60 protein-coding genes and 2 pseudogenes (1 of these 62 running past the window's edge) are annotated in these 53648 nt (G+C 66.9%); 32 read left to right on the forward strand and 30 right to left on the reverse strand.

Annotated elements, in window-relative coordinates:
• From ABZS29_RS11460 to ABZS29_RS11475, 4 genes and pseudogenes are all read right to left on the reverse strand, one after another.
• Positions 1–558 (reverse strand): annotated as a pseudogene (locus tag ABZS29_RS11460) (transposase); the annotation flags it as partial.
• A gap of 46 nt (positions 559–604) precedes the next feature.
• Positions 605–841: a methionine adenosyltransferase gene (locus ABZS29_RS11465; RefSeq protein WP_355460881.1), complete on the reverse strand. Its 237-nt coding sequence runs from the start codon at positions 839–841 to the stop codon at positions 605–607.
• Between the two features lie 55 nt (positions 842–896).
• Positions 897–1964, reverse strand: coding sequence for an aminoglycoside phosphotransferase family protein (locus tag ABZS29_RS11470; RefSeq protein WP_355460883.1), 1068 nt, complete (start codon positions 1962–1964; stop codon positions 897–899).
• Positions 1965–2135: 171 nt separating this feature from the next.
• Positions 2136–2822 carry an HAD hydrolase-like protein gene (locus ABZS29_RS11475; RefSeq protein WP_355460884.1) on the reverse strand — a complete coding sequence of 229 codons (687 nt, stop codon included), beginning with the start codon at positions 2820–2822 and terminating at the stop codon, positions 2136–2138.
• A 105-nt stretch (positions 2823–2927) separates the two neighbouring features.
• Between ABZS29_RS11475 and ABZS29_RS11480 the strand changes: the two genes are divergently transcribed.
• From ABZS29_RS11480 to ABZS29_RS11490, 3 genes are read left to right on the forward strand one after another with little or no spacing between them, the layout of a single operon-like run.
• Positions 2928–3707: a helix-turn-helix transcriptional regulator gene (locus ABZS29_RS11480; protein ID WP_355460886.1), complete on the forward strand. Its 780-nt coding sequence runs from the start codon at positions 2928–2930 to the stop codon at positions 3705–3707.
• Positions 3694–4161, forward strand: coding sequence for an NUDIX domain-containing protein (locus tag ABZS29_RS11485; protein ID WP_355460888.1), 468 nt, complete (start codon positions 3694–3696; stop codon positions 4159–4161). Before ABZS29_RS11480 ends, ABZS29_RS11485 begins: the two co-directional genes overlap by 14 nt.
• Positions 4151–4711 carry an HD domain-containing protein gene (locus ABZS29_RS11490; RefSeq protein WP_355460889.1) on the forward strand — a complete coding sequence of 187 codons (561 nt, stop codon included), beginning with the start codon at positions 4151–4153 and terminating at the stop codon, positions 4709–4711. Before ABZS29_RS11485 ends, ABZS29_RS11490 begins: the two co-directional genes overlap by 11 nt.
• Before the next feature lie 352 nt (positions 4712–5063).
• Here ABZS29_RS11490 and ABZS29_RS11495 read toward each other — a convergent pair whose 3' ends face one another.
• A complete protein-coding gene (locus tag ABZS29_RS11495) occupies positions 5064–5930 on the reverse strand; it encodes a helix-turn-helix transcriptional regulator (RefSeq protein ID WP_355460891.1) in 867 nt (288 codons plus the stop codon).
• Between the two features lie 134 nt (positions 5931–6064).
• On the opposite strand from ABZS29_RS11495, the gene ABZS29_RS11500 reads away from it, so the two are divergent.
• Both ABZS29_RS11500 and ABZS29_RS11505 read left to right on the forward strand, forming a co-directional pair.
• Positions 6065–7084 carry a zinc-dependent alcohol dehydrogenase family protein gene (locus tag ABZS29_RS11500; RefSeq protein ID WP_355460893.1) on the forward strand — a complete coding sequence of 340 codons (1020 nt, stop codon included), beginning with the start codon at positions 6065–6067 and terminating at the stop codon, positions 7082–7084.
• Positions 7084–8301, forward strand: coding sequence for a multidrug effflux MFS transporter (locus ABZS29_RS11505; protein WP_355460895.1), 1218 nt, complete (start codon positions 7084–7086; stop codon positions 8299–8301). The genes ABZS29_RS11500 and ABZS29_RS11505 overlap by 1 nt, the downstream gene beginning before the upstream one ends.
• A 118-nt stretch (positions 8302–8419) precedes the next feature.
• On the opposite strand, the gene ABZS29_RS11510 is transcribed toward ABZS29_RS11505, so the two are convergent.
• Positions 8420–9181 (reverse strand): phosphotransferase, encoded by a 762-nt coding sequence (locus ABZS29_RS11510; protein WP_355460896.1) that lies wholly within the window; start codon positions 9179–9181, stop codon positions 8420–8422.
• Entirely contained in the window at positions 9178–9588 is a 411-nt protein-coding gene (locus ABZS29_RS11515) for an SRPBCC domain-containing protein (protein ID WP_355460898.1), read from the reverse strand. The genes ABZS29_RS11510 and ABZS29_RS11515 overlap by 4 nt, the downstream gene beginning before the upstream one ends.
• A gap of 137 nt (positions 9589–9725) precedes the next feature.
• On the opposite strand from ABZS29_RS11515, the gene ABZS29_RS11520 reads away from it, so the two are divergent.
• On the forward strand, positions 9726–10568 hold the full coding sequence (locus tag ABZS29_RS11520; protein WP_355460899.1) for an SAM-dependent methyltransferase: 843 nt from the start codon (positions 9726–9728) through the stop codon (positions 10566–10568).
• A gap of 11 nt (positions 10569–10579) precedes the next feature.
• Here the strand turns inward: ABZS29_RS11520 and ABZS29_RS11525 are convergent, their stop codons facing one another.
• The 3 genes from ABZS29_RS11525 to ABZS29_RS11535 all read right to left on the reverse strand — a co-directional run bounded on the left by ABZS29_RS11525 (position 10580) and on the right by ABZS29_RS11535 (position 13691).
• Positions 10580–11596 (reverse strand): hypothetical protein, encoded by a 1017-nt coding sequence (locus ABZS29_RS11525; protein WP_355460901.1) that lies wholly within the window; start codon positions 11594–11596, stop codon positions 10580–10582.
• Positions 11597–11682: 86 nt separating this feature from the next.
• Positions 11683–12393 carry a FadR/GntR family transcriptional regulator gene (locus ABZS29_RS11530; protein WP_355460902.1) on the reverse strand — a complete coding sequence of 237 codons (711 nt, stop codon included), beginning with the start codon at positions 12391–12393 and terminating at the stop codon, positions 11683–11685.
• Positions 12390–13691, reverse strand: coding sequence for an L-fuconate dehydratase (locus ABZS29_RS11535; RefSeq protein ID WP_355460904.1), 1302 nt, complete (start codon positions 13689–13691; stop codon positions 12390–12392). The genes ABZS29_RS11530 and ABZS29_RS11535 overlap by 4 nt, the downstream gene beginning before the upstream one ends.
• A gap of 139 nt (positions 13692–13830) precedes the next feature.
• On the opposite strand from ABZS29_RS11535, the gene ABZS29_RS11540 reads away from it, so the two are divergent.
• From ABZS29_RS11540 to ABZS29_RS11565, 6 genes and pseudogenes are all read left to right on the forward strand, one after another.
• Complete coding sequence (locus ABZS29_RS11540; protein WP_355460906.1) at positions 13831–14763, forward strand: ABC transporter permease subunit; 933 nt, start codon at positions 13831–13833, stop codon at positions 14761–14763.
• Positions 14760–15653 (forward strand): carbohydrate ABC transporter permease, encoded by an 894-nt coding sequence (locus ABZS29_RS11545; RefSeq protein ID WP_355460908.1) that lies wholly within the window; start codon positions 14760–14762, stop codon positions 15651–15653. The genes ABZS29_RS11540 and ABZS29_RS11545 overlap by 4 nt, the downstream gene beginning before the upstream one ends.
• A 34-nt stretch (positions 15654–15687) precedes the next feature.
• Positions 15688–17373: an ABC transporter substrate-binding protein gene (locus ABZS29_RS11550; RefSeq protein WP_355460910.1), complete on the forward strand. Its 1686-nt coding sequence runs from the start codon at positions 15688–15690 to the stop codon at positions 17371–17373.
• Positions 17374–17386: 13 nt separating this feature from the next.
• A pseudogene (locus tag ABZS29_RS11555) lies at positions 17387–18460 on the forward strand (alpha-L-fucosidase); the annotation flags it as partial.
• Positions 18455–18808: an alpha-L-fucosidase C-terminal domain-containing protein gene (locus ABZS29_RS11560; RefSeq protein ID WP_355463154.1), complete on the forward strand. Its 354-nt coding sequence runs from the start codon at positions 18455–18457 to the stop codon at positions 18806–18808. The pseudogene ABZS29_RS11555 and the gene ABZS29_RS11560, both read left to right, overlap by 6 nt.
• Before the next feature lies 1 nt (position 18809).
• Positions 18810–20819, forward strand: a complete 2010-nt coding sequence (locus tag ABZS29_RS11565) for an alpha-galactosidase (protein WP_355460912.1) — start codon at positions 18810–18812, stop codon at positions 20817–20819.
• Here the strand turns inward: ABZS29_RS11565 and ABZS29_RS11570 are convergent.
• Both ABZS29_RS11570 and ABZS29_RS11575 read right to left on the reverse strand, forming a co-directional pair.
• Complete coding sequence (locus tag ABZS29_RS11570) at positions 20788–21078, reverse strand: hypothetical protein (RefSeq protein WP_355460913.1); 291 nt, start codon at positions 21076–21078, stop codon at positions 20788–20790. The two genes, ABZS29_RS11565 and ABZS29_RS11570, sit on opposite strands and share 32 nt — an antisense overlap.
• Complete coding sequence (locus tag ABZS29_RS11575) at positions 21078–21827, reverse strand: alpha/beta hydrolase (protein WP_355460915.1); 750 nt, start codon at positions 21825–21827, stop codon at positions 21078–21080. The genes ABZS29_RS11570 and ABZS29_RS11575 overlap by 1 nt, the downstream gene beginning before the upstream one ends.
• A 71-nt stretch (positions 21828–21898) precedes the next feature.
• Between ABZS29_RS11575 and ABZS29_RS11580 the strand changes: the two genes are divergently transcribed.
• Positions 21899–22516: a TetR family transcriptional regulator gene (locus ABZS29_RS11580; RefSeq protein WP_355460917.1), complete on the forward strand. Its 618-nt coding sequence runs from the start codon at positions 21899–21901 to the stop codon at positions 22514–22516.
• On the opposite strand, the gene ABZS29_RS11585 is transcribed toward ABZS29_RS11580, so the two are convergent.
• Positions 22410–23813, reverse strand: coding sequence for an MFS transporter (locus tag ABZS29_RS11585; protein WP_355460919.1), 1404 nt, complete (start codon positions 23811–23813; stop codon positions 22410–22412). The genes ABZS29_RS11580 and ABZS29_RS11585 overlap by 107 nt on opposite strands.
• Positions 23814–23902: 89 nt before the next feature.
• On the opposite strand from ABZS29_RS11585, the gene ABZS29_RS11590 reads away from it, so the two are divergent.
• Complete coding sequence (locus ABZS29_RS11590) at positions 23903–24535, forward strand: TetR/AcrR family transcriptional regulator (RefSeq protein WP_355460921.1); 633 nt, start codon at positions 23903–23905, stop codon at positions 24533–24535.
• Here the strand turns inward: ABZS29_RS11590 and ABZS29_RS11595 are convergent.
• Positions 24532–24990 carry a MarR family transcriptional regulator gene (locus ABZS29_RS11595; protein WP_355460923.1) on the reverse strand — a complete coding sequence of 153 codons (459 nt, stop codon included), beginning with the start codon at positions 24988–24990 and terminating at the stop codon, positions 24532–24534. The two genes, ABZS29_RS11590 and ABZS29_RS11595, sit on opposite strands and share 4 nt — an antisense overlap.
• Before the next feature lie 111 nt (positions 24991–25101).
• Here ABZS29_RS11595 and ABZS29_RS11600 point away from each other — a divergent pair, with 111 nt between their 5' ends.
• From ABZS29_RS11600 to ABZS29_RS11610, 3 genes are read left to right on the forward strand one after another with little or no spacing between them, the layout of a single operon-like run.
• Positions 25102–26064, forward strand: coding sequence for an NmrA/HSCARG family protein (locus ABZS29_RS11600; RefSeq protein ID WP_355460925.1), 963 nt, complete (start codon positions 25102–25104; stop codon positions 26062–26064).
• 1 nt (position 26065) lies between these two features.
• Positions 26066–26683 carry a hypothetical protein gene (locus ABZS29_RS11605; protein WP_355460927.1) on the forward strand — a complete coding sequence of 206 codons (618 nt, stop codon included), beginning with the start codon at positions 26066–26068 and terminating at the stop codon, positions 26681–26683.
• A gap of 28 nt (positions 26684–26711) precedes the next feature.
• Complete coding sequence (locus tag ABZS29_RS11610; protein WP_355460929.1) at positions 26712–27536, forward strand: alpha/beta hydrolase; 825 nt, start codon at positions 26712–26714, stop codon at positions 27534–27536.
• Here the strand turns inward: ABZS29_RS11610 and ABZS29_RS11615 are convergent.
• From ABZS29_RS11615 to ABZS29_RS11635, 5 genes are all read right to left on the reverse strand, one after another.
• Positions 27526–28290 (reverse strand): NAD(P)H-binding protein, encoded by a 765-nt coding sequence (locus ABZS29_RS11615; protein ID WP_355460931.1) that lies wholly within the window; start codon positions 28288–28290, stop codon positions 27526–27528. The two genes, ABZS29_RS11610 and ABZS29_RS11615, sit on opposite strands and share 11 nt — an antisense overlap.
• 64 nt (positions 28291–28354) lie before the next feature.
• Positions 28355–28861, reverse strand: coding sequence for a CGNR zinc finger domain-containing protein (locus ABZS29_RS11620; RefSeq protein WP_355460933.1), 507 nt, complete (start codon positions 28859–28861; stop codon positions 28355–28357).
• Positions 28858–29697, reverse strand: coding sequence for an MBL fold metallo-hydrolase (locus tag ABZS29_RS11625; RefSeq protein WP_355460935.1), 840 nt, complete (start codon positions 29695–29697; stop codon positions 28858–28860). The genes ABZS29_RS11620 and ABZS29_RS11625 overlap by 4 nt, the downstream gene beginning before the upstream one ends.
• A 55-nt stretch (positions 29698–29752) precedes the next feature.
• Complete coding sequence (locus tag ABZS29_RS11630) at positions 29753–30373, reverse strand: LysE family translocator (protein ID WP_355460937.1); 621 nt, start codon at positions 30371–30373, stop codon at positions 29753–29755.
• Between the two features lie 52 nt (positions 30374–30425).
• A complete protein-coding gene (locus tag ABZS29_RS11635) occupies positions 30426–31187 on the reverse strand; it encodes a class I SAM-dependent methyltransferase (protein WP_355460939.1) in 762 nt (253 codons plus the stop codon).
• Positions 31188–31332: 145 nt separating this feature from the next.
• Between ABZS29_RS11635 and ABZS29_RS11640 the strand changes: the two genes are divergently transcribed.
• Positions 31333–31776, forward strand: coding sequence for an Hsp20/alpha crystallin family protein (locus ABZS29_RS11640; protein ID WP_355460941.1), 444 nt, complete (start codon positions 31333–31335; stop codon positions 31774–31776).
• 375 nt (positions 31777–32151) lie between these two features.
• Here the strand turns inward: ABZS29_RS11640 and ABZS29_RS11645 are convergent, their stop codons facing one another.
• Positions 32152–32556, reverse strand: coding sequence for a hypothetical protein (locus ABZS29_RS11645; RefSeq protein ID WP_355460943.1), 405 nt, complete (start codon positions 32554–32556; stop codon positions 32152–32154).
• Positions 32557–32628: 72 nt separating this feature from the next.
• Here ABZS29_RS11645 and ABZS29_RS11650 point away from each other — a divergent pair, with 72 nt between their 5' ends.
• Positions 32629–33087: a hypothetical protein gene (locus tag ABZS29_RS11650; RefSeq protein WP_355460945.1), complete on the forward strand. Its 459-nt coding sequence runs from the start codon at positions 32629–32631 to the stop codon at positions 33085–33087.
• Here ABZS29_RS11650 and ABZS29_RS11655 read toward each other — a convergent pair.
• Positions 33084–34022 carry a YihY/virulence factor BrkB family protein gene (locus ABZS29_RS11655; protein WP_355460947.1) on the reverse strand — a complete coding sequence of 313 codons (939 nt, stop codon included), beginning with the start codon at positions 34020–34022 and terminating at the stop codon, positions 33084–33086. The genes ABZS29_RS11650 and ABZS29_RS11655 overlap by 4 nt on opposite strands.
• A 98-nt stretch (positions 34023–34120) precedes the next feature.
• Here ABZS29_RS11655 and ABZS29_RS11660 point away from each other — a divergent pair, with 98 nt between their 5' ends.
• Entirely contained in the window at positions 34121–34939 is an 819-nt protein-coding gene (locus ABZS29_RS11660) for an NAD(P)H-binding protein (RefSeq protein ID WP_355460949.1), read from the forward strand.
• On the opposite strand, the gene ABZS29_RS11665 is transcribed toward ABZS29_RS11660, so the two are convergent.
• Both ABZS29_RS11665 and ABZS29_RS11670 read right to left on the reverse strand, forming a co-directional pair.
• Entirely contained in the window at positions 34924–35649 is a 726-nt protein-coding gene (locus ABZS29_RS11665) for an AraC family transcriptional regulator (protein ID WP_355460951.1), read from the reverse strand. The two genes, ABZS29_RS11660 and ABZS29_RS11665, sit on opposite strands and share 16 nt — an antisense overlap.
• Before the next feature lie 12 nt (positions 35650–35661).
• Positions 35662–36435, reverse strand: a complete 774-nt coding sequence (locus ABZS29_RS11670; protein ID WP_355460952.1) for an SDR family oxidoreductase — start codon at positions 36433–36435, stop codon at positions 35662–35664.
• 108 nt (positions 36436–36543) lie between these two features.
• Between ABZS29_RS11670 and ABZS29_RS11675 the strand changes: the two genes are divergently transcribed.
• Positions 36544–37386: an alpha/beta hydrolase gene (locus ABZS29_RS11675; protein ID WP_355463156.1), complete on the forward strand. Its 843-nt coding sequence runs from the start codon at positions 36544–36546 to the stop codon at positions 37384–37386.
• Between the two features lie 6 nt (positions 37387–37392).
• On the opposite strand, the gene ABZS29_RS11680 is transcribed toward ABZS29_RS11675, so the two are convergent.
• Positions 37393–38391, reverse strand: a complete 999-nt coding sequence (locus tag ABZS29_RS11680) for a ferritin-like protein (protein ID WP_355460954.1) — start codon at positions 38389–38391, stop codon at positions 37393–37395.
• A 34-nt stretch (positions 38392–38425) separates the two neighbouring features.
• A complete protein-coding gene (locus tag ABZS29_RS11685) occupies positions 38426–39376 on the reverse strand; it encodes an MBL fold metallo-hydrolase (RefSeq protein WP_355460955.1) in 951 nt (316 codons plus the stop codon).
• Between the two features lie 73 nt (positions 39377–39449).
• Between ABZS29_RS11685 and ABZS29_RS11690 the strand changes: the two genes are divergently transcribed.
• The 3 genes from ABZS29_RS11690 to ABZS29_RS11700 all read left to right on the forward strand — a co-directional run bounded on the left by ABZS29_RS11690 (position 39450) and on the right by ABZS29_RS11700 (position 45305).
• Entirely contained in the window at positions 39450–41834 is a 2385-nt protein-coding gene (locus ABZS29_RS11690; RefSeq protein ID WP_355460957.1) for a LuxR C-terminal-related transcriptional regulator, read from the forward strand.
• Between the two features lie 263 nt (positions 41835–42097).
• Positions 42098–44212 (forward strand): M4 family metallopeptidase, encoded by a 2115-nt coding sequence (locus tag ABZS29_RS11695; protein WP_355460959.1) that lies wholly within the window; start codon positions 42098–42100, stop codon positions 44210–44212.
• Positions 44213–44330: 118 nt separating this feature from the next.
• On the forward strand, positions 44331–45305 hold the full coding sequence (locus ABZS29_RS11700; protein ID WP_355460960.1) for a LysR family transcriptional regulator: 975 nt from the start codon (positions 44331–44333) through the stop codon (positions 45303–45305).
• Here ABZS29_RS11700 and ABZS29_RS11705 read toward each other — a convergent pair.
• The gene (locus ABZS29_RS11705; RefSeq protein ID WP_355460962.1) at positions 45292–46149 is read right to left on the reverse strand and encodes an alpha/beta fold hydrolase; all 858 of its coding nucleotides are present in this window, start codon (positions 46147–46149) and stop codon (positions 45292–45294) included. The genes ABZS29_RS11700 and ABZS29_RS11705 overlap by 14 nt on opposite strands.
• Before the next feature lie 39 nt (positions 46150–46188).
• Between ABZS29_RS11705 and ABZS29_RS11710 the strand changes: the two genes are divergently transcribed.
• The gene (locus tag ABZS29_RS11710) at positions 46189–46638 is read left to right on the forward strand and encodes a MarR family transcriptional regulator (protein ID WP_355460963.1); all 450 of its coding nucleotides are present in this window, start codon (positions 46189–46191) and stop codon (positions 46636–46638) included.
• Here ABZS29_RS11710 and ABZS29_RS11715 read toward each other — a convergent pair.
• Entirely contained in the window at positions 46632–47045 is a 414-nt protein-coding gene (locus ABZS29_RS11715) for a nuclear transport factor 2 family protein (RefSeq protein WP_355460964.1), read from the reverse strand. The genes ABZS29_RS11710 and ABZS29_RS11715 overlap by 7 nt on opposite strands.
• A 37-nt stretch (positions 47046–47082) precedes the next feature.
• On the opposite strand from ABZS29_RS11715, the gene ABZS29_RS11720 reads away from it, so the two are divergent.
• The 5 genes from ABZS29_RS11720 (at position 47083) to ABZS29_RS11740 (ending at position 50778) form a co-directional block, all read left to right on the forward strand.
• Positions 47083–47649 (forward strand): helix-turn-helix domain-containing protein, encoded by a 567-nt coding sequence (locus ABZS29_RS11720; RefSeq protein ID WP_355460966.1) that lies wholly within the window; start codon positions 47083–47085, stop codon positions 47647–47649.
• A 112-nt stretch (positions 47650–47761) separates the two neighbouring features.
• Positions 47762–48562, forward strand: coding sequence for an LLM class flavin-dependent oxidoreductase (locus ABZS29_RS11725; protein ID WP_355460968.1), 801 nt, complete (start codon positions 47762–47764; stop codon positions 48560–48562).
• 87 nt (positions 48563–48649) lie between these two features.
• Complete coding sequence (locus tag ABZS29_RS11730) at positions 48650–49303, forward strand: hypothetical protein (RefSeq protein ID WP_355460970.1); 654 nt, start codon at positions 48650–48652, stop codon at positions 49301–49303.
• The gene (locus ABZS29_RS11735; protein ID WP_355460971.1) at positions 49300–50094 is read left to right on the forward strand and encodes a hypothetical protein; all 795 of its coding nucleotides are present in this window, start codon (positions 49300–49302) and stop codon (positions 50092–50094) included. The genes ABZS29_RS11730 and ABZS29_RS11735 overlap by 4 nt, the downstream gene beginning before the upstream one ends.
• Positions 50095–50121: 27 nt before the next feature.
• Complete coding sequence (locus tag ABZS29_RS11740; RefSeq protein WP_355460973.1) at positions 50122–50778, forward strand: TetR family transcriptional regulator; 657 nt, start codon at positions 50122–50124, stop codon at positions 50776–50778.
• A gap of 7 nt (positions 50779–50785) precedes the next feature.
• Here ABZS29_RS11740 and ABZS29_RS11745 read toward each other — a convergent pair whose 3' ends face one another.
• Positions 50786–51718 carry an alpha/beta hydrolase gene (locus tag ABZS29_RS11745; RefSeq protein ID WP_355460975.1) on the reverse strand — a complete coding sequence of 311 codons (933 nt, stop codon included), beginning with the start codon at positions 51716–51718 and terminating at the stop codon, positions 50786–50788.
• A 61-nt stretch (positions 51719–51779) separates the two neighbouring features.
• Between ABZS29_RS11745 and ABZS29_RS11750 the strand changes: the two genes are divergently transcribed.
• Together ABZS29_RS11750 and ABZS29_RS11755 are read left to right on the forward strand one after the other, a co-directional pair.
• Positions 51780–52199 (forward strand): hypothetical protein, encoded by a 420-nt coding sequence (locus ABZS29_RS11750; protein WP_355460977.1) that lies wholly within the window; start codon positions 51780–51782, stop codon positions 52197–52199.
• Positions 52200–52309: 110 nt separating this feature from the next.
• Positions 52310–52975 carry a DUF4097 family beta strand repeat-containing protein gene (locus tag ABZS29_RS11755; protein WP_355460979.1) on the forward strand — a complete coding sequence of 222 codons (666 nt, stop codon included), beginning with the start codon at positions 52310–52312 and terminating at the stop codon, positions 52973–52975.
• Here ABZS29_RS11755 and ABZS29_RS11760 read toward each other — a convergent pair whose 3' ends face one another.
• Complete coding sequence (locus ABZS29_RS11760; protein ID WP_355460981.1) at positions 52976–53365, reverse strand: VOC family protein; 390 nt, start codon at positions 53363–53365, stop codon at positions 52976–52978. It lies immediately after the preceding gene.
• Between the two features lie 61 nt (positions 53366–53426).
• Positions 53427–53648 carry the 3' end of a hypothetical protein gene (locus ABZS29_RS11765; RefSeq protein ID WP_355460983.1) on the reverse strand. The gene runs 537 nt beyond the window's last position, so 222 of the gene's 759 nt are visible here — the last part of the coding sequence; the start codon falls outside the window, past its right edge — the gene reads right to left on this strand; the stop codon is at positions 53427–53429.

Raw genomic sequence — 53648 nt, forward strand, 5'->3', positions numbered from 1 at the left:
AGATCCGCTCCTGGCTGCACAACCGGGCGACTCGGTTCTCACCCGCGGTGATCCCCTTGGCCGGCAGCTCGTCGGCGATGAACCGGTACCCGAACGCGGGGTCGTCGCCGTGGATGTCGCGCGCAGCGTTGATCAGGTGCGCATCGGCCCAATCTCTTTGTGTGACAGGATTCTTGCGCCATTTGTAGAAGGCTTGCTTGGTGAAGCCGAGTACCCGGCAGGTCACCGCGACAGCGATACCGTCGACGGCAAGGTCAAGGACCAGCGGATACGTCATTTTGGGTTGATGTCACGAGCGAAGTAGGCCGCTGCCCGGCGCAGGATCTCGTTCTCCTGTTCCAACTGCCGATTGCGCTTCTTCAGTTCGCGCAGCTCATCGGAGTCCTGCCGGGTCGCACCCGGCCGGTTCCCGTCTTCGATATCGGCCAGCTTGAGCCAGCGGGTCAGACACGACTGGGAGATCCCGAAGTCCTTCGCGATCTGCGTGATCGACGCCTCGCCCTTGCGAGCGACCGCGACCACATCCCGACGGAACTCCTCAGGAAAAGCTTTCGGCATGACAGACATCCTTCCAGCAAGGACCCAAGTCCTCACAGATCAGGAGTCAACCGAACCGGGGGCAGTCCCGGGCAAGCTTGTCGAAGTTGTGATGGAGGACTGCGCCGAAGTGGTCCAGGGTGTAGCGACTGTATGCGCGTGACAGACGCTCTGCCAGGTGATCAGCGAGCGTGTCCGGATGACCGATTCCTTTACGCTCTACGATCGTGGTCGTTCCCGGTCGAGACGTGCCAGTCTCGATGACGATGCGGCCGGGGCCGGAGGCCGTACTGGATCGTGGCATATCAGGTCCAATCTCAGAGTCAACTGGAGTACCGCAAGGTGACGTAGAGCTGGCGTCAGCGAGGGACGCCACGAGCTCGTAAAGTGGCGATGAGTTGCGTGAGCCTCTGACAGGCTGTGACTGGGTTCATCTCAAGGCTGAGTTCATCGAGGTCGCGCGATGGGATGAGCGCCAGATCGCCGGCGCGGCGGCGATCTGCCCAGCGAATCAGTCGCCAGGCCAAGACGGCACCGGGCGTACCGAGCCGGCTGAGCAAGGTGACTGTCATTGGTTGGACGACATGCCCGTCGTAGAGCAAGTCGCGAAGTACATGGAAGGCGACATCCGCGCTGTCGCACGCTGCCGGGCCTCGGCTGCAGGCCTCCCAATCGACGGCATGAGCTTCGTTGTCCGTCACCAGGAAGTGTTCGGCCTTCAGATCACCGTGGAGGTAAACGATGGGATCGGCTTCGACGATCGACAATCTCGCGTGAAGAGTGCTCCACCATGGGTACGTTCGACAACGATCTGCCAGCTGATCAACCATGAATCGCCGGTTTCCCGACGCAATCTCGCCGCCTCGTTGGCTCCAGCCGATGCCAGGGGTTAGCCCGACGGCCTGGGCCTCAAGTCGTGCAGTCAGGTTGCGCACGTGCCGCAGGTACCGCTCAACATCTTGGTCAGTCCGGACAGGGCGCACTGATCCCGGGACAACGCTAAAGATGCTCCATGGCTCATCCACATGGGCGCAGGTTGCGATCACCTTCGGGACTGCGATTCCCCAACGAGTTGCAAGCTGTAGAGCTTCGGCCTCACCAAGCTGCCGGCGGTGCGGTTCGATTCCGCGATAGATCTTCAAGATGCTGTGTCGGTCGATGGACCAACGTGTGACAGAGAAAGGTTTGACGACCGCCTCGGTGGACCACTCAAGCCCCCGCATGTCCCAGTCTGCCTCTGTGCGCCGGCTGGAACAGCGGGCAGACGCAGGCGCAGGGTCCGGTACGTCTGCCCGCCGGCTCATTGGGCTATTTGGCTTCTGCTGGGAGGAACTGCTCGGGCCTTGAACTTGCATCCTGCGCAAGTCGCCCTCACCCTCACGCCTAGCGGTCTTCATTACCTGCGCCCCTCCCAATACCTTCGGCATTGTTGGATGTGGAGGACCGTACGGACAGCGCGGGGGACGGCATCACCACCGTGAGGGACGCTCTCAGGACGTCTCGAGAGCGCAGAACGTCCTCGGCGACTTTCGTCGCGCCAACCACCGGTTCGTCGATTAGCGATCGTCAAACCCTCTGGGATACGGCGGTGACGCGCGTTATCTGCCCAGAATTACTGAGAGCGCGTGGTCGACGTCCGACAGGTCCCGAAGGACGACGTGCGCGCCTGCGGCGCGGAGTTCCCGTTCCGAGTCGACCCCGGTTGCGACAGCCACGATCCGGGCACCGCCTTGGCGAGCGGCTTCTACGTCACGTGGGGTGTCGCCGATCACCGTTGTGTTCTTCTCGTCGAACACCGCGTCGTAAAGACGCTCTGCACGGGCTTTCGCGAGGCGCACCAAGTCGTGCCGATCTTCGCTGTCCCCGCCGTAGGCGCCAGCAGCTAGGTCAAAAAAATCCTCAAGAGCAAATGAGGCGAGCTTGATCGTTGCATTCTGCACAATATTTCCAGTGACCACGGACTGGATGACTTCTGCCTGGGAACGGATCTCCTGCAACACCTTGCGAACCCCGGGAAGTACATAGCCGACCTCACGCAGCTCGGGCTGAAGCTCGGCGCCGGCAGCCTGAAGCGCAGCCTGTGTTCGTGGCCACCCGGGGTCAGACACTGAGTTCGACACGAACATGTTCCGCATGATCAGGCGATCTGTCATGCCCGCCGTAATCGGCGGCTTGATGGGGAGCTGGCTGGCGAGGCGACTGAAGGCTGAAGAATAGATCGCCTTGCTGACGCCCGAATTCTCGATCAGCGTGTGGTCGACGTCCCACAGCAGTAGCTGGCTCACTGTCCCGACAATACGGCCTGCCGTGCGCGCAGACCTCGCTCGAAGCGCATGGGACGTTACGGGACGCTCTTGATAAGTCCCTGAACGTCTTGAATGATACAGAGGATGAATGAGCGGCTACGAACTGTGATGAGCCAGCGCGGCCTCAGTGTGCAGGCACTTGCTGAGGCGTGTGCGGTGGATCCGAAGACCGTCGAGCGCTGGCTGTCCAAGAGTCGCGTGCCGCACAGGCGGTACAGGTGGGTTGCTGCCAACTTGTTGGGGTCCGATGAGACCTACCTTTGGCCTGCAATCGCCGATCAGCGGCAGCATCTTCGCAGGGTTGAGGCGATGTCCGAGTTGGTTCGTCTGTATCCAAATCGGGCAGCGATGTCACTGCAAGCCTGGCAGGCACTGATCAATGAATCGACGGAAGCAATCGATGTGCTGGTGTATAGCGGCACGTTCTTTTCGCAGATGCCAAACATCAGCCGCGCTCTCGAAGCGCGCTCCCGTGCGGGTGCCAGAATCCGGATTTGTTTTGGTGACCCAGACTGTGCTGCTGTCGTGCGACGGGACGAGGAGGAAGGCTTGGAGGGCACGCTGTCTTCGAAGATCCGCGCGGCGCGCACGTATTTTCGGTCGATCGTGTCAACTGAAGGTTGTGAAGTTCGCCTCCACCAAACCACCCTCTATAACTCAATCTTCAGGTTCGACGATAACCTGCTGGCAAATCCGCACGTGTGGGGTCATCCCGCGAGCATGAACCCCTTGCTGCATTTTCGCCGCGTAGATCCGAAGACTGCGGGTCTCTTTGATCACTATTGCGGCAGCTTTGAGGCCGTCTGGGGATCTGCTGTTCCGTGGGTTCCGAAATCTGGAAGGATTCAAGATGCCGCGAACTGAGTACTACAACGACCCCGATGCGCCGAAGCCGAATACGTTGATTCCGGCATGCAATATGGCTGTTGTCGACGACAGTGGTCGGATCCTCCTGCAGCGACGTCGGGACACGGGCCAATGGGCGCTACCTGGTGGTGCTCAGGAGCTGGGCGAGACGCCGAGTGCATGTGCGATCCGTGAGTGCATGGAGGAGACCGGTGTTACTGCCGAAATTACCGGACTCCTTGGCGTGTTCTCGGATCCGGGTCATATTGTCAGGTATGACGACGGTGAGACGCGTCAGGAGTTCGAAATAACGATGACTGGCCGCCCCGTCGCGGGGGAGCCGACGATCAATGAGGAAGCCAGCGATGTTGCGTGGTTCACCTTTGAGGAGTTGGCAGAGTTGGATATTCATCCGTCGATGACGCGCCAGATCGACGCCTACCGGGATGGCGTCCGTTCACATGTCGACTGAAACGGCATTGGCCGCATGGGCGGCGTCGCTCGCGCAGGGCCTGCTGGAGCAGGCTCTCCCCCGTCGATGGGCTCACACGATCGGGGTAGCCGAGGCGGCGAGAGAGGTAGCTCCTGCGCTCCGAGGTGTGGATAGCACTCTCGAGGCAGCAGCCTGGCTCCACGATATTGGGTACTCGCCAGCGATCGCCACATCCGGCTTTCATCCTGTCGACGGCGCGCGCTACTTGCGAGACAGAACCGAGTGTGCCCCAACGATCTACTGCCTTGTGGCACATCATTCGGGATCGGAGTTCGAGGCTTCAGAACGCGGGCTCCCGCTGCCGAGCGAGGAGTTCGACGTGCCTGATCGAATGTTGCTCGATGCGCTGACTTGCGCCGACATGACCACCGGGCCAACTGGTGAGCGCGTCACGGTAGACCAACGCTTGGATGAGATTCTGACGCGATATGCGCCGGACCACGTAGTCCACCGGTCGGTCGAGCGGGCATCTCCGCACCTACGCTCAGCAGTGGAAGCGACCCGGAGCCTTGCTCGCCAGGTCAGGTAGTGGCCAGCCGATCCGGCGCGCCTGCGACGCAACGATCGTGGGCGGCAGGTGGTCAGTCGTCGGTGTTAGCGACGCGACTTCGAGGCAGTCCTGTACTAGGTCATTCCTCCACACATGGGCGTTGCCGTGGATCTTCCAGAGGGTGGAATTCGGTTCCAGCGTCCGTTGCACGCCACGACGCTAGCCAACTCCTGAGTCTGGCGAAGGGACGCCGGCCAAAGGTAGTTGGTCGCGGGCGATAGCCCGCAGGTTCCGGGCGGTAGCCCGGAGGGGAAGTAAGGGTGGGCGGGTGCGCGCGTAGCTGGCGCGACGGAGGAGCGACTGCGTAGCACGCGGGGAAGGTCTTGTGCGGTCAGGCGTTGAAGGCTTGTTCGGTGGACCAGGAGGCGAGTAGGCGTAGGCGCTCGGCGGAGGGGGAGCCTGGTTCTGGGGTGTAGATGAGGAGGGCTAGGCCTGGTTCGGCGGTTATGGCTAGTTCTTCGTAGGCGAGGGTTAGTTCGCCTACGACCGGGTGGTTGAAGCGTTTGGTGCCGGAGCCGTGGGTTCGGACGTTGTGGTCGGCCCAGAGGCGGCGGAAGGTTTCGCTTTGGGTGGAGAGTTCGCCTACCAGGTCTTGGAGGGGGCGGTCGTGGGGGTCTCGGCCGGCTTCGGTGCGCATGATGTTGACGCACATTTGGGCGAAGAGGTCCCAGTCGGGGTAGAAGTCGCGGGAGGCTGGGTCTAGGAATTGGAAGCGGGCGAGGTTGGGGGTGCGGCCGCTGTTGCCTATGACGGGGGAGTAGAAGGCTCGGCCTAGGGCGTTCGTGGCCAATAGATTCTGGCGGGGGTCGCGGACGAAGGCTACGCCGTCTTTGATCGCGTCCAGGGTCCATTGGAGGCTTAGGCGGGAGGCTGGTTTGCCTGCGGTACGGCGGCGGGGGCGGCCGGAGGTGGGGATGCCATCGGCGGCGCGGGCCAGGTCCAGGAGGTGGGCGCGCTCGGTGTCGTCTAGTTGGAGGGCGCGGGCTAGTGCTTCCAGTACGCCGGTGGAGGCGCCGGCGATTTGGCCGCGTTCGAGTCGGGCGTAGTACTCGACGCTGAGGCCGGCGATCGTGGCTACCTCGCTGCGGCGCAGACCGGGGACGCGGCGGGTGCCGCTCACAGGCAGGCCGGCCTGGTCGGGGGTGATGCGGGCACGGCGAGTTGTGAGGAACTCGCGAACCTCCTGACGATTGTCCACAGCTACGACAGTAACGCCCATAAAGTGATTGATGGGTGCCCTGTGAGTACACCCATCGACAGTGACTTCCTGTACGCCGATCCGCCGGATTCACTCGTGATGTAGACATCAACAACTCGAGGAGGAAGCGCGCGATGCGCCAGGTAGTCATGCACAGCCCGGGGAACGTCCAGGTGGAGGAGCGCGAGGACCCGAAGCTCCTCGAGCCGACCGACGCCATCATCCGTCTGTCGGCGACGTGCATCTGCGGGAGCGACCTGTGGCCGTACCGCGGCGCGGAGCCGGTTGACCACCAGGTCATGGGTCACGAGTACGTCGGGGTCGTGGAGGAGGTCGGCGCGGACGTGCGCACGATCAAGGTCGGCGACTTCGTTGTCGGCTCGTTCTGGGCGTCGGACAACACGTGTGAGATCTGCCAGGCCGGTTACCAGGCGTACTGCGTTCACCGGGTGCTGATGGGGACGATCGGCACGCAGTCCGAGCGGGCGCGGATCCCGTTGGCCGACGGCACGCTCGTCGCGACGCCTGGGATGCCCGGGCCGGAGCTGATCCCGTCGCTGATGGCGGCTTCCGACGTACTGGGGACTGGGTGGTTTGCCGCGGTTGCGGCCGAGGCCGGGCCGGGTAAGACCGTTGCGGTGGTTGGTGACGGCGCGGTTGGCCTGCTGGGGATCTTGGCCGCGAAGCAGCTTGGAGCGGAGCGGATCATCGCCTTCAGCCGGCACGCGGATCGTCAAGAACTGGCGAAGGAGTTCGGTGCTACCGACATCGTCGAGGAGCGTGGCGAGGAGGGCGTGGCCCGGGTCAAGGAACTCACCGGCGGGCTGGGCGCTCACTCGGTGATTGAGGCCGTCGGCACTCAGGAAGCGATGATGCAGGCGATCCACTCCACCAGGGCGGGCGGTCACGTCGGATTCGTCGGGGTCTCCCACGACGTCGCGATCCCGGGAGACGAGCTGTTCATGGCGGGTGTCCACATCCACGGTGGTCCGGCGCCTGTCCGGCAGTACCTGCCCGAGCTGATCCAGCTGATCTGGGACCGGAAGATCAACCCTGGCAAGGTTTTCGACCTCGTCTTGCCACTCGAGAAAGCAGCAGAAGGCTACAAAGCCATGGACGAGCGCACCGCCACCAAGGTTCTGCTCACCGTCTGATGACCAAAGCCCGCCTAACCATCGGCCTGATCGCGACCGTGGTCTTCGTGACCGCGATCGCGCCGCTGGCCACGGACATGTACGTCCCGGCGTTCCCGCGGGTCGCCGGCGATCTCGACAGTACGGCGACGCAGGTCCAGCTGACGTTGACCACGTTCTTCGTCGGGATGGCGCTCGGGCAGCTGATCGGCGGGCCGTTCTCGGATCAGCGCGGTCGGCGGATCCCGCTGCTCACCGCGCTGCTGACGATGGCTGCGGCCTCGGTGATGTGCGCGCTCGCGCCGACCATCGGGGTAATGACGGTGGCCAGGTTCGTCCAGGGCTTCGCGGGCGGGTGGGCGATGGTGATCGGGCGGGCGATCATCGTCGACCTGGCCTCCGGCGTACGGCTGGTCCGGGTGATCAATGTGATCGGAGCGGTCGGCGGCATCGCGCCCATCGTGGGTCCGCTGCTCGGCGGGCTCATCCTGCAGTTCTCGCACTGGCGGGTCTCGTTCTGGTTTGTCGCTGCGCTTGGTCTCGCGATGACGGCGGCGGCCGCGCTTGCCGCACCGGAATCGCTGCCGCCGGAGCGTCGGCACGGCGGCGGTCTGTCCAACTTCCTGACCGCGGGTCGCATCGTCCTGGCCAATCGCGCGTACGTCGGTTATGTCGTGGTCTCGGGGTCCGCGATGGGTGCATTGTTCGCGTACGTCGCGACCTCGGCGTTCGTGCTGCAGTCGATGAACGGGCTCTCGCCGATTGCCTACTCGGTCGACTTCGCGGCCAACGCGGGCGGCATGACGGTGGCCGCACTGATCGCCGCCCGCCTCGCGGGGCGCGTCGCCACTCGCACGCTCATCCGGATCGGTCAGCTCGCTGCGCTGACGGCAGGGATCGCGATGCTCGTTGGCGCGCTCTGGTTCGACACCCCGCTCGGCGTGGCGATCGGCTGTTTCTTCGTCCTGATGACCGCCCAGGGTCTGATTCTGCCCAATGCCGGTGCGCTCGCGTCCGCCGCTGTGCGCGACCACCCCGGCACCGGCTCAGCACTGCTGGGCTTCGTGCATTGGGTCGTCGCCGGCACCATCGCGCCGATCGCCGGTCTCGGCGGCGATCGAACCGCCGTACCGATGGCTGCGCTGATCGCAGCCGGCGCGACTGTTTCCCTGATCGGGCTGAAGCTGGCCGGATCTGCGCGGGTGGAGGACGGCCAGCTGGTTGAGGGCGATCGTTAGGAGGTGTACGGACGGACTGGTGATGCGCGTGGCCGGCTGCGGGTGAGAGCGCTTGACCTGACCGAAGGCGGCTGGCGGACGTGACCTAGTAACAGTCCTTCTGTACGCGGTCGGCGGGCTACAGCCGGCCGGATCGAAGAGTGTCCAGCTGGTTGAGGGCGATGGTCAGGTCCTGATCGCGGCCGGCGGCCAGCATGCGTTGGTAGGTGGGATCGGTGGCGGCGGCTCGGGTCATCAGGGCCAGTTGGTGAGTGATGCGCTCGGCGACGAGATCGAGGAGGTCGTCGACGGTGCCTTGCCAGCCGTAGGAGCGGAGAAAGGACGACAGTCGAGGCAGGCGTGCGGGGAGGTCGGTGAAGCCTTCGGCGGCTACTACGTGCGGAGCGTGGAGCGGTACCCAGGAGAAGGCGACCCAGGCGGCGTCGAGCTCGCGGCTGATCGGTCCGGCCATGTCCCAGTCGACGAAGCCGACCAGGCCGTCTGCGTTCCAGACCGCGTTGTACGGCGCCGCGTCGTTGTGGGCGATGATCAGGCCCGGCCGCCAGATGTCGCCTTCGCGCCAGCGTGCATCGGAAGGCGGGACGAAGTCGGCCACAGCTGCGTGATAGCGCCGCAGCCACTGCGCGACGTCGGTCAGGGCCGACGTGCTGTGCGTCCACGCAGGCCACGGCCGAGAGTTTCCGACCGTCTGCCCGGGCAGGAAGCTGACCATCTCCCGCCCGTCGGCGTCGATTCCCAAAGGCCGCGGCGCGAGTCCAGCATCCGCCAGGTGCGCGAGCAGCGCATGAACCGACGACGTCCACGGACCTGCAGTACGCCGTACGACGCCGTCGACCAACGAGGCGCCGCCGTCGAACCCACCCTCGAGCCGTTCGCTCACAACGAATCGGCCAGAGCAGCCAAAGCGTTGTCCCAAGCCTGGCCCGAGACCTGTACGTCGGCCGCCAGGTCGAGGCGGTCGAAGCCGGTCTCCGCGAGGTGCAGGCGGGTGCAGTCGCCTTCGGGAGTGAGGGTGAACTCGACGAGGTTGGAGTTGCCCGGCAAAGGGTCGACATCAGGCGTGACGGCGTACCGATAAGCGAAGCGGCGGCCGGGCTCGACCTTCTCGACGAAGCCGCGGTACTCGCCGTGTTCGGGCCAGCGCATCAGCAGCCGGCCACCGGGATGCAGGTCGATCGAAGCGCCGCCGAAGGCGTACCAAACAGCGAAGTGTTCGGGAGAAGTGAGAGCCGTCCAGACCTGCTCCGGCCGGGCCTGGAGGTAGACCTCGCGCTCGATGCTGTCCATGGAGGAACTGTGCCCAAGCGGTTTCCGAGGATGCAAGTTCTCGAATGTTTCGTCAAGGAATCCCAGGGCTTGGTCACAGACCGATGCGCACCCGCTACGATGCGGGTCTACTGCACGGGCGGCGTCGAGGAGTTCGTATGAGTGACCACAGCGATGACACTGCAGTCGACATGGCGGAGCGGCTCAATCTGAGCGTGCCGCACAGCGCCCGGGTGTACGACTACTTCCTGGGTGGCAAGACGAACTTCGCGGCCGACCGCGCGGTCGCCGAGCACCTGCTCGAGGCGTTCCCCGGCTTCCGGACCGCGGCCCAGTCGAACCGGATGTGGATGCACCGCGCGGCCCGGTACGTCGCCGAGCAGGGCATCACGCAGTTCCTGGACATCGGCACCGGCATCCCGACCAGCCCGAACCTGCACGAGGTCGTGCAGGAGATCGTGCCCGAGGCTCGCGTCGTCTACGCGGACAACGACCCGATCGTGCTGACCCACTCGCGCGCCCTGCTGGTCAGCTCGCCGGTCGGCAAGACGGCGTACCTCGAGGCGGACATCACCGACCCGCAGGCGATCCTCGACTCCGAAGAGGTTCGCACGGTCCTCGACATGAGCAAGCCGGTCGCGCTGAGCATCGTCGGCGTCTTCCACTACCTGCCCGACGAGACCAAGCCCTACGAGCTGCTCCAGCAACTGGTGGACGCGCTGGCGCCCGGGTCGTACCTGATCTTCTCGCACTGCACGCCGGACTTCGCGCCGGAGATGTGGGAGCAGGCGATCCAGGTCTACAAGGCCGACGGCGGCGACGCGCAGGTGCGCAGCAAGGAAGAGATCGAGCGGTTCTTCACCGGACTCGAGCTGGTCGAGCCCGGTGTCGAGGTTCCGTACAAGTGGCACCCGGACGCGGAGACCGAGCGGCTGGTCGACAACGAGACCTTCACCGATGTCAGCTGCAGCCTCTGGGTCGGCGTCGCCAAGAAGCCCTGAAGCCCTGATCCTCAGGTCCCGCGGACGACGAACGGCTTCGTCGTCCCGGCGACCTTGTCGCGGCACGGGGGCAGGTAGGCGCGGTAGGAGATATTGCCCCGGTACGACGGCTGTGCGTTGAGCGTGAACCGGCCACTGAGGCGGACGGTGCTGGTACCGACCGCCCGCCACGCGGTGGCGCCGTACAAGCGCTGGAGCACGACCTGGCAGTTGCTGCCGTTGAAGACGCTGCCGTTCACCGGCACGATCGTGCCGACGGGGGCGCTCGTCCTCGACGGCGCGGCCGAGATGGCGGCGGGCCGCCAGACCGGCGTCACGAGGCGGCTGATCCACCCTGGCTTACCGGGGATGCGCAGGCAGCTCGTCACGTCGCCATAGGCTTGCGCGGCCCACGCCTGGACGAAGTTGCCGTTGGTATCGCTCAAAACTGAGGTGCTCTCGTTCTTCTCGAGGCACCGTTCTTCGTGCCCGGTCAGCAGCTTGAGCCGGGTGCCGTACGGCTTGCCGGTCGCAGAGTCGGTGACGGTGTACCGGACCGTCCACGGCTTGTCATAGGGCACGACCTTCGGCGTCACGAGCGACGTGAGCTTGGGGACGTGGACGCCGTTCACCACCAGCACCGGCGGACTCGCCACGGGCGCCGGCGCGTTCGGCGGGTTGCCGGCGACGAACTCGTAGCCGTCCACCGCGGTCGGCTCGACCGATCCACTGGCTGTGGACGGCACGTTCACCGTCCCTCGCCAGAGTCCCGGCGTACCGTCGCCGTCGACGAGCGCGAGCGGCATCGACGAGAACTCGGTCAAGGGGCCAGGACCGCTCGTCCGCTTGAACTGGACGTAGACGACATTGTTGTACGGGAGGTCCGCGTAGGAACCTTCGACCGTGACGGTGACCGGCACCGTGTTCAGCGACGAGACCGCGACACTGCCTCGGCTGAGGGTGACCTTCAGCGCGGGAGCAGCCTCGGCGGAGCTCACGTTCAGGCCCAGCAGCGGTACGACGAGGAATGCCGCGAGGAGTTTGTGCATACCTCCGAGCCTGGCGGAAAGTCTCCCCGCGCCGCCAGCGCCGTGCCGCAGTAATGCACGATCAGGCGCGGCCAATAGACCAGAACTCAGGCCTCGTCCTGCTCGACCAGATAGTCCTCGACCGTGAACAGGTGCGCCGCCATCCGGGTCCGCGCCCGGCCCGGATCTCCGGCGGTGAGGGCGGCGAGGATCGAGAGATGTTCGCGGTGGGAGGTCTCGTCGGCGCCGGGCTGGGAGATCGACCGCCGCAGCCGGTCGCGCGTCGTCCGGCCGCCCAGCGCGGCAATGAGCGCGGCCAGTACGGGGTTGCCGGCAGCTTCGGCGATGATCCGGTGGAAGGTGATGTCGTTCTCGATCACCGTCTCGTGGTCGGGCTCGTCGCGCTTGAGCTCGGCCTCGTTGAGCCGCAGCAGCTCGGCTGCGGACTCGAGCTCCGCAGCGTCGATCCGCAGCGCAGCCGACGCGGCTGCTTCTGTCTCCAGAATCCGCCGTACGGCGTGCAGGTGGTGGGTGCCGGTGCCGTTCTGCAGGTCGACGACGAAGCCGAGCGGGGCGAGCAGGATCGCCGGGTCGAGCTTCGTGACGTAGGTGCCGTCGCCCTGCCGGGTCTCGAGGACACCCATCATCGACAGCGCGCGAACGCCCTCGCGGAGCGGGTTCCGCGACACCCCGAGGGCGGCGGCGAGATCCTTCTCCACCGGCAGCCGGCCGCCCGGCTGGAGGCGGCCGTCGATGAGCATCTGCCGGATACTCTCGATGACGACGTCCGTCTGCGACAGCAGCTTGCCCGTGGTCATGGACGCGATGCCCAGTAGTCGCCGTCCGGGAACCGGTACGTCTGAACTGACTCCGTGTGCATCTCGGCACTGTAGCCGGGCGTGACCGGAAGCAGGTACGCACCATCCCGGACCACGCAGGGCTCGACAAAGTGCTCGTGCAGGTGGTCGACGTACTCGGTGACGCGGCGGTCCAGGCTGCCCGAGACCGCGACGTAGTCGAAGATCGACAGGTGCTGGACGAGCTCGCACAGCCCGACGCCGCCGGCGTGCGGACAGACCGGTACGTCGAACGCCGCCGCCAGCAGGTAGACCGCGAGCACCTCGTTGACGCTGCCGAGCCGAGCCGCGTCGAGCTGGCAGTAGTCGATCGCGCCGGCCTGGAACAGCTGCTTGAACAGCACCCGGTTCATGCCGTGTTCGCCGGTGGCGACGCCGATCGGAGCCACCGCCTTGCGGATCGCGGCGTGCCCGAGAATGTCGTCGGGGCTGGTCGGCTCCTCGATCCACAGCGGGTCGAACTCGGCGAGTGCCTTCACCCACTCGATCGCCTCCGGAACGTCCCACACCTGGTTGGCGTCGATCATCAGGTTCCCGCCCGGTCCGAGCACGTCGCGAGCGATCCCACAGCGCCGGATGTCGTCGGCCAGATTCGCGCCGACCTTGAGCTTGACGTGTTTGTAGCCGGAGGCAACGGCTTCCTCGCAAAGCCTGCGCAGCTTGGCATCTGAGTACCCCAGCCAGCCCGCCGACGTGGTGTAGCAGGGATAACCCGACTTCTCGAGCTCGTCGATCCGGTCCTGCCGGCCCGCGGACTTACTCTTGAGCAAGGTGACGGCCTGCTGAGGTGTCAGTACGTCGCTGAGATACCGCAGATCGGCGGCCGCGACCAGCTGCTCGGGGGACATGTCGGTCAGCAGACGCCAGAGCGGTACGCCGGCCCGCCGGGCGGCGAGATCCCAGACCGCGTTCATGACCGCGGCCAGCGCCAGATGGATCACGCCCTTGTCCGGGCCGAGCCAGCGCAACTGGCTATCGGACTGCAGCTCGCGATAGATCCCACCAAGGTCGCCGCACAGCTCGTCAACGTCACGGCCGATCAGCGGCACCGCGCGCTGGGTGGCGGCGGCTACGCACAGGTCGGTCCCGCGACCGATCGTGAAGGTGAAGCCGTAGCCGGCCAGCGCCGGGTCGTCGGTGTGCAGGACGACGTACGCCGCCGAGTGGTCGCCGTCCTTGTTCATGGCGTCCGACCCGTCGCTGGTCAGCGACGTCGGGAAGCGGACATCGACGACCTCGACCGAGGTGATTCGTGGCATGGCGGCCCTCACGATCAGCGATAGATGGGATCTTTCTTGGATTCCGACGTCGTTCAGTATGGACCAGGCCGCGCAGCGGCGCTACGATCCCGGAAATTCATAGGACTAATACCTCGTCGGTCCGACGGAGGACGTGGCAATGAGCAACCTGGTGAGCTCGGATGTCAACGCGCTGCGACGCAGCCTGCAGCGGCACTGGACGCTGTACCTGCTGATGGTGGTGCCGCTGGTCTGGTTCGTGGTCTTCAAGTACATCCCGATGTCGAACGCGGTCCTCGCGTTCAAGAACTTCAACGTGATCAAGGGGATCTGGGGCAGCCCGTGGGTGGGCTGGCAGAACTTCGAGCTGTTCTTCCAGAATCCGGTGTTCTGGAACCTGGTCAAGAACACCTTCCTGCTGTCGGTCTACACCGTGGCAGCCAGCTTCCCACTGGCGATCCTGCTCGCGCTGGGGCTGAACGAGATCCGCAACGGCGTGTTCAAGCGGACGGTCCAGATGGTCACGTACGCGCCGTACTTCATCTCCACCGTCGTGGTCGTGTCGATGACGATCCTGGTGCTGTCACCGCGGCTCGGCATCGTCAACGAGGGCCTCGGCTTCTTCGGCGTACCGGCGATCGACTTCCTCGGTAACCCTGACTACTTCCGGCATATCTATGTCTGGTCGGACGTCTGGCAAACCACCGGGTACTCCGCGGTGATCTACCTGGCCGCGTTGTCCGGGATCGATCCGGCGTTGCACGAGTCGGCCCGGATCGACGGGGCGAGCCGGCTGCAACGGATCCGGCACGTCGATCTGCCCGGCATCATGCCGACCGCCGTCATCATCCTCGTACTTGCCGTCGGCAACATCATGGCGATCGGCTTCGAGAAGGCGTTCCTGTTCCAGAACCCGCTCAACCTGAGCGAGTCCGAGATCATCGCCACCTACGTCTACAAGACAGGTCTGCTGAACGCCGACTTCAGCATGGCGACCGCGGTCGGCCTGTTCAACTCGGTGATCAATCTGGTCCTGCTGCTCGCTGTCAACTGGGTCGCCAAGCGCGTGACCGGAAACGGACTGTGGTCATGAAGACGCGGAGGATCGCCGAACCCCGGACGGACCGGATCTTTCTGTTCTGCGTGTACTTGTTGCTGGGCGTCTTCCTCCTGGTCGTCCTGCTGCCGCTGCTCTACATCCTGGCCAGTTCCTTCAGCAGTCCGGAGGCGGTGTCGTCCGGCCGGGTGCTGTTCTGGCCGGTGGACTTCTCGCTGCGCGGGTACAACGCGGTGTTCCAGAACCCGCAGATCGTCCAGGGCTATCTCAACTCGTTGTTCTACACGGTGGTCGGCACGATCGTCAGCGTCACGATGACGATCGCGATCGCCTATCCGATGTCGCGCCGGACGCTGGTCGGCCGGAACATCGTGATGACGCTGATCCTGTTCACGATGCTGTTCACCGGCGGCCTGATCCCGACGTACCTGGTGGTGCAGTCGGCCGGGCTGCTGGACACCCGGTGGGCGTTGATCATTCCGCAGGCGATCGGGGTCTGGCAGGTGATCATCGCCCGCACCTATCTGCGGACGGCGATTCCGGAGGAGCTCGTCGAGGCGGCTCAGCTCGACGGCTGCGGCGACCTGCGTTTCCTCTGGTCGGTGGTGATTCCGCTGGCCAAACCGATGATCGCCGTGGTCGCGCTGATGTACGCGATCATGCAGTGGAACTCGTACTTCGACGCGCTGATCTACCTGAAGAATCCGGATCTCTTCCCGCTACAACTGGTGTTGCGCAACATCCTGATTCTCAACACCACCGGCGGTGGCGCGGTCGACGCGTCCGTCCTGCTGCAACGCCAGCAACTGGCCGACCTGCTGAAGTACTCGCTGATCGTCGTCGCGAGCGTGCCGGTGCTGCTCATCTATCCGTTCGTTGCGCGCTACTTCACCAAGGGAATCATGATCGGCGCCGTGAAGGGCTGATCCTCCGCACCACCCGAACCCCTGTGAGGATTCTATGTCTGTTCAGTTCAGAAGGCAGAGGCGTGCCGCGATCGCCGGCATCGGCCTCCTGGGTCTCGCGCTCGCGGCCTGTTCCGGGAGCGGTCAGGACACCGAGCAGGGTAAGCCGCTGCCCACGATCACCGGCAATCCCGCCGTCACCCTCGACGTGTTCGCGCCGCAGGCGGCGGACTGGAACCTGGCCACCAACGACTTCACCCAGGAGGTGAAGAAGAAGTTCAACCTGTCGATCAAGTGGCAGACCACGACGTTCGACGGTGGTCCGGCCAAGGAGAAGCGGCAGATCTCATTGGCCAGCGGTGACTATCCGGACCTGTACCTGCTGATCCCGTGGGTCGACCAGTTCAGCCAGTCCGACCTGCTCAAGCTGTCGAACCAGGGCGTCGTCGTACCGCTGAACCAGTTGATCGATCAGTACGCGCCGAACATCAAGAAGGCACTGGACGCTTCGCCTGGTTACAAGGAGATGGCGACCGCGCCGGACGGCAAGATCTACGGCATGCCGCAGTGGGTGGACTGCTTCCACTGTTCGTATCAGGACAAGCTGTGGATGAACTCCGCCTGGCTGAAGAAGCTTGGGCTGGAGCAGCCGAAGACCACCGAGGACATGCGGAAGGTGCTGCAGGCCTTCAAGACCCAGGACCCCAACGGGAACGGCAAGGCGGACGAGATTCCGCTCAGCGCCGACGTACGGGACGTGCTGATCCCGTACTTCATGAACGCGTTCATCTACGACCCGCAGGGCACCAGCGGTAACAACAACTCGACGCTGGTGCTGGACAACGGCAAGGTCGACCTGCAGGCGAACAAGGACGGCTGGCGAAAGGGCCTGGCCTACCTGAACTCGCTGTACAAGGAGGGCTTGATCGACAAAGGCGCGTTCACCCAGAACCCGGACGCGCTGCATCAGCAGGGCGACCACGCCGGCTCGGTGATTCTCGGCTCCGCGACCGCGCTGCACCCCGGCATCTTCGTGACCACCGGTGTGGCGGACCGCCGCGACATGCAGTACGACGCCGTACCGCCGCTGACCGGCCCGGACGGCGCGAACTTCACCGGCTACAACTTCCCGAGCGCGCCCGGCGCCACCTTCGTGCTGACCAGCAAGGCGACGCCGGAGGAGCAGATCCAGGCGATCAAGCTGCTCGACTACATCTTCACCGACGAGGGCCAGATCAACGCCTTCTGGGGCAAGGAAGGCAAGACCTGGCGCAAGCCCAAGGCCGATGACGTCGCGCTCGACAAGTCACTGAAGCCGTCGTACGCGCAGATCCCGCAGAAGCCCGGCGCGACCCCGCCGAACTCCGGCTGGCAGGCGCTGGCGCAGTACAACAACACTGCGACCTTCCGGAACTCCGAGGCGATCGCGACCGACATCTACTCCGCGGCGGGTTACGAGCGGCGGTTGTACGAGGCAACCAAGCTCTACGCCGGCAAGGAGGACAAGTCGAAGATCTACCCGTACTGGAAGGTGTGGATCGATCCGTCGCAGGCCAGTGAGATGGCGACCCTGCAGACCAACATCGACAACTACGTGCAGCAGAACGCCCTGCAGTTCGTCACCGGCTCCAAGAACATCGACACCGACTGGGACAGCTACGTCAAGGGACTCGATGGCCTCGGCCTGAAGCGGTACCTCGAGATCCAGCAGACCGCCTACGACAAGATCCCCAACAAGTAACGCTGAGGAGCGACCAGTGCCGTACGACGCAACCTTCGAGTCATTGGCCACGTTCGAATGCCCGGACTGGTTCCGGGACGCGAAGCTCGGCATCTGGTCGCACTGGGGACCACAGTCCGTGCCCCGGTACGGCGACTGGTACGCCCGGAACATGTATCGCGAGGGCAGCGACCAGTACCGCTACCACCTGCGCACCTACGGCCACCCGTCGCAGGTCGGCTACAAGGACATCGTCAAGCTGTGGAAGGCGGAACGGTTCGATCCGCACGCGCTGATGGACCAGTTCGTCGCGGCCGGCGCCCGGTACTTCGTGGCGCAGGCCGTGCACCACGACAACTTCTTCAACTACGAGTCGGCGATCCATCCGTGGAACTCGGTGAAGGTCGGTCCGGGCAAGGACATTGTCGCGCTCTGGAAGGAGGCCGCGGACCAGCGTGGGTTGCCGTTCGGGATCACCGAGCATCTCGGCGCCACGCTCGGCTGGTCGGCGGTCAACAAGGGCAGCGACCAGCGCGGTCGCTTCGCCGGAGTTCCGTACGACGGCAACGACCCGGCGTACCGGGATTTCTACCTGGACAACCGGGAGTACCTGCCGGCCGAGGACATCGTGGTGCACGAGCCTTGGTACAGCCCGGATCCTGCGTGGCACCGCTTCTGGCTCGAGGCCGTGACCGAGATGGTCGACCGCTACCAGCCGGACCTCCTGTACTCCGACGGTCCGCTGCCGTTCGGTGAAGTCGACTACACGCCGGGGCTGCAGGCAGTCGCGCATCTCTACAACACCAATGCGCGTGCCGTCTACCAGCAGAAGGACCGGCGTCCCGAGATCAGTGCCGTCGGGGTGATGGATATCGAGCGCAGTCAGACTCCCGGTATCCAGCCTGCGCCCTGGCAGACCGACACCTCGGTCGGCGACTGGTTCTACAACGTCCGCGATATCTACAAGACGCCCGAGCATGTCGTCGAGCTGCTGGTCGACATCGTGTCGAAGAACGGCAATCTGTTGCTCAACATCCCGCAGTTGCCGGACGGCACGCTCGATGACGAATGCACGCAGTTGCTGGAGGATCTTGGTGCCTGGATGCGGGTGTGTGGCGAAGGCATCCATGGGACCCGGCCGTTCCGGGTCTTTGGCGAGGGGTCGTCGAGTGTGACGATCTCGGGGTTCACCGAGGATCGGGTTTCCTGGAAGGCCTCTGACTATCGGTTCACGCGGCGGGACGACACGCTCTATGCGTTCCAGCTCGCTTGGCCTGATGACCGGCGCAGCGTGATCCGCAGTCTCGCCGACCATGAGCAGGTGTCGGCCGTGCGCCTGCTGGGGCATGGGCCGGTTCCGTTCGAGCAGAGCCAGGGGATTCTGGTGATCAAGCTGCCTGAGGTGCCGCCGGTTGCCGTGGCCAACTGTCTCGCCATCGACCTGCGAGCCGCCTGAGATGCCGTTGCTGCGTTGGGATACACCTGACCTCTCGCTGACCTTCGTCATCGACGACGGGCCGGTACGAGCTACCGTCGGACCGCCGGGTTCTTCCGGACCGGCGCTGGTCGAGGTGACGGCTGTTGGCTACGGGTATCTGGCGAGCAGTCATCGGCAGATCGACACAATCCTTGGGCAACGCCTGCGGTACGTGAGCCACGAGGACACTGGGCAGACACTGCGAATCACGCAGGAGGACCCTGAGTCCGGCCTGCGGGTGACCAGCGTGTTCGTGGCTGGGGCCGGCGTACAGGCTTGGACCGAGGCATCGGTGGCCGACGGTCAGATGGAGCTGACCTTCCTGTCGTCGCTCGTTGTTGGGCTGCCATCGGTCGACTTCGAGCTGTACACCGCCGCCAACAGCTGGATGGCGGAGAGTCGGTGGTCAGCGCGACCTCTGCGGTCGGAGCTGGCGGACATCGCGGGCGATGAGCATCGGCACGTCGCGAGGAGCCGGTACGCCGTCACGAGCACGGGGTCGTGGTCGTCGGGTGAACGGCTGCCCGTGGGCGTGCTGGTCGGGCCGTATGCCCTCGCATGGCAAATTGAGCACAACGGTGCCTGGCACTACGAGCTCGGTGAGTGCCGGTACGGCGGCTATCTGGCGCTGAGCGGTCCGACCGATCAGGAGCATCAGTGGAGTGCCTCGCTGACGCCTGGTGAGCTGGTGAAATCGGTGCCGGTCTCGCTGGTTGCGGGTGCGGATCGCGACAGCGCGTTCGCGGCACTCACCCGCCAGCGTCGAGCGGTACGGCGCCGGCGTCCCATCGACGCGCGGATGCCGGTCGTCTTCAACGACTTCATGAACACGCTGCTGGGCGACCCGACCACCGAGAAGCTGTTGCCGCTGATCGACGCGGTGGCCGAGGTCGGCGCGGACTACTTCTGCATCGACGCGGGCTGGTACGCCGACGGCGACTGGTGGAACACCGTCGGCGCCTGGCAACCGTCGACCACCCGCTTCCCGAACGGGCTCGGTGAGGTGATCGACCGGATCCACTCGCACGGCATGGTCCCCGGGCTCTGGCTCGAGCCCGAGGTGATCGGCGTCCGCTCGCCGGTCGCGCAGGAACTCCCGGACGACGCGTTTCTCACCCGCCGTGGTGTCCGCGTCGCCAACTCCGGCCGCTACTTGCTGGACCTCCGGAGTCCGGCTGCCCGCAAGCATTTGGATGCGACGATTGATCGCCTGGTCGACGAGTTCGGCGTGGGCTTCTTCAAGTTCGACAACAACACGGTCACCGGGCCCGGGACGGACAAGGACGGTACGTCGCTCGGTCACGGACTGCTCGAGCACAACCGGGCGCTGCTCAGCTGGCTGGACGACGTACAGGCCCGGCATCCCGACCTGCTGATCGAGAACTGTGCATCCGGTGCGATGCGGATGGACTACGCGATACTGTCCCGGCTGCACCTGCAGTCCACCTCGGACCAGGAACATCCGTTGCTGTACGCATCGATCACCGCCGCCGCACCGGCCGCCGTACTGCCTGAGCAGGCTGGGCATTGGGCCTATCCGATCGCCGGTAGCACGCGCGAGGAGTTCACCTTCGCGCTGGTCAACGGCATTCCGGGCCGGCTCTACCTCTCCGGTCACCTCAACCGCATGAGCCCGGACGAACTCGAGCTGGTGCGGTCCGCGCTCGCCGCGCATCGCGTCGTACTGGAGGATCTCGAGACGCTCGTACCCAGCTGGCCGCTCGGGTTGCCTGGGTGGGACGACGAGTGGATCGCGCTCTGCCTGACCGGGCCTTCGGTCTCGTATCTCACCGTCTGGCATCGCACTCCTGGCCCGGCCACGGTCACCCTTCCGCTGGCCCGCGCAACGCTCGAACCACACCTTCCCGCCGACCTCGGCGACTGGGCGTGCACCTGGACAGATACCGAGCTCACCATCACCACCAACACCCCCGAGCCCTCGGCGCGGGTCTTGCGCCTCACGCCTCGTCCTGCTCGCGCCGGAGGGTGATGACGGCGACGGTGAGGTACCCGACGACACCGAGGGCGAGCAGGGCGCCGGCGCTCTTCATCGCCTGCGGACCGCGTTTCTTGGCGTCAAGCGCTTGTTCGTAGGTGAGGGAGCCGCCGCGGGAGCTCATGCAGACATCACCGGGCTTCATGGGCTCCCCGGCGCAATTGTCGCTGGACAGGGCTTGGCAGCCGGCGAAGAACCAGAGGGCCCCGCCAATGACGGCGGCCACGCTGGCGTACTTGAAGAGACGGAGCATCAATTCACCTTTGGTTGTTCGAGCCACATCGAGGCGTGGTCGCCGATGATGCGAGCGAGGTCGTCGGGGGCGTCGCGGGCGATCAGGTGGCCGGCGGCGGGCACGTGGGTGACCGTGATGCCGGGATGAGTGGTGCGGAACCGCTCGATGTCGTCGTCGGCGAGCGGTGAGTCGGGACCTGCGCGGACGAGCAGGATCGGTACGGCGAGGCAACCGATCTCGCCTCGGTCGCAGCAGGCGGGGTCGCGATGATCCGGCGTGCTCGCCAAAGCGTCGGCCGTCGCGGAGCGAGCGCGGCCGAGGATGTCGTCGACCAGTTCGGTGTGTACGTCGGTGAGGCCGTGCTCGTCCAGCCATACGCGGGCTCGAACCGGATCGGGCTGTGGGACGACGTCGACCAGGATCAGCCCGGCGACGTCATGCGCCGTGCGTGGATCAGCGAGCGCGGTGATGGCAGCCAGTCCGCCGAGCGAGGCGCCGACCACCACGACCGGCGCTGGCTCGTGCCGGATCATCGCGGCCACATCCGCCGCGATCGTGGCCAGGTCCGTCGCCTGGCCTGTGCTGGCACCGTGACCACGGAGGTCGAAGGCGACGGTTCGGAGGTTTCGCCGGTTGAGTACCGCCGCGATCGGAGCCCACACATCGCGTCGCTCACCGCCGGCATGCAGCAGCAGAACGGTCGGGCCGGCGCCGGTCGCCGTACCGCGGAGCTGCCCGTCCTCCCGGGTGAGGATCACTTCGGTCATCGCGCGCCTCCCTTACCTTGGCTGCTCAAGGTAGGCGCATTACCTTGGCTGGTCAAGGTAGAGTCGGCGTCGTGACTCCCCAACGCATCCGCCGATCGCCGGAGGAGGCCCGCCGGCTGATCCTCGGCGCCGCGGCCGAACTGCTCGCGGAGGGCGGCACGGCCGCCGTACAGGTTCGCGCCGTCGCGGCCCGGGTCGGCATGACCGACACCGGCGTGACCTACCACTTCCAGAGCCGCGACAACCTCCTGCGCGAGCTGCTCAAACACGGTGGCCGCCAACTGCGAACAGCTCTGCAAGAGGCGACAGGCTCGTGGTTGCAGGGAGGCTCCGACCTGCTCGGCTTCGTCGAGTCGTTCGCAGCCGTCTACCAACAGGGGTACGGCGAGCTGGCGATCGCCCTGCACGGCGCCGGCTGGCGCGATCACGGCAGCGGCATGCTGAACCCGGTCGTCGAGGCGCTCCACCAACTCCGTCCTCCAACGGCCTCCATCGAGGACACCCGGCTCGCCGTCGCTGCCCTGCATCAGGCGATGGCCACCGAGTCCCTCTACGGCAACGCCTTCCGCCGCAGCGCAGGCCTCACCGGGACCGCGGCAAGCGATCCGACCGCCCAGCTGCGCTGGTGGACGCGCCAACTCCAGTTGGCCCTCGGCCTTGCCGCAGCCGGAGGGCGAACAGCAGGGTGAGCAGGATTCCGCTGCCGATGACGAAGACCGCGTTCTGGATTCCGTTGTGCGCTGCGTTGGCGACCAGGACCAGCGCGGCGAGACCGACGACCGCGCCGATGCCTGAGCTTGTCGAGACCATGCCGGAGGCAACACCCTGGGCGCGGTCCGAGACGCCGGTCGCCGCGGCGATGAACATCATCGTGAAGACCGCGCCGTCCCCGAGGCTGACCGCGATCAGGCCGGGTATCAGCGCTGCGTAGGTGCCTGCGGACATCCCGATGCCGAGAGCGATCGCGCCGGCGGCGCCGATGGCCAGCGCGGCGATCAGCGTACGGCGAAGTCCGAAGCGGGTGACCGCTTGTCCGGCGTACGTCGAGCCGGCGACGACGACCGCGGTGGGGAGCAGGAAGGCGAGTCCGGTCTGGAGCGGGTCGTAGCCGCGGACGTCCTGGAAGTAGAGCGACAGGAAGTAGAGCAGCGAGCCGAAGGTCGCCATGAAGAGGAAGGCGATCACGAGGGCCGCGGTCAGTGCGCGGTTGCGGAACAGGTTGGGCGGAACGAGCGGATCCGGGCTGCGGCGTTCGATCTGGGTGAAGGCGATCGCCAGCGCGATTCCGGTGGTCGCCGCCAACAGGATCCAGGGTGAGGTCCAGCCGAGGGCAGGTCCTTGGACGAGCGCGAACACCAGCAGGGTGACCGCGCCGGTCACGGACAGGGCGCCGGGTAGGTCGAACCGCCGCTTGGTGTCGCGCGGCGGTCCCGCGTCCAGCAGCGGTACGGCGAGACAGAGCGCCGTACCGGCTAGGGGGATGTTGACGAAGAACACGGCTTCCCAGCCGAACAGGCGGGTGAGTGCGCCACCCAGCAGTACGCCGATCACCAGGCCGGCGGCGCCGGAACCGGCCCAGATCCCCAGTGCGCGGTTGCGTTCGCGACCTTCGGCGAAGGTGGTGTTGATGATCGCCAGCGTGCTGGGGAAGACCAGTGCGCCGCCGAGACCTTGGACGGCTCGAGCGGTCAGCTGCCAAGTCGGTCCGGTGGCCAGGCCGCCGGCCAGCGAGGCAACGGCGTACAGGGCGAGCCCTGCCATCAGCGCGCGGCGGCGGCCGAGCAGGTCAGCGGCGCGACCGCCAAGGAGCAGGAAGCCGCTGGAAGCGATCGCGTAGGCGCTGATCACCGCCTGCAGCGTTTGCGCTGAGTAGCCGAGCTCGCGGCCGATCTCGGGCAGCGCGACGACCACGATGTACTGATCGAGCGACACGATCAGCATGGCGAACGACAGCAGGGCCAAACCGGCGGATTTGCGGCGATCCATGACTCCTCCTTCAGCGGATGGCTTGAACTGTACGGCTCAGTTCATATGAACTCAACCGTTCAGTTCATCTTTCTGCTAAAGTTCGGTGCATGGCTTCCCCGAAGGTGCTGACGGGTGATCGCGCGGCGCGCAAGCGGGAGGCGATCATCACGGCGGCCCGGGCGGCGTTCGTCCGGGACGGGTTCGACGCCTCGGTGGATGCGATCGCGGCCGCGGCCGGCGTCTCCAAGGTGACCGTCTACAACCACTACGGCAACAAGGAAACGCTGTTCAAAGCGGTCGTCGGTGACGCCTTGGAAGGCGCGCTCGCCGAGGTGATCTCCGGGACCTCGCAACGTCTCGCCGAGTCCGGTGACCTCCGAGCCGCCTTGAAGTGGACCGCGACCGAATGGGTCGCCAGCATGACCGACCCCGATCTCGTCGCGCTACGACACCTGGTCACCAACGAGGTCCGGCGCTTCCCCGAGCTGGGCGCCGCCTGGCGCGAGCACGGCCCCGACCGCGCCGCCCCTGCCCTGGCCGCCGCCTTCGATCGCCTGATCGCGGACGACCGCCTCACCATGCCCGACGTCGACACCGCGATCATCCAGCTCTACGCGCTCGTCCTCTACCCCCACCTCGTCCACAGCACCTACGGCGCCACTGTCGACCCCCGGACCACCAAAAAGCTCATCGACAGCGGCATCGACATGTTCCTCCAGTACTACGCCTACCGGGACTAGTCGAGCGTCGCCCATTGGCGCTGGTGGATGGCGACGTCGGTGAACAGTTGCTTGAACTGGCGGTACTTGGTGTCGCCCAGGCGCTCGGCGTGACGCGACTCGAGCGCGGTGATGATCTCGCGGGCCGCGGACATCTGGGCCAGGCCGCGCTCGGTCGGACAGACCAGTTTCGCGCGGCGGTCGGTCGGGTCCGGGCGCCGCTCCAGGTAGCCGAGTGTCTCCAGCTCGTCGACCAGCGTCCCGATGATCTGTTTGTGCTGGCCGGAGCGCAGCGCCAGGTGGGTCGCTCGGATCCCTCGGGGAGCGAGATAGGCCAGGACCGCGCCGTGCCGGGGCCGGACGTCGTCGAAGCCCCGCTCGGCCAGCTTCGTGAACAGTTCGTCCTGGAAGGCGAACAGCAGAAGGCTGGACAGGACGCCCAGGTCGGGCTCGTCCGGTTCCGGATGGGTCGCCATGACGCTCCTGCGGTAGTCATCAAGCCTGATAGTCGCGTTTCTTGACTATAGCCGATGAGCGACCTACGCTGGCCAAGTAGTCAAGATTCGTGACAATCAAAGGGCTTGATCATGAAGACCATTGCAGTGCTCGGTGCGACCGGAACCCAAGGTGGCGGTCTGGTGCGGGCGATCCTCGCCGACCCGGAGCGGGAGTTCGCGGTCCGGGCGGTGACCCGGGATCCGGGCGGCGCGAAGGCGCAGGAGCTGGCCGCGGCCGGCGCCGAGGTCGTGGCGGCCGACCTGGACGACGAGGGCAGCCTGCGCGCGGCGTTCGACGGGGTGTACGGCGCGTTCGTGGTGACCAACTTCTTCGCGCCGCGGAGCGAGGCCGAGATCGCGGCGCGGTCGGCGGCCGAGATGGAGCTGGAGCAGGCGGGGAACGCGGCCCGGGCGGCGCGCGACGCCGGCGTCCAGCACGTGATCTGGTCGACGCTGGAGGACACCCGGACATTCTTCGGGGACACCGACCGGGTGCCCAGCCTGGACGACGGCCGGTACAAGGTGCCGCACTTCGACGCCAAAGCCGAAGGCGACGAGCTGTTCCGGGCGGCCGGCGTACCGACGACTTTTCTGCGGACCACCTACTACTACGAGAACCTGATCGGTCCGCTCGGCCCGGTCCGCGACGCCGACGGCAAGCTTGTCGTCACGTTGCCGATGGGGGACAGTACGATCAACGCGATCGCCGTCGAGGACATTGGCCGGACCGCACTCGGTGTCTTCCGGCGCGGTCAGGAGTACGTTGGCCGGGTGATCTCGATCGCCGGTGATCAGCTCACCGGTCAGCAGCTGGTCGACGCGCTCAGCGACGCGTTCGGCGAGCCGGTGCGGTACGAGCCGCACAGCTGGGAAGCGTTCCGCAGCTTCGGCTTCCCGGGCGCGGACGAGTTCGCCAACATGTTCCAGTACTACGCGGAGAACGCCGAGGACTTCACCAAGGCGCGCGACCTCGAGGTCGTCCGGTCCCTCAACCCGCAGCTGCAGAGCTTCCGCGACTGGCTGCAGGTCCACCACGCCGACTTCACCCGCTGACATGGCACGCGATCACGCCGCCGCCTTCGAGCAGGCCTGGGACGATCCGCGGACGACCTCGGTGGAGCTGCCGCCGGTCGCGGTGAACGACGTGCTCCGCGATCGGTACGACGTACAGCCGCCGATCGCGTACACCGGCACGCACCTGTGGGATATGGAGGTCCGCAAGGCGGTGGCGCCGGACAGGTACATCCCGACGGTCGTCCGCCCGGGCAGCGTCGAGAAGTTTCCCAGCGTGCACACCGGCTCGCTCGAGGACTTCACGAGGGTGTCCGACCAGCGCCTGTGGGCCGATCCGGATCAGTACGCGACAGTGATCGAGCATGTTCACCTCGACTACCAGAACCGCCGGGTGTTCTTCTTCGGCGCGGAGTCCTTCGAAGCGCCCGACGGCCGGATCTTCACCGCCGGCACCGGACAGCCGATCTTCCATGTCGAGCACTCCGTCGGCGGGACGGAGGAGGCGCCGCTGAACCTGTGGCGCATCGTCCTGCTCACCGACCAGCCCGACCCGGCCTTGGCTGCAGCCTTCGAGCAGCTGGCGAACGACCACTATCTGCGGGTGTTCATCGAGGTTCATCTGCGCGAGGACCTCGGCCGCGAACTCACCCGTCGCTAATCCCCTCACCACGAAACGGAGACGCACCATGCCCACCATCAAGAGCACGACCGGCGCCGAGATCTTCTACAAGGACTGGGGGAGCGGGCAGCCGATCGTGTTCAGCCACGGCTGGCCGTTGTCGTCGGACGACTGGGACGCCCAGATGTTGTTCTTCGTCCAAAACGGTTACCGCGTGGTCGCCCACGACCGTCGCGGGCACGGCCGGTCGGAGCAGGTCACCGACGGTCACGACATGGACCACTACGCTGACGACCTCGCCTCGGTCACCGCGCATCTCGACCTGCAGGACGCTGTGCACGTCGGTCACTCGACCGGTGGCGGCGAGGTCGTCCGGTACCTCGCCCGGCACGGCGAGTCGCGGGTCGCGAAGGCGGTACTGATCTCTGCCGTACCGCCGTTGATGCTGCAGACCGACGCCAACCCCGGCGGCCTGCCGATCAGCGTCTTCGACGACTTCCGCGCTCAGCTCCTGGCGAACCGTTCGGAGTTCTACCTGAACGTTGCCTCGGGCCCCTTCTACGGCTTCAACCGGGACGGCGTCGAGACCCGCGAAGCGCTGGTGCGCAACTGGTGGCGCCAAGGCATGGAGGGCGGTGCGCTGGCGCACTACGAGGGCATCAAGGTCTTCTCCGAGACCGACTTCACCGATGACCTGCAGAAGATCACCGTCCCGACCCTGGTCATGCACGGCGACGACGACCAGGTCGTCCCGTACGCCGACTCGGCGCCGCTGTCGGCGAAGCTGCTTCAGAACGGCACGCTGAAGACCTATGCCGGCTTCCCGCACGGTATGCCGACCAGCCAGGCCGACGTGATCAACGCCGACCTCCTGGAGTTCATCAGGTCCTGACGCGGCTGCCGGCCTTCTCGGCCAGGTAGTCGTCCCAGGTGTGTTTGCCGATCGTGGCGCCGACGAGAGTGAGGTTCTCGGCGCCACGGTAGGCGCGACCGACCTTGCCGGGCAGGCGGATCGGCAGGTGCGGGCGGCGCTTGCCTTGCGTCCGGAGGTAGCCGTCGACCAGCTCGCGCAGTGTGTAGACGGTCGGCCCAGCCAAGTCCGGTACGGCGCCGGCGGGCTCACCCAAGGCCAGTTCGGCAATGCGATCGGCAACGTCGCGCTCGTCGACCGGCTGAAACCGCAGCCCGCCCGGCGCGGGCACTACGGGCATGCCGCCCAGCTTCTGCGCCAGCATGTACATGAGGCTGTTGAACTGAGCCGCCCGCAGGATGGTCCACGGCACACCCGACTCGCGAACCGCCTGCTCCGCGCCGAGCTTCTCCCGGAAGTACCCGATCGGCATCTTGTCCGCGCCGATCACCGAGATGTGCACGAGGTGCCGCACCCCGGCGGCCGCTGCTGCCCGGACCAGATTAGTCGCGGCGAGCGCGTCGCCCTTGGCGCCACCGGCCAGGTGCACCACGGTGTCGATCTCGGTCAGGTCCAGCCCGTCCGCCTTCAACAGGTCGCCTTGCACGTGCTCGACGCCGTCAGCGTTGACGCCTCCACGCCGGCTCAGCACTCGAACGTCGTACCCGGCCGCCGTCAGCTGCGGAACCACCAGCTTGCCGAGCGTTCCTGTCCCACCGGTCACCAGAATCGTCATCACAACTCCTCAGCGCATCGTCTCTTGCTCTCCTGACGGATCCACTGGGAAATGTGTGACAGGTTCACTGTTTGGCGCGGGCTCGGTGGGCCTTGAGGTTCGCGGGGTTGCCGCAGGTGGCGAGTGAGTGCCAGACGCGGGAGTTGTTCTTCGAGCGGTCGTAGAAGGCGGCGACGCAGCGCGGGTTGCGGCAGGTTTTCAGGCGTCGCCAGGTGTCGAGCAGCTGCGCTTCGTAGATCCCCGCGAGCACTGCCGCGATGATCTGCTGCGCCCCCTTGCCGGCCGAGGTCAGCTCGACCGCCGCGTCGCTGCTCAGCTCCAGCCCGACCTCGACGACCCAGCGCTGGGAGGGTTCGCCCGATCCCGAAACCAGGTGCTGGAGATCGGTGCGGAAGGTCCGCAGCCTCTGGAGATCTGGCTCGGTCAGTGGCGCACCGGCCCACTCGCCGGCGAGCTGTGGATCGGTGAGCAGGTCGTCATGTCCGGCGAGGCCGACAGTGTTGAGCAGATCTTGGGCTCGACCAAGCCGGCCCGGAGCGGCGTCGAGCGCGTAGCGGTCGGTGGCGCTCATCGCGAGAACAGCGACAGGCCGCCGTACCAGAGTGGGCTTCGGTTGAGCCGGGTCGGATGGCGTTCGATCATCCGGTCGTAGAACTCCTCGGCGGTCGCGGTCTCGGCGCGGATCTCCATCACGTCCTGAAGGTACTGCCTGGTCTGCTCGAGGACGATCGGGTCGTCCGGCAGATCACGATTCTTGTGTCCGGCAACGACCGCGGTCGGCTCCAGCGTCGCCACCTTGTCGAGCGCCTCGATCCAGGCCTCGAATCCACCGTCCACTCCTTCGACGATGTACTGGTGAATCCCGTTGTAGGCGACGTCTCCGGCCACTACCAGCCCGATCGACGGCACGTGCAGCACGGTCGTCTGATCGGTGTCCGTGTGACCGGTCTCGATCGGCTGTAGCAGCTCGCCCTCCAGTGCGATCCCTTCGGCCGGAACCGGTACGGCGATCACCGGGGTGGCCGGGATCTGACCGGGGAACAGCACGTCCCACAGCTGCTCACGGCCGACACCGGCCTGCTGATGCATCATCTCGATCGTGCCCGGAGTCGCGTAGACGGCGACGCCTGGGAATCGCTTGACCAGCTCGCCGGCCCCGAACCAGTGATCGCCGTGGCCGTGGGTCGAGTAGATCGCGACCAGCCGTTTGCCGGACTGCTCGACCCAGTCGCCGACCGCCTCGATGTGCTCCGTGAGGAACGGCGGGTCGACCAGGACCGCGTCCTGCTCGCCGAAGATCAAGGTGGTGGCGAGCGGGTTCCAGTAGAGCCGGTCGCCGTTGGGCAGCCGCTGCTCGCCGGCGCGCAGCGCGCTCGGACTCACGTGAACCTCGTACGACAAGCTCATGACGCCTCCTACGGTGTGACGCAATGAAAGAAGCATACACCGTTTACCTATTGCATCAAGTCAGCAGTTCCGCCAGGACGACGCCCGCCAGCAGGACGTACACCGCGGCTGCGAGGTAGTTCAGTACGGCGCCGGCCCGGCCCGAGCGCCGGAAACGCGCATGGAACGCGCCCGCCAGGACGCCGATGGTCCCGTAGAGCAGGACCTCCATCGCAACGTTGACGGCACCCAAGAGCGCCAGTTGCGCTCTCGGGTTCTCCGCGTCGCCCATGAACTGCGGAAGCACGGCGAGGAAGAACAGGATCACCTTCGGATTGCTCAGGCTGACTGTCACGCCTCGCAGATAAGGGTGCGCGGTCGGGACGGCGCCAGGCTCGTCGGCGTGGCGCCGTGCGTGGCGCAGCGTCACAAAGGCCAGCCACAGCAAGTACGCCGCTCCGAAGGCCTTCACCACCTGGAGCAGTTCGGGATGTGTGCGAGCGACTTCCGCGATCCCGACGACCACCGCGGCGGCATAGACGATCATGCCGGTCCCGATGCCGAGAATCGCTTGCACGGCGGACCGGCGGCCGCCTTCGAGTCCGACAGCGACGACGTACGCCATGTCCGGCCCGGGCGGGACGAGGAACAGCAGGATGACTGCGATGAATCCCGGCAGAGCTCCGATGTCGACCATGGTCACTCCTGTGAACCGGCCAGGCCGTTTCTAACAGGTTGATCGGTGCGACCTAGGCGTTGCGGCGGGCGAGGTGGACGGTGACCTCGGCGTCGACCTCCACGGTCTCGGGGAGGACCTCGAGGATCCGGCGGAAGACCTCGTCGCGATCGGCGGGCTCCAGCATCACGTACGCCGATACCGTCGAGAGTTGGCCGATGTAGTCGGTGGCGCTCAACGTCAACTGGCGTTCGATCACTGCCTGGCGTACATCGGTGAACCACTCGGTCTGCTGCAGCTCGGTACCCGGCCATTGCATCGGGCGATCCGCGGGTGTTCCGTCCGGCGATGGGACGCCGTCATCACCCAGGTACGGCGCCCGCGCCGCGCGCGCCGCCTCCGCGAGGGCGGGGTCGGCCAGCTGCACCGGTACGCCGAACGAAGCGAACACGCCACCCGGCCGGACGAGCGCTGACATCCGCTCCCACCGTCCTTCGGGGTTCGTCCAGTGCAGCGCCGCAGCCGAATACACCAGGTCGTACGACGTATCCAGCGGCAGGTCCTCGAACGCGGAGACCACCGGGGTGACGTTCGCCGGCAAGTCCTTGCGCAGCTCTCCAAGCATGGCTGCGTCGGGCTCGGTCGCGGTGACGGCGATGCCCCCCTGTGCGAACAAACGCGTGGCCTTGCCGGTCCCAGCCCCGATCTCCAGCGCGGTCCCGATCGGCGTACCGGCGTACTCGGTCACGAGCTCCAGCAGCTCCACCGGATACCCGAACCGGAACCGCTCGTAGGCCTCTGCCACTGTCCCGAAACTCAACGCACGCTCAACCATGCAAGCATCCTGGCAGGTACGCCGACCTTCGCGCCTGCCATTTTCACCGAGGTGAACACAAGGGTCTTGTCATCGTTCCGTTGACGTGTTACACCAGAAGTGCGTGTTGACACTTCGTGAATCGAGACTCAGGAGGTGCAGGACGATGTTGATGCGCACTGATCCGTTCCGGGAGTTCGACCGGATGGCGCAGCAGGTCTTCGGCAGTCAGACTCCGGGCACCTGGTCGCGGCCGACCTCGATGCCGCTGGACGCCTACCGGCAAGGTGACCGGTACGTCGTTTCGTTCGACCTGCCGGGGGTCACCGCGGACGCGATCGAGCTCGACGTCGAGCGCAATGTGCTGACGGTGAAGGCCGAACGGCGCCCGCTCGAGCTCGGCGAGGGCGTCGAAGTCCAGGTCTCCGAGCGTCCGCTCGGCGTGTTCTCCCGGCAGTTGTTCCTGGGGGACACCCTCGACGCGGACCGGATCGAGGCGAGCTACGACGCCGGTGTACTGACGCTGAGGATCCCGATCGCCGAGCGGGCCAAGCCGCGCAAGATCGCGATCGCGAGCGCGGACTCGGGTCAGAAGCAGATCGACGCGTAACAGCCGGCGCGATGAGCACCCAGCAACTCGACCAGACCGAGGCCTTCCTGGACCTCGTGCTGGCCGACGACGATCTGATGCGGGCCGAGTTCGACGCGCTGATCGGCGCCTGCTGGGAGGAGTCCTGCGAACCACCCGCCCCGCGGACCTGTCCATCTCCGTCCGCGGGAGCGTGGGGCGAGCGACCAGCTCGCCGGTGGCCCTGCCTTGTGGGCATTCGGCGCAACACTTTGCCCACAAGGCGTCCAAACGCTCGCCAGCGCGGCCCTCCGTCGTACTCGTGACTGCCTTTGGCCCGGTGATGCGGTCGTCTGCCGATCTACCTCGACCCCGGCGGACCGCCGCATCACCCCGGCCGCGACCCCGAAGCCCTGGTCAGTCGAACAGACTTGAGTTGCCGTCGACGCTGTCAGTGCGAGTCGGTACGTCGGGCAGTCGGTCCGCGGACCGCTTGACCCGCGCAATCGCCAGCAGGACAGGCATTCCGATCATCCCGAAGGCGATGAACAGGACCCCGAGCACCACATAACCCGGCTGCTGAACCAGCAGGACCCCGCAGGCCGTCGCAGCCGCGACAACAGCTCCCCAAGGTCCGATAGTCCATCGCCGAGCCGTCCCCGCCACCACGACCCAGCCGGACACCACGGCCGCTGCCACCGCGACGGTCGCCAGCGTCTCGCCCGCCGCGATCGCGGTCACGACCAACGCGACCACAAGCACGACAAACCCCAGCCACACGGGGATTCGAGGCGCCGGCCGGACGTCACGCAGTTCGCTCACGCCCGAACCCTACAACTCGCGCACCGTGGCTACCGGGACGGTCGTGTCGCCGACGCTCTATCGTTGGGCCGCATGAGCTACCCGCAGCAGCCGCAGCAGCCGCCTCAGTTCCAGCAGCAGCCTCAGTTCCAGCAGCAGCCCCAGCAGGCTCAGCCTCCGATGGGGATGCTGAACCTGACCATCCAGGGCAGCGTCATGACCAGCAGCTTCATCCCGCCGACCGTGCACCTGAACGGCTACCCGGTGCGGGTGAAGTACGGCCGGAACGACATCCCGGTCTTCGCCGGACCGCTGCACATCGACGTCCACTGCCAGTGGATGCGGACCTTCGGCCGCGCCGCCCTCGACTGCACCATCCAGCCGAACCAGGCGGTGCCGGTGTTCTACGCATCGCCGATGCACCAGTTCGCGAACGAGGGCAGCATCGGCCACAGCAAGGTGAAGCGTAAGGGCATGGGCTTCTTCATCGGCCTGATGGCCGTGATCGCTGTCGGGGTCATCCTGTCGATCGTGGGCGCGGTACTGAGCTAAGGGACGGAGTCCGCCTTCACCGCATTGCGCTCACCGAGCGGCTGAGGCGGACCCTTCGTGGTGTCCCGGACGGTCTGCTCCTCGCTCTCGGCGTTGATCTCCGCGCCGAGCAGCACGGCGTACACGGTCAGCCAGAGCCACAGCATCAGTACGACGACCGCCGCCAGGCTGCCGTAGGTCTTGGCGTAGTTGCCGAACGTCTCGACGTACAACGAGAACGCGGCCGACACGATCAGCCAGGTGACGGTCGCCACGGTCGCCCCGATCGACACCCACCGCAGCCGCGGTGCGTCCCGGTCGGGCGCCAGACGATACGTGATCGCCAGCGCAACGCTCATCAGCACCACGGCGAGCAGCACCCGCGCGACCTCCAAGGCGATCCGCACCGGCGTCGACACCTCGCCCGACCCGAACAGAGCCGGCCCCAGCGCCATCAATCCGGCCGCGAGTACGACGAACAGAATCGCTCCCAGAGTCAGCCCGAGCGCCAGCCCCTTGCGGCGAACGAACCCGCGTGTCTCCTCCTCGTCGTACGCGAGATTGACGGCCGTGATCAGGTAGCCGACGCCTCCGGAAGCGCTCCACAGCGCCGTCAGCAAGCTGATGATCAGCCCGATCCCCAGTGCCTGCTGCGGCGCAGACGTCAGCGCCCCAACCTGCTGCAGCAACAGCTCCCGTGCGGACCCCGGAAGCGCCGCCGCCAGCTCGTCGGCCTGCTGCCGGATCTGGTCCGGCTCAGCCACCAGCCCATACGTCAGCACCGCCGCGATCATCGCCGGGAACAGCGAAAGGAACCCGAAGAACGCCACCCCGGCCGCCAGCAACGGCACCTGGTCGGCCTTCGCCTCCGCCCAAGCCCGCTTCAGGATCTGCCGCCACCCAGCCGCCGGAATCTGCCCCGGCGCCTCCGCCTCACGCCCCGGTATGTCACCCATAGCGCCTGGTAACCGATCCAGAACCTTCAAAACCTCCGGCGCGTACCCGCGCCGATTTCTCCAAGACTCACACGTGCCGGCTCGCTCAGGGTGGAGACATGATTCTTGTGACCGGAGCAAGCGGGACCATCGGCAGCGAAGTACTACGGCAACTCCTCGCGGCGGGTCATCCCGTCCGCGCTCTGACCCGCGATCTCGCCAGACTTCCCGGTACGACGGCCGAGGTCGTTCAGGGAGATTTCGACGATCGTGACTCACTCGTTCGAGCGGTGGACGGTGTCGAAGCGGTCTTCCTGCTGACTGTCGCCCGGCCACCGAGCACGCGGCACGACGAGGCGCTGCTGGAGGTCGTCGGGGATGCCACCATCGTCAAGCTCTCGGGGATCGGCGCCGGCGAGGAGTTCGACGGCGGGACAGTCGGCTCCTGGAACCTGGCGGCCGAGCAGGTGGTCAAGGCGAGTGGCCGGAGGTGGACCATTCTGCGACCGTCGAGTTTCGCCACGAACGTGCTCGCCCCTGACGGGCAGCCCGTCATCAACCCGACCGGCGCCGCGCAGCAGGGCGTGATCGACCCGGCCGACATCGCTGCGGTCGCCGTCCAGGCGCTGACCCGGCCCGGCCATCACGGGCAGACCTATACGTTGACCGGGCCGGAATTGTTGTCCGTGCCGCAGCAAGTCACCCAGCTGAGCGAAGTACTGAAACGTGCCGTTCCTGTTGTCGATGTGGAACCGGCCGAGCTCGCGCGGCAGTTGACCGAGTACGGCGAAGATCCGGCGTCCGTCGAGGCGATGATCAGGGGAGTGCGCTTCGCGCGCGCCGGGCGGAACGCCGTACTGACCGATGACGTCGAGCGAGTTCTCGGTCGGCCCGCAGGGAGCTTCGCCGACTGGGCGGCCCGTCAGTTCGGCGTCTGACAGGCAGTTGCCGTCGGCATCTTTCCTTGGGTGAAGGCGGCCGGCGGCACGCCCATCAGAGCCTTGAACTCTGTGGTCAGGTGCGCCTGGTCGTAGTAACCGGCGTCGATGGCGATCTGCGCGAGCGGCCGCCGCTCGGCGCCGTCGATCACAGTCCGGACCCGACTGATCCTGGCGAACTGCTTCGGCGAGATCCCCAGCGTCGCGGCGAAGACGGACCGCAACTGCCGCTCGCCGATCTGCAGCCGCCTGGACACCTCGGCCACCCGCAGGCCGGTGGCCAGGAGAGCGGTCGCGCGGCGAACCAGCACAGTGCGGTCTGTGCTGGTCGCTGCCGTCAGCCCCGCGACCAGCGACAACGGGCCGTCGGCAATCAATCGGCGGGCGACCCGGTCCCCAGTCACCGCTGCCAACGGAACTGCTTGATCGACCAACTCGGCGCCCGCGGCGCCGAGCAGCCCGTGCGCCGCCTCCGGGTTGAGGCGCAGTTTGAGCCACGGCGGTCCCGGCTCGGCTGCGTGATAGACCGCTCGAGTCCGCGGACCCATCACCACCAGGGAGATTCCTGGCCGGAACGCGACCGTCACCGCGTGGTCGGGCGCGTCGAGAACGACCTGACCACGGTCCTGAACATGGCCCGTCACCATGCTCTCGATCGCCCGTCGCGCCTCGCCCGGCACGGGCACCGCGAGTTCGCGCTGGATGGTCACCTCACCAGCCTATTAGAGGCTGTGGAGGAGACCGCCGTCGCAGTGCACGGCTGTGCCGGTCATGTACGACGAGAGGTCGCTGCAGAGGAAGGCGGCGACGTCGGCGAATTCGTGGACGGCGCCGAAGCGGCGCAGCGGGACCTCGGCGGCTTCTTCGGCCTGGATCTCGGCGGCGGGCCGGCCGGTGCGGGCGGCCTTGGTGGCTTCGACGGCGTCGCGGCGGGCGGTGCGGAAGCCGCCGGCGAGCAGGAGGTTGACGGTGACGCCGTCGGGGGCGATCTGGGTCGCGAGGGTCTTGAGGTAGCCGGCGAGGGCCGGGCGGGCGAGGTTCGAGAGCGCGAGAGCGGGCAGCGGTTCGACGATGTTCGTGGCGGAGACGGCGAGGATTCGGCCCCAGCCGCGCTGTCGCATGCCGTCGAGCACCAGAGACACCAGCCGCTGTTGCGGCCGGATCACCGAGGCGACCGCCGTACCGATGTCTTCGGTCGTGATGTCCAGGGCGGCGGCAGGCTTCGGTCCTGGACCGTTGAGGACCAGGATGTCGACCGATCCGAAGGCGTCCGTCGCGGCTTGGACGAGCTGTTCGGGACCGCCGTCGATCATCATGTCCACGCCGACACCGATTGCCGATGGCAACTGTGCGGCGATCGACCTGGCCAGTTCCGCCCGGCGGCCGGTCACGACGACGTTCGCGCCTTCGGCGGCCAGCGCCCTGGCCACACCTTCACCCAACCCGGAAGTGGACGCGCACACCACCGCGGTCCGGCCGGCAATTTTCAGATCCATGGAACGTAGACAGGACAGCCCGCTGGATCGTGACAAGTCACAAGCCGGTGGTCTGGTTGGTCTTAGCTGGAGTCGTCTACTGAACGAGGAGTGATCTGTTTGTCCGAGATGCCGGACGGCTTCCGGAGTGCGTTCGCCGAGGTGAACGGGACCACGTTGCACTACGTCGTCGGCGGTCAGGGCGAACCGCTGGTGCTGTTGCCCGGCTGGCCGGTGACGTGGCGCGAGTTCCGCCACGTCATGCCGCTGCTGGCCCGGCGGTATCGGGTGATCGCGGTCGATCTGCGCGGGATGAATCTGTCCGCCAAGCCGCCCACCGGCTACGACAAGAAGACGATGGCCCGCGACGTCTTCGAGCTCGTCCGGCACCTGGGGTACTCGAGGGCCAACCTTGCCGGGCACGACATCGGCTCGATGGTCGCCTTCAGCTACGCGATCAACCACCCCGAGGCGATCACCAGACTCGCCATCATGGAGGTCGGCCACCCGGACGCCAGCCTCTACGACCTGAAACTCCTCCCGTACGACGGCGCCCCCAACCTCTGGTGGTTCCCGCTGAACCAGATCCGTGGCCTGCCGGAGCAGTTGCTGGCCGGCCGGATGAAGCTGGTCGTCGACCACGTCTTCGACACCCACCTCGTCGATCGGAGCAAGGTCGGCGACAGCGATCGGCTGGCCTACGCCGGTGCCTACGACAGCCCGGACGCCATCCGGGCCGGCAACGGCTGGTTCCAGACCTTCGAGCAGGACGTCGCGGACTTCACGACGTACGGCAAGCTGACCGTGCCCATGCTCGGTCTCGCCTCGCCGGCGAACTTCCCGGGAGCCCAGCGAACCTGGCCGCGGTTGGGCGCCGACGTCCGGCTCACGATGATCGAAGGCTCCGGCCACTTCCTCCCCGTCGAGCAGCCGGAGGCCGTGGCAGAGGCACTCACCGACTTCTTCGGCTGACCGTCCTCACGTGCGGTCGTCGGGCGGGATGTAGGTGAAGGTGGGTCCGGCGCCGGCCTGGAAGAGTGCCGTGGCCTGGGCCTTGAGACCGAACATGGTTCGGACGGCGTCCCGGAGCTGCGCCGGATCCCCGGTGAAGGCCTCCTGCAGGAGGTACAGGATCGTGCAGTAGGTGTTGTCGAAGGCAAGCTGTGCCTGACGAATCTCCGCCGTGCTGAGGTCGGACGTCGGGTGGACACCCGCGGGGTCGACGACGACCGGCTCACCGGTCGGGCCGGACGACGCCGTGTCGCCGCGCTGGTACCGCCTGCCGAGCTTGAGTTCCTCGAAGCGGTAGTAGTGGGCGACCTCGTCGCGGTCGGGATGCATGATGTCGTGGTCGCCGTCCCAGATCGCGCCGTGCGACGTACCTTCGCCCTGTTCGACGATCTCCTCGAGCGCGGCGAGCGCCGACGCGAGGTCGGTGACGACCGCGAGTTTGCCGTCGGTGTGATGGAAGGCCCCGAAGGTCACCTGGCGGGCCGGGTCGCCGGTGAAGACCTTCTCCGGCCCGAGGCTGTCGCACAGGAAGCGGAGCCCGTCCTCGATCGCGTCGTAGAACTGGCCGATTGTCTCGTAGTGATCGCTCTCCGCGGGTCCGGTCGGCGCCTCGGGCTTCTCCAGCGCGAGGAACATCTCAAGCGCCGCCGGCCCGAAGGGCAGCAGCGACAACGTGACGGACCCGTGCGGAAGCAGCCGCGGGTAGGCGGCGAGCAGTTCCGGGGTGTCGAGTCGAGGCTCACCGCCAACCGCGTTCAGCAGGTTGGCGGCGAGTGACAGGTGCACCATCTCCTCGACGAACACACTGCTCACGAGCTCGACCGCGTCCGGATTGCGCGCGGGGTCGAGGGAGTACAGGGCATACAGGTACGGCGGGATCGTCGCGTGCTCGAGCTCGATGGCCCACTGAAGATGGTCGCGGAGGCTCTCGACGGTGTCGATCCGCGTGGTGTCAGGTGCGTTCATACCTGCTAAGACCGGATGCCCCCGGCAGCTGTGACTAAGGATGGATGTAGAGGCCTTCGCCGAGGTCGAGGCGCATCGATTCGAGGATGACGAAGACGGTGCTGGTGATGAACACATCGGCCGCGCCAAGGACACCGGAGTACTTCTCGACCACCGGCGCGGCGGCCTGCGCGGACGCGGTGTCCAGGTAGCCCTTGACCGCTGCCCACGCGTTGTCGCCGTACCGGGCGTAGAAAGGCATCGGGTCGACGGTGGCCAGCGCGGTGCGGACATTCGCGACGATGTCGCCGAGGTACTCCTGGTGCACGGTCAGGTCGGCGCGGGTGCCGAGCCGGCCGAGGTGGCCGCCGATGAAGTGCTTCCAGGGGTAGTCGAGCGCCTTGTCCGGTGCGGTGAGTGAGCCGGGAACGTCGACGTTCACGTTGAAGGCGGCGAACGACGCCCACCCGGGGATCACCACGTCGATCAGCATCAGCGTCTCGTGGTCCGGCAGGTGGATGTAGATGTTGTCCGGCGTGTGGTTCGAACCCAGCCAGGCCAGGTCGATGCTCTCGCCGCCGACCTGCAGCTTGTGCCTGGTGTCGAAGGTGACATCGGGCGCGGGCCGAGCGGGGTCGTTGGCGCGGAGCAGCAGCCGCTTGGTCTCGGCGTGGCCGACCCGTACGACGTCCGGACCGAACAGCGACGATGCCCCGATGTGGTCGGCGTGGTGGTGCGAGTACACCAGATGCGTCACCTTGTTCGGTACGCCGTTCGCCGCGGCGATCTCGTCGATGGCGCGCTGCAGGTTGTGCCCGATGGTGGGCGGCGCGTCGAAGAGGACGACGCCGTCGGGAGTGGTCAGGAACGCCGCCTGGTACCCGCTGTCGGTCACCCAGTAGAGGTTCTTCTCCACCTGACCGACGAAGTAGCCATGCTCGTTGACGGCGGGGCCTGTTGCGGATTGCGGTACCGGAGCGTAGTCCGGCAGTTCGATAGTGGACATGGAGCCAGCGTCGTCACCAACCAGGTGAGAAGGCATCACCGGAATCAGGTGATTGGGCAACTACACTCGTCAGGTGTCCGGACTGATCGACCGCCACGACCTGGTCGTTGCGCTGGACCGCGCCGCGACGAGGAAGGTCACGATCGTCTCGGCGCCGGCCGGTAGCGGCAAGACGTCGCTGCTCCGGCTGTGGGCCGAGCGCCGGCAGGGCCGCGTGGCCTTCGTGACCGTGCGCCCCGAGCACCAGTTCTGGAACGACGTCCTCCGCGGTGTCCGCGCTGCGTGCGGATCGGAGCTGCCGGTCGCGACACCGGGCGGCAGTGAGCGCGAGCTGGTGCTGTCCGAGCTCGGCGCGATCGCTGGTCCGTTCGTCCTGGTCATCGACGACGTCCACGAGCTTGAATCGCCGGACGAGCTGATCTCGTTGCTGAGCAGGCTTCCCGTACAAGCGCACGCGATCGTTGCCACTCGTGGGGACCTGCCGTTGCAGCTGCACAAGCTCCGGCTGGACGGTGAGCTGGCCGAGATTCGTGACCTGCGCTTCACCGCCGAGGAGACCCGCGAACTGGTCGCCGCGGCAGGTCTTACGCTCTCCGCTCACGCGGTCGAGGTGCTGCAGCAGCGCACTGAGGGCTGGGCGGCCGGGCTGCGGCTGGCCGTGCTGTCGTTGGCCGGGAATCCGGACCCGGAAGGATTCGTCGCCGGGTTCTCCGGTAGCGATCGGGCGGTGGCCGAGTATCTGTTGGCGGAGATGCTGGAGCGGCAGGATCCCGAGGTACAGAATCTCTTGCTGCGTACGTCGCTGCTGGACGAAGTCAACGGTGAGTTGGCCGACGTGCTGACGGATGGATCCGGGGCCGAGAAGGTCCTGCTGGAGCTGGAGCAGGCCAATGCGTTCGTGGTCTCGCTGAACGCCGATCGGACGTGGTTCCGGTATCACCAGATGTTCGCGGGCCTGCTGAGGCTGGAACTTCGGCGTCGGCAGCCGGACAGCATCCCGGCGCTGCACCGGCTCGCCGCGCAGTGGCTGGCGGAACACGCGCAGCCCGCCGCTGCGGTTCGGCACCTGCAGGCAGCGGGGGACTGGACCAAGGCCGCGCGACTGCTGACCGAGCACGCACTCAGCCTGACTCTCGACGGGAAGGCCGAGGTGGTGCGAGCGCTCCTCCAGGCTTTCCCCGCTCCGGGCGACTCACTCGCGTTGGTGCACGCCATCCTCGAGCTGAATCGGATGCGGCTCGACGACGCAACGGCGTACTTGGAAGTGGCTCGGTCCATCGGCGAGTATCCGATGATCGTTGCCGTGCTGGACCTGCAGCTTGCCCGGCTGCGCGGCCACCACGACTGCGTCGTTGCCCAGGACCACAGTCTGCCGAACGCCGATCTGCGCGCTGTCCTGCTGCTGAACCTCGGCGCCACCGAAGCGTGGTCGCATCGAGAGGCAGCCGCCGAACGGCATCTGTCGGAGGGTGCGGCGCTGGCCCGCGATCTGAACCGGCCGTATCTCGAGATGGCGTGTCTCGCCTACCTGAGCTTCGTCGCGACGCTTCAGTCGCTTCCGCTCGCCCGCCAACGTGCCGAAGCCGCCATCGCGCTGGCCGATCAGCACGATTGGGACGAGGAGCCGGTCATCGCGCCGGCGTACGCGACGCTGGCCTGGATTCTGGTGTGGACCGGCGAATTCGACGACGCTGAGCGCTGGCTCGGGCGCGCTACTCGGACGGTCAGTGAGCCTGGCATCCAAGTACTCACTCACGTCGTCGGCGGGCTGATCGCAGCTGCTCGCGAGCGCTATGGCGAAGCGCTGACCGAGTTCACCGCGGCCGGCGGTGAGCACGCGTTCGCGGCCCAGGTGACCGCTTGGACGGTTGCCACGCAGGCCCGAGCGGGCCTCCTCGACGAGGCCCGTACGACGCTCGCCGCGGCCGGCGACGTACCGGAAGCTGCTGCGGCGATCCACCTCGCTGAGCACGACGCCGCCGCAGCCCGGCGCGTCCTCGAAACGGCGACCGACCTCGAAGGCAGTCTGTTGATGGCACTCGCCTGCTGTGACCTGGGCGACCAGCGCGCAGCGACAGCCGCGGTCGAGCACGCCCTCGACCTCGCCGAGCAGGACCGGCTGATCCTCCCGTTCGCCATGACCGGCGCGTGGCGGGTCCTGGAGGTCCTGCCCAGCTGGGAGACCAAGCACGCCGCGCTCGTCGCCGACATCCTCGACGCGATCCGCACCGGTACGCCGCCCCGGCCGCCCGTCGACGCCCTCAGCCCCAGCGAACTCCGCGTCCTCCGCTACCTGCCCACGAACCTCACCCGGCCCGAGATCGCCGGTGAACTGCTGGTCTCCCTCAACACCGTCAACACGCACATCCGCCGGATCTACGCCAAGCTCGGCGCCACCGATCGCCGTACCGCTGTCGAACGGGGCCGCGAACTGCGGTTGCTCTCGGCAACCCACTGAAACGCCCTCCAGGCATACCGGCCGGGCATAACTTCGGGTCTATAAAGGCGCGGAATGTGAGGGATTTCCCCCACTCTTCCGGGCCGATCTTGACTGCTTTGCCGGCCGCCCGCAGTCTCCTTCGCAGCGGGTCGACAAGCGACAGCCGAGTTACCGCATCTGGCGTGAGGCCCAGGTAACTCGTTCTCCTGCGCGTGTCCGTCGTCCCGATTCGCCCCCAGCCGTCGCGTCCAGCGTGGCGGCTGCATGTAAGGAGTCCGTTCTTGAGGCGCATCACAACCATTGGAGCCGCGACCGCAGCGGTTGCCGCGGGGACCGCCCTGATCCTCGTGGCCGGCCCGTCGTCCGCGGGCACCCAAGCCACGACCGCGCAGTCCGGAGTCGCCGCGATCCAGGCGGCAACGGCGCAGGCGGCCGAGACCGCGCAGGCCATCGGCCTGGCCGGTGACGAGAAGCTGACCGTTCGCAGCGTCATCAGCGATGTCGACGGTTCCCAGTTCGTTCGCTACGACCGCACGTACAAGGGCTTGCCGGTCGTCGGTGGCGACCTGATCGTGCACCGGTCCGGCAAGGTCGTCCGCGGCGTCACGAAGAACGTCGACAAGATCGACGTCGCGTCGATCACGCCGAAGATCACCGCCGCCGCGGCGGGCGCCAAGGCCGCGAAGTCGGTCAAACTGGTCCGTGAGCAGGCACCGCAGAGCGACCTGGTGATCTACGCGCAGCCGGGCAAGCAGCCGCGGCTGGCGCACGATGTCACGGTCAAGGGCGTGCAGGCCGACAAGGTTCCGAGCGAGCTGCACCTGTACGTCGACGCCATCACCGGCGCTGAGCTGGGCCGCAACGAGCACATCAAGACCGGCACCGGCAACGGCATCTACACCGGCTCGGTGACGATCGGGACCCAGGCCCACACCGGCGGTGGCTACGAGCTGAAGGATGCCGCCGGCAACTACGCCACCGACGTCAAGAACCAGGGTGACCCGAACACCGGCGAGGGTCCGGACGGCACCCTGTTCCTGGACTCCGACGACAAGTGGGGCACCGGCAGCAACAGCGACCGTGCCTCGGCTGCCGTCGACGCGCAGTACGGCGCCGAGAAGACCTTCGACTACTACAAGAACATCCTTGGCCGCAACGGCATCTGGAACGACGGTCGCGGCGCCCGCTCCCGCGTGCACTTCGCCGACGGCATGGTGAACGCCTTCTGGGACGGCACCCAGATGTCGTACGGCGACGGTGCGAACAACGCCGCGCCGTTGACCGAGCTCGACGTCGCCGGGCACGAGATGAGCCACGGCGTCACCGAGAACACGGCCAACCTGAACTACTCCGGCGACGCGGGCGGCCTGAACGAGGCCACCTCGGACATCTTCGGTACCGCGGTCGAGTGGTACGCCAACAACGCCAACGACGTACCGGACTACCTGATCGGCGAAGAGGTCAACCTCAACGGCAACGGTACGCCGCTGCGTTACATGGACGACCCGTCGAAGGACGGCCGGTCCGACAAGTGCTGGACCACGTCGACCGGCGGCAAGGACCCGCACCTCTCGTCCGGCCCGTTGAACCACTGGTTCTACCTGGCCTCCGAAGGATCGGGCGCCAAGACGATCAACGGCGTCAGCTACAACAGCCCGACCTGTGGTGGAGCTCCGGCAGTCACCGGCATCGGCCGCGACAAGGCTGAGAAGATCTGGTACCGCACGCTCTCCACGAAGCTGACCTCGGGCAGCACCTACAAGGCCGCCCGCGACGGTGCGATCAACTCCGCCAAGGAGCTGTACGGCGCCTCCAGCGCCGAGTGCAAGGGTGTCGCCGCGGCGTTCACCGCGATCGCCGTACCGGCTGGGACCGCTGCCTGCGATGGTGGCACCGACCCGACGCCGACCCCGACCCCGACGCCGACCCCGACGCCCGGTGGGCAGCTGCTGAAGAACGCCGGCTTCGAGTCCGGTGCGGTCAACTGGACCGGCACCTCGGGTCCGATCAACCAGGACACCCGTCGCCCGGCGCACAGCGGCACCTGGAAGCTCTGGCTCGGTGGCAACGGTAGCTCCGCCACGGAGACCGAGTCGCAGACCGTGACCATCCCGTCGACCGCTACGTCGGCCAAGCTCACGTACTGGATCCGCACCGACACTGCGGAATCCGGGAGCACCACGTACGACACGATGAAGGTCCAGGTCGTCAGCGGTTCGACGACCAGCACGCTGAAGACCTACAGCAACGTGGGAACCAACGCGACGTACACGCAGGTCACGCACGACCTGACGGCGTACAAGGGGAAGAGCATTACCCTGAAGTTCACGATGAGTGAGGACCAGTCGCTGCAGACGAGCTTCGTCGTCGACGACACCGCGATCACCGTCAGCTGAAGTAGGCCACGCCGGCCGCCGCATCCTCTCCGGATGCGGCGGCCGGTGCACGATCGTGTTGATAGTGAGTGCTTATGAGCACTGGCGATCACATACTACCTAGGCATAACCTCGCCCTATGGAGCTCGATCTACGCCATCTACGGGTCGTCTGCCGGGTCTTCGAGACCGGTAGCGTCACCAAGGCGGCGGCTGCGCTCGGCGTTTCGCAGCCGTCACTGACGGCCCAGCTGCAGCGCATCGAGGCTGCGGTCGGCGGTCCGTTGTTCGAGCGCGGCCGGAGCGGCGTGGAGCCGACTGCCCTCGGCAAACACGTCCTCGGTCGCGCCCGCGTCATGCTGGCCGAGATGGACGATCTGCTCGGCAGCAGCCGGCGCTATTCGGACGCGCCGCGAACGCTCCGGATCGGATCTCTGCGCACCTCGATGTTCGGCGCCTGGCTCGGTCGCCTGGAGGACGCGCTGCCCGAACGCGAGATCAACACCCAGGCCGACGTCTCGTCGGCGGCCCTCACCGATCTGGTTGCCGCCGACATCCTTGATGTGGTGATGATCGGCCGCTGCGACGACGACCACGCACCGCCCTGCCCGCCAGGCGTTCAGGAGCGGACCATGGTCTACCCGGAGCCGTTGGTGCTCGCGCTGCCGCTCGGTCATCGCTTCGCCGAGCGCACCGACCTCGCACTGTCCGACCTTGCCGACGAGACCTGGATCTGTCCGCCCGCCGGCAAGGAAGACGGCGACCTCGCCTCGCTCCGCGATGCTTGCGAACGGCAAGGTTTCACTCCTCAGTTCCGCTACTACAACCTCGACTCGGTCGAGATCGAGCAGCTGATCGGCGTCGGCCGCGGGATCAGCCTGTGCGCCCCGACCGTCCGCGACATCCCCGGCTCGGTCATCCTGCCGCTGGTCGGCCCTCGCATCTCCTGGCGGCGAGTCCTCCGCTATCGGCCGGAGAACACGACGCAGGCCGAGATCGATCTCATCCACCAGACCTTCATCGACACCTACCGCGCCGCCATCGCCGACATCGCGGAACTCCGCCCGTGGTGGTGGCACCACCCTGACCTCCACCCGACCGTCATTGCCCCCTGACTCGGGTCGAACGGCCTTGGTGGGAAAGGATTGCTTCGGCGATCCGATCGCCCTGTACTGCGGGGATCGAGTGATGGCTGGCGTCCGTGAGTTCGGTGACGGCGATCGCGTCGTACCGGTTCGCAGCTCGCGCTAAAGCGGCAGGCTGGTGTGCCTTGCTGCGGCCGGCGATCAGGACCAGTGTGGGGCAGCTCAGGTCTGCGAGTTCGCGGCGGGTTGGCCGGCGCGGTCGCACGAACCGCGCGTGGGGGAGCAAGGTTGCCAGACTCGAGACTTCCACCCATCGCTCGTCGAGGCTGGTGCCGGTGGTTTCCCAGGCCAGGAAGGATTTCCATCGATCAGGTGAAGGCTTTAAGAGAAGCGGAAGCGCGTGCAGTACGTAGGTCGCCGCCAGGCCGCTGAAGCAGTTCGTGGGATCGATGAGTGACAGGTGATTGACCTTGCTTGGCCTTGAGAGAGCGTAGGAGCACGCCAACCATCCGCCGTACGAGTGGCCGACCAGGCCAACGCTCGACTGGCCGGTCCACGCGACGACCTCGTCCAGCCAGCCGTAGAGATCCTCGGGTCGGCGCAAGGCGTGATCGGCCTGCGAGTGTCCGGCGTCGCCGATCAAGTCGACCGCATGGACTCGCCTGCTGCGGGCCAGGTGCGGAACGAGTGAGACCCATGAGCTGGACGTGGCGCCGTACCCGTGCAACAGCACTGCCGCCGGAGCATCCGCCGGTCCCCAGCTCGTGATCCGGGTTCGCCCGGCTGTTGTCGGTACGTCGGCGATGTCAGCCGGCAGTCCGGTCGAGGCGAGCAGCGCATCGAGCGCGGCGAGAAACGTGTCCTGAGCAGTCACAGGTGCAGATTACCTCACTCAGTGAGGTAATCTGAAGGCGTGAGCGCATCGAAGGAACCTCCGCGGGCCGTGCATCTGCTGCGCAAGTTCGCGTTCGCGTACACCGATCGGATCGCCGCGATCGCTGCGGATGCTGGACTGCACCCGACCGACCTGCGGGCACTCGTCGAGCTACTCGACGCTCAGCGCGAGGGTCGGCTGCTCACGGCGGGTGGTCTGGCCGAGGCGCTCGGCATGACAACGCCCGCAACCACGGCGCTCCTCAAACGCCTCGAACGGCAAGAGCTGCTCACTCGCCGGCGCAGTGCAGTCGACGGCCGACGCGTCGAGCTCCTCGCCAGCCCGCAGGCGATCGAGCTGGGCTGGCGCCACTTCGGTGCGGTGGTGGAAGTTCTCGCGGACGTGATCAATCAGCTTGATTCTCGCTCGCAAAAGATCGCGGAGAAGGTCCTCGAGGAGGCGGTGAACGCGCTCGACGGCGTTCAGTAGTTGGACTCACCGCGAGCTCGTGCCGGCACGACCACGCGCGCGCTGACTCGCCAGCCGTTCGCCGTCCGCACCACCTCGTCCTCGTACACAACCGTGCCCGCGCGCCCGTCCGCCATCACCGAAAGACCCTTCGACCGCACCCGGGCATGGTCGTCGAGTTCCGGGTCGGCCGTGACGATCACGTTGGTGACGTGGTGCCCGACCGGCTGATCGCCGGGCGCCGAGCTGAACAGCTCGATGAGCGCCGGCAGTCCCCGGACGATCCCCAGTCCGTAGGCAGTCACGTCGTACGACGCGTCGGTCGTCAGCAGCAGCCCGAGCTCGTCGGATCGCCGGTCGTCCGCGAGATGCCCGTGCAGCGAGATCAGTTCGTGGATGGCCAGCCGGTCCTCGGTGGTCAGCGGCATCGATGCTCCTGGGCGCTCGTGGGGGAAGATGAAGGCGATGACTGATCCTAAACGGGGCGAGCGCCCCGCTTCAACCGGGTCCCGCCGGGCCGACGCCGTCGCCAACCGTGCGAAGGTGATCGCCGCCGCCCGGACGGCGTTCGAGGCCGAGGGGCTCTCCGTGTCTCTCGACGAGATCGCCCGGCGGGCCGGCGTCGGCGCAGGCACGGTTCACCGGCATTTCAGAACGAAGGCCGAACTCGTCGACACGGTCCTCGCCGCAGCGGTCGAGGACCTCGTCGCCGCGGCCAACTCGGCCGCCACCTCCACCGACCCCGGCGGAGCTCTCCGCGACTTCCTGGTCACACTGGTCACCGACGGCGCCGCGGCCCACGAGCTCGCCGCCCGCCTCCAGGCCGATGCGACCGCGGTCTCCGGCCCGGTCGCCGAACTCGACCGCGCAATGAGCCTGCTCCTGTCCCGCGCCCACGAGGCCGGCGCCGTCCGCCGCGACATCGACGACCGCGACCTTGCCGCGATCGTCGCCGCCGCCCACGCGGCGTACGTCCACCCCGCCGGCGGCGACCGCGCCGTACTGCTCGTGCTGCGCGCCCTCGACCAGTAACTAAAACAGTGTGACCGACCCTGAAACGCTGTTTTAGTTGTCGAAATCGGGGTGAGCGATTCGTGGACTGGGCAAACGGACCGATCCGGTCCCCGGCGCTAGGAGAACCACGATGAACGAGCGGCCTTTCCGCTTCGGTGTTGTCACCCCGATCACCGCTGACCTTGCGACGTGGCGGGACCGCGTGCGCCGGATCGCGGACGCGGGGTACTCGACGTTGCTGATGCCCGACGTGCCGACCTGGCAGCCGGCGCTTGCTCCGACGCTGGCGACGGCGGCCGCGATCTCCGATCTGCGAGTGGGCTCGTGGGTCTATGCCGCCGCGCTGCACGAGCCGTGGAGCACGGCCTGGGAGGCGCACTCGTTGTCGGTACTCACGGAAGGCCGCTTCGAGATGGGGATCGGCGCCGGCCGGCCCGGGATCGAGGTCGAGCTCGGGCTCCCGGCCGTTTCGCTGGGTGAGCGTCGTACCAGGATGCGCGAGACCGTGGCTGCCCTGCGGAAGTTCGACGGCCCCGACCTGCACACGCCGGTGGTGATGGCGGTCAGCGGACCGAAGGCGCAGGAGTTGGCGCTCGAAGTCGCCGATGGGATCACGTTCGTCCTGTCGCCGGACAACGATCGCGCCGAAACCACGGACCGGGTGCGCAACCTGGCGGGTGACCGGGACATCGAGCTCAGTCAGCACATCGCCGTTGTCGGCGACCGGGTCGCGCCGTTCATGGCGCCGCCCAACCTCGACACCGCGCCCCTGCACGCTGCCGACTCGCTCCTGGTCCTGCCGAGCGACCCCGCGGCGGCCGCGGAGGAAATCCAGCGGCGACGCGCGGAGATCGGCTTCTCGTACTTCGTCATCGGCGCCGATTTCGCCGACACACTCGCGCCGGTCGTGGCCGAGTTGGCCGGTCGGTAGCCGGCTCTGGTCACGAGTCGGTGACTACGGATAGTTCAAATGATCGATCCATAGACTCACGCACAGTAGCTGCGTAGCATCGCGCAAATGTGGGGAACCAGGGGTGGGAACCGAATTTTCGTGGTGGGTCTGCTGTCCGGAGCGGTGCTACTGGCCGCCGGATGTGGGGGAGCAGCTGAAGGCGGTGGCCAGCCAACGGCCACTGTCACGGTGACGACGACGGTCCAGGCCTCGGCACCGACCGAGGCGCCGCCGGCGCCGGTGAGCGACGACACGGCCGAGCCGACCGAGCCGACCGACTCGGCTACGCCGGTCGCGCTCGCCGCCGACGTCGCCGGGCGGCCATTGGTCCTGAGCAACATCTTCAAGTACCCGGACGGCTGGAAGGACGGCCGGTACGACGTTGCCGACCGCAAACAAGCGACCGGTATCGGCGGCACCTTGTCGAGTTGCAACTACGAGGACGCGCTGGAGCTGCGACTGGCGAACAACTTCAGCCGGTTCAAGCTGGAGTTCGGCCAGAGCAACTCGTCGGAGACCTCCGACCTGGTGCTCGTGGTCCGGATCGATGCCAACGGCCAGTACCGGGATCAGAAGGAAGTGAAGCTCAACCAGGTCGCCGCCTTCGACCTGACGGTGCCGAAGGTCAACGCGCTGAAGATCATTGTGTCGTTGAAGAGCACGCCGAAGTGCGGCAGCGGCGCTGTCGAGGCGGTGCTGATGAACATGGTCGTGTCTTGACCGCTCCGGGCAACCGGCTGGGCCGGGTGTTCGGGCATCTGCACCGCCTCAACGAGCACCCGGTCCTTCAGACACTGGTGATGATCGGTGAGCTCGCGGGACTGATCGCGCTCATCGTCGGAGTCGTGCGCTGGATGGTCCCCGACGATCCGGCGAAGGCCGACCTCCCAGCGGTGACCATCAGTACGTCGAGCACACCGCCTGCGTCTCCGAAGACGGGTCCTCCGAAGACGGCTGCCGCCGAGCTGGGCTGCTGGACCGCGGCCCGGACGGCGATCGACTGCCGCGAGCCGCACCGGTACGAAGAGGTTCCGCAGGCCGCATCCTGCGACCAGGCTGCCGTGGTCGGGTTCCTCGGCGGCCAGCCCGGCCTGGACATCACGGTCGCCAAGGCCGCGAACCTACCCACCGGCCGATGCTCGGTCGACGCCGTACGGGAGGTCAGTGGATCGGCGCGCGACGCCCTGCAAGGCTCGACCAACGCGACCTGGCGCCGCTGCGTCGACCGCCGGGTCACGAAGAACGTGCCTTGTTCCGCCTTGCACAGTGGAGAGTACGTCGGCACCGGCAGCACGCGCCGCGCCACCGACGCCGAGTGCCAGCAGGCGGCCGCCCGCTACCTCGACCAGGTGCCGGGAGCGCTGGTCGAGGATCTCGAGATCAGGGTCTTCGCCGTCCCGACCGGCACCAAGGACCCGGCCCGGTGCATCATCGATGCCCGAGGCAATCATTTGCTGACCACGTCGGTTCGCAACCTGGGCACCCGGCCGGTGCCGATCTTCACCCAGTAGCTCGGCGGGCTGTGCGAAGGTGATGCCATGGCGAGTAAGTCACAGCGGGCGGAATGGGCGAACCCGACGCGGGAACTGATCCTGACCGCGGCGGAGCGGTTGTTCGCCGAACACGGGGTGATCGCGGTGTCGAACCGTCAGATCAGCGAGGCCGCGGGGCAGGGCAACAACACCGCCGTCGGCTACCACTTCGGCACCAAGCTCGATCTCGTCCGGGCGGTCCTCCGCCGGCACGCGACTCCGATCGAAGAGCTCCGGCAGCGATTGCTGACCGAGCTCGGCGACGAGCCCGACCTCCGCGGGTGGATCAGCTGTCTGGTGTCGCCGGTGGCCGAGCACCTTGCCATGGTGGGCAGCCCCAGCTGGTTCGCCAGGTTCAGTGCACAGGTTGTTACGGATCCGGCCCTCCGCTCCATCAGCGACGAGGAACGGCTCGCGTCGCCGACGCTGCCGCGGGTCATCGAGGGACTCACCGAGTGCCTGCCCGATCTTCCGGCCGAGGTGCGGGCTGAGCGCGGTGACATGACCCGCCAGCTGCTCGTTCACACCTTCGCGGACCGCGAACGCGCCCTCGCCGACGGCACACCCACCCCCAGAGACAGCTGGTACGACGCCGCGGACGGCCTGATCGATGGTCTCGTCGGACTGTGGACAGCGCCGGTGACGAACCGCTCGCGGCACTGAGCCCGCGTCACGACGGGATGGACAGCGCTCCCCTGAGCGCTTGCGCCTGCAGTTGCCAGAACTGCCGGCTGACCTCGGCTTTGGGGAACACGGCATCGAATCCGTGGAAGGCGCCGGGGACGACGTCGAGCTGGCAAGGCACACCGCTGTCCGTCAGCCTGCGGGCGTACTCGACATCCTCGTCGTGGAACAGGTCGAGGTCACCAACCCCGATCCAGGCCGGTGGTAGTCCGGTGAGGTCGTCCCGGCGCGCAGCCGCGGCGTACGGCGAGACCTCCGGGCCTCCGAGAGCCGCACCGAGATAGGTCGACCACCCGAACCGGTTGCTCTTCGCGGTCCACATCCGGTGCAGGCGGGTGTCGAGGTCCGTGCGCGTCGTCGTACGGTCGTCGAGCATGGGATAGACCAGCAGCTGGAAGGCGGGCCGTACGTCGCCGCGGTCGTGGGCGACCAGTGCGAGTGCGGCGGCGAGCCCGCCGCCGGCGCTGGCGCCGCCGATCGCGATCCGGTCGGTGTCGATGTGCAGTTCGCCGGCGCGGTCGACGAGTCCGAGCAGGCCGGCGTACACGTCCTCGACGGCTGCGGGCGCGGGGGCATCAGCCGCGAGCCGGTAGCGGACGGCGGCGACAGTGATGCCGAGCTCGCGGGCGAAGGCGATGTTGGTGCGGTCGTCCTGCTCGGGCGAGCCGATGACGAGACCGCCACCGTGGATCCAGAGCAACGCCGGCGCTGTGTCCTGCAGACCGGCCGGCTGGAAGACGCGCAGCGATACCGACGGCGCGCCGGCCGGGCCGGGCACGACCACCTCGCGAACCGTGACGTCCGGGCCGGGCTTGGCCGGCCGCGCCTTGAGTGAGCGCATCACGCGGGAGGTGACCGGGCCCATGGAGAAGTTGGGGATGAAGCGCGCGATCGCGAGATCGGGGTGGAACGAGTTCATGGTCTCTCCCGGTGACAGTAAATGACCGCGCGGTAGAACGTTCGCGTGGAACGATGCGATGGTGGATCAGGAGCGGAGGCGCGCGGCCGTTGCGGCGCTGGTTGAGCTTACGGCCAGCAATGCGTACCTGGATCGAGCCGACGCGGGGCGTGCCTTGGCGAGTTTCGCCGAGCTGCCGGAGTCGCGTGAGCCGTTGCTCCGGCTTGTGCTCGATGCCGAGGACACGTTTGTCACTCGGGTGACGGCAGAGGCGTTGCTGCGGCGACACGACCGGGCGGGGATCGCGATTGTGGCCGAGGCGTTGGCCGCGGCGGACTTTCAGCACGGCACCTACATCCACGAGGCCGTCGAGGCTGTCTTCCTGGTGTTTGCTTCGGAGCGGGACCAGGCGATGGCGATCTGCGAGGCTCTGGGCGCTGCCGAGCTGCGCGGGATGCTCGCCGAGATCGACCCGTTGCTGCACCCGCAAGATCCTTCGTGAGCGCGTGTCAGACCCGTGTCAGGCCGGTGTCCAGGTGGTGTCAGGACGTCCGGACATCGTGGTTGTCATGACCGGCTGACGGTCACGACCACACCTTCTGAGGAGACACCATGTACCAGTTCGACACCACCGGCCCGATCGCCGTCGTCCTCGACATCCCGGCCGGGCATGTCCGGTTCGTCGCCGCTGACCGGGCCGACACTGTCGTCGATGTCCGCCCCACGAACGCCGCCAAGTCTCGCGACGTACAGGTCGCGGAGCAGACCACGGTCGAGTACGCCGACGGCGTCCTGCGGATCGTGGCCGCGGCGAAGAGCACCCTGTTCGGCAGCTCCGGATCGATCGAGGTCAGCGTTCAGCTTCCGGTCGACTCCACGGTCGAGGCCAAGGCCGCCGCGGCCGGCTTCCGGACCGACGGACGCCTCGGCGACATCAGCTTCGACGGCGCGTACGGCGAGATCGTCGTCGACGAGGCGGCCGGCGTGCGCCTGACCGCACTCGCCGGTGACATCTCGGTCGGCCGCCTCAACGGCGCCTCCGAGATCACCACCAGCAAGGGCGACATCCGGATCGGAGAGGCCGCCGGCGGCAACGTCGTACTGCGGACGCAGTCCGGTGACCTGTCGGTGCAGGCCGCGCACGGTGTCTCGGCGTCCCTCGACGCGGGCACCACCTACGGCCGGATCGAGAACTCGCTCAAGAACGCCGACGGTACGCCGCAGCTCACCATCCACGCGACCACCGCACACGGCGACATCAGCGCCCGCAGTCTCTGACTACTGCTCGACCCGCTGGACCAGTTGTACGGGGTGGTCGTCGGGGTCGATGACGAAGGCGATGCGAAGTTTTCCGTCGAGGAACGGGTGCGGGGGTGCGTGATCCTTCGCCCCGGCCTCGAGCGCCATCGCGTACGCCTCCTCGACGTTGTCGGTCCAGAGCGTTACGCAGGCCCGGTGTCCGGCGGTCACCGGTACAACGCCGTGGCTCTCGGCGGCCGGCTCGGGCAGTGCGAGGCCGATCGAGAACCCGCCGAGCTCCAGCTCGATCTTGACCGGCTGCTCGCCGCTCGTCCGAAAGGTTTCCTCGAAGCCGAACTGTCGATAGAAGGCCGCAGCACGTGCGGTGTCGGCCACGAACAGAATCACCTGAGCGTCACTGAAGCGCATCCCGCGATCGTACCGATCGGGCCGTCCCGGCCGTTGTCCAGCAGCTGAACTGAGACAGCCACTACCGGCCAAACCCTCCCCAGACTGTGCTGGAACCGTCCGAGCTCTGGGCGTGCACGCGGTAGCTGTCGCGCTTGACCGTGCGGACGCCGGTGGCGTGGTTGTACTGCGCGGCGAACTCGTGCTGTCCGGCGGGAGCGGTTCGGCCCTGCTTGAGGGTCCAGCGGTAGAGAAGCGTACCTCCGGATTCCTCAACGATGACAGTGAAATCGTCGTTCGGGAG

It is taken from the genome of Kribbella sp. NPDC005582 (assembly GCF_040605415.1).
Classification (GTDB): Bacteria; Actinomycetota; Actinomycetes; order Propionibacteriales; family Kribbellaceae; genus Kribbella.

Bases quoted from the DNA above. Each gene is read 5' to 3' on its own strand.
- ABZS29_RS11465 (WP_355460881.1), bottom strand. From the start codon at position 841: ATGCCACGATCCAGTACGGCCTCCGGCCCCGGCCGCATCGTCATCGAG.
- ABZS29_RS11470 (WP_355460883.1), bottom strand. From the start codon at position 1,964: ATGCCGAAGGTATTGGGAGGGGCGCAGGTAATGAAGACCGCTAGGCGT.
- ABZS29_RS11480 (WP_355460886.1), top strand. From the start codon at position 2,928: ATGAATGAGCGGCTACGAACTGTGATGAGCCAGCGCGGCCTCAGTGTG.
- ABZS29_RS11485 (WP_355460888.1), top strand. From the start codon at position 3,694: ATGCCGCGAACTGAGTACTACAACGACCCCGATGCGCCGAAGCCGAAT.
- ABZS29_RS11490 (WP_355460889.1), top strand. From the start codon at position 4,151: ATGTCGACTGAAACGGCATTGGCCGCATGGGCGGCGTCGCTCGCGCAG.
- ABZS29_RS11500 (WP_355460893.1), top strand. From the start codon at position 6,065: ATGCGCCAGGTAGTCATGCACAGCCCGGGGAACGTCCAGGTGGAGGAG.
- ABZS29_RS11505 (WP_355460895.1), top strand. From the start codon at position 7,084: ATGACCAAAGCCCGCCTAACCATCGGCCTGATCGCGACCGTGGTCTTC.
- ABZS29_RS11515 (WP_355460898.1), bottom strand. From the start codon at position 9,588: ATGGACAGCATCGAGCGCGAGGTCTACCTCCAGGCCCGGCCGGAGCAG.
- ABZS29_RS11520 (WP_355460899.1), top strand. From the start codon at position 9,726: ATGAGTGACCACAGCGATGACACTGCAGTCGACATGGCGGAGCGGCTC.
- ABZS29_RS11525 (WP_355460901.1), bottom strand. From the start codon at position 11,596: ATGCACAAACTCCTCGCGGCATTCCTCGTCGTACCGCTGCTGGGCCTG.
- ABZS29_RS11530 (WP_355460902.1), bottom strand. From the start codon at position 12,393: ATGACCACGGGCAAGCTGCTGTCGCAGACGGACGTCGTCATCGAGAGT.
- ABZS29_RS11535 (WP_355460904.1), bottom strand. From the start codon at position 13,691: ATGCCACGAATCACCTCGGTCGAGGTCGTCGATGTCCGCTTCCCGACG.
- ABZS29_RS11540 (WP_355460906.1), top strand. From the start codon at position 13,831: ATGAGCAACCTGGTGAGCTCGGATGTCAACGCGCTGCGACGCAGCCTG.
- ABZS29_RS11545 (WP_355460908.1), top strand. From the start codon at position 14,760: ATGAAGACGCGGAGGATCGCCGAACCCCGGACGGACCGGATCTTTCTG.
- ABZS29_RS11550 (WP_355460910.1), top strand. From the start codon at position 15,688: ATGTCTGTTCAGTTCAGAAGGCAGAGGCGTGCCGCGATCGCCGGCATC.
- ABZS29_RS11560 (WP_355463154.1), top strand. From the start codon at position 18,455: ATGCGGGTGTGTGGCGAAGGCATCCATGGGACCCGGCCGTTCCGGGTC.
- ABZS29_RS11565 (WP_355460912.1), top strand. From the start codon at position 18,810: ATGCCGTTGCTGCGTTGGGATACACCTGACCTCTCGCTGACCTTCGTC.
- ABZS29_RS11570 (WP_355460913.1), bottom strand. From the start codon at position 21,078: ATGCTCCGTCTCTTCAAGTACGCCAGCGTGGCCGCCGTCATTGGCGGG.
- ABZS29_RS11575 (WP_355460915.1), bottom strand. From the start codon at position 21,827: ATGACCGAAGTGATCCTCACCCGGGAGGACGGGCAGCTCCGCGGTACG.
- ABZS29_RS11585 (WP_355460919.1), bottom strand. From the start codon at position 23,813: ATGGATCGCCGCAAATCCGCCGGTTTGGCCCTGCTGTCGTTCGCCATG.
- ABZS29_RS11590 (WP_355460921.1), top strand. From the start codon at position 23,903: ATGGCTTCCCCGAAGGTGCTGACGGGTGATCGCGCGGCGCGCAAGCGG.
- ABZS29_RS11595 (WP_355460923.1), bottom strand. From the start codon at position 24,990: ATGGCGACCCATCCGGAACCGGACGAGCCCGACCTGGGCGTCCTGTCC.
- ABZS29_RS11600 (WP_355460925.1), top strand. From the start codon at position 25,102: ATGAAGACCATTGCAGTGCTCGGTGCGACCGGAACCCAAGGTGGCGGT.
- ABZS29_RS11605 (WP_355460927.1), top strand. From the start codon at position 26,066: ATGGCACGCGATCACGCCGCCGCCTTCGAGCAGGCCTGGGACGATCCG.
- ABZS29_RS11610 (WP_355460929.1), top strand. From the start codon at position 26,712: ATGCCCACCATCAAGAGCACGACCGGCGCCGAGATCTTCTACAAGGAC.
- ABZS29_RS11615 (WP_355460931.1), bottom strand. From the start codon at position 28,290: ATGACGATTCTGGTGACCGGTGGGACAGGAACGCTCGGCAAGCTGGTG.
- ABZS29_RS11620 (WP_355460933.1), bottom strand. From the start codon at position 28,861: ATGAGCGCCACCGACCGCTACGCGCTCGACGCCGCTCCGGGCCGGCTT.
- ABZS29_RS11625 (WP_355460935.1), bottom strand. From the start codon at position 29,697: ATGAGCTTGTCGTACGAGGTTCACGTGAGTCCGAGCGCGCTGCGCGCC.
- ABZS29_RS11630 (WP_355460937.1), bottom strand. From the start codon at position 30,373: ATGGTCGACATCGGAGCTCTGCCGGGATTCATCGCAGTCATCCTGCTG.
- ABZS29_RS11635 (WP_355460939.1), bottom strand. From the start codon at position 31,187: ATGGTTGAGCGTGCGTTGAGTTTCGGGACAGTGGCAGAGGCCTACGAG.
- ABZS29_RS11640 (WP_355460941.1), top strand. From the start codon at position 31,333: ATGTTGATGCGCACTGATCCGTTCCGGGAGTTCGACCGGATGGCGCAG.
- ABZS29_RS11650 (WP_355460945.1), top strand. From the start codon at position 32,629: ATGAGCTACCCGCAGCAGCCGCAGCAGCCGCCTCAGTTCCAGCAGCAG.
- ABZS29_RS11655 (WP_355460947.1), bottom strand. From the start codon at position 34,022: ATGGGTGACATACCGGGGCGTGAGGCGGAGGCGCCGGGGCAGATTCCG.
- ABZS29_RS11660 (WP_355460949.1), top strand. From the start codon at position 34,121: ATGATTCTTGTGACCGGAGCAAGCGGGACCATCGGCAGCGAAGTACTA.
- ABZS29_RS11670 (WP_355460952.1), bottom strand. From the start codon at position 36,435: ATGGATCTGAAAATTGCCGGCCGGACCGCGGTGGTGTGCGCGTCCACT.
- ABZS29_RS11675 (WP_355463156.1), top strand. From the start codon at position 36,544: ATGCCGGACGGCTTCCGGAGTGCGTTCGCCGAGGTGAACGGGACCACG.
- ABZS29_RS11680 (WP_355460954.1), bottom strand. From the start codon at position 38,391: ATGAACGCACCTGACACCACGCGGATCGACACCGTCGAGAGCCTCCGC.
- ABZS29_RS11685 (WP_355460955.1), bottom strand. From the start codon at position 39,376: ATGTCCACTATCGAACTGCCGGACTACGCTCCGGTACCGCAATCCGCA.
- ABZS29_RS11700 (WP_355460960.1), top strand. From the start codon at position 44,331: ATGGAGCTCGATCTACGCCATCTACGGGTCGTCTGCCGGGTCTTCGAG.
- ABZS29_RS11715 (WP_355460964.1), bottom strand. From the start codon at position 47,045: ATGCCGCTGACCACCGAGGACCGGCTGGCCATCCACGAACTGATCTCG.
- ABZS29_RS11720 (WP_355460966.1), top strand. From the start codon at position 47,083: ATGACTGATCCTAAACGGGGCGAGCGCCCCGCTTCAACCGGGTCCCGC.
- ABZS29_RS11725 (WP_355460968.1), top strand. From the start codon at position 47,762: ATGAACGAGCGGCCTTTCCGCTTCGGTGTTGTCACCCCGATCACCGCT.
- ABZS29_RS11730 (WP_355460970.1), top strand. From the start codon at position 48,650: ATGTGGGGAACCAGGGGTGGGAACCGAATTTTCGTGGTGGGTCTGCTG.
- ABZS29_RS11740 (WP_355460973.1), top strand. From the start codon at position 50,122: ATGGCGAGTAAGTCACAGCGGGCGGAATGGGCGAACCCGACGCGGGAA.
- ABZS29_RS11745 (WP_355460975.1), bottom strand. From the start codon at position 51,718: ATGAACTCGTTCCACCCCGATCTCGCGATCGCGCGCTTCATCCCCAAC.
- ABZS29_RS11755 (WP_355460979.1), top strand. From the start codon at position 52,310: ATGTACCAGTTCGACACCACCGGCCCGATCGCCGTCGTCCTCGACATC.
- ABZS29_RS11760 (WP_355460981.1), bottom strand. From the start codon at position 53,365: ATGCGCTTCAGTGACGCTCAGGTGATTCTGTTCGTGGCCGACACCGCA.